Raw genomic sequence first — 52280 nt, 5'->3', positions numbered from 1 at the left:
GCTTGCGGGCCGCGCGTCGGCCAGGCGGAAATAGTAGTTGCGCCGCGCGATGGCGTAGGCGTCGGCGATGTGATCGGGGGCCGCGTCATGCGCCATCTGGACGGCATGCAGCGTGCTCGGGCCGATCACACCGTCTGCCGTCGTCGTGAAACCCATCTGCGTCACAAGCCGCTGCAGGATTTTCACAGCGTTGGAACCGGCATTGACCTGCATGTCGAAGACCGATGCCTGCAGCACCTCGGGCAAATCGGCGATGCGCGGACGGCGGAAGTAATGCTCGATGAAGATGTCGACGGCGCGCTCACGGCTCATCAGCCGCACGTCAGCGACATCGATATCGCCGTCCCGGTCCAGATCGAGACCGAGCTGGCGCATGGTGTGGATCGTCACGCCGAAATTCGTGGCCCCGCCCGGATCGTCGGGATCGTTGACGAAGCCGCCCTCGCGGGCGACGATCTCCTCGGCGATGTCTCGGACTGACAGCATGGCGCGCCCCTTTCCCGTTCAGGATAGAGAGCGCGGGCGCGCTTATTCAGATGAAGCGCTTCGCATGGCCTTGAGAAGGGGCGGCTCTTCCTCGCGGGCCAGCTCCGCCTTGACCTGCAACACGCGACGGGCGGAGACGCCAAACCGGTTCGCCAGCACGTTCACCGGCGTGTCCGGGGCCTCGCGCAGCGCCTGCCTGAGGCCATCCCGGGCCTGTGCGCGGGCCGAGGGCACGTCGAGATATTCGCCAGCGTAGCGGTCGGACAACCATCTGGCAATATCGCGCCCGGCGAGCGTGACGAGCAGGCTGCCGGTGAGCCGCGCACCCGGCACATAGAGCCGCATGCCGCCCGCGCGGGCGAGGAACCGCTCGACAGGCACGTCCTCGATTTCGGCGCGCAGCTCCTCGACCCATGTCGGCTCATGCTCCACGGCGACGCCTCCGGCTACGACCCTTGAGGCAGGGTTGGTGCTGGGGCCTGACCGTGATCACGGTAGGACCGGATATCACGAAGATGAACCCGCCGCTGATGACAGCATTTGCCCCGGCCTCGATGCCCCGGTCCGCGACCCGCCCGATCTCGCGGCGGATCGCCTCGATATCGACACCCTCCACCCGCTCCAGATAGCGGATCAAGGCGTGATCGGTGACGTGATGCAGTGGCTTTTTCACCGCGCGTGATCCTCCCAGGCGAACTCGATCCCCTCGCGCCGCCCCCAGTCCTTCAGCGCCTGGATCACCGCGTCGATCTGCTGCCAGTCGCGCAGCATGTCCACGTCGGCCGGGACCGAACCCCAGTTTGACCCGAAGCGCTTTCGGATGAAGGTGTTGAGCCCCCGGCGGCTGGGGTCGCGCAGGGCGCCCGCCTCGCCCAGCTTGCGCCAGAGCACATGGATCATGCGCAGATCTGCGCGCGGAGCGGGCTTGTGGCGCGAACGGACAGGCTGATCCTTGAACCCGGCCTCCTTCAGCCGGTTGACAAGCAGCTTCAACTCGCCATCGCTCATGTCGCGCAGGGACGTCTTGCCGGTGACACTCACCTGCAAATCCCGCCGGGCGTCATCGTCGAGGCCCAGCTGGCGGCAGGCGGCGAAAATCAGTTTATGGAGGGACCGGCTCATTACCCGTCCCTCGCGACAAGCTCGACCTGCGCGACGGGCACCGTGGCGACCTTCCACCGCCCATCTCCGTTCTTTTTCGTGTCCTCTGTGTCGAAATAGCCGACCCGGACCGTTTCCTTCCGGGGGTGCCGGCAGGTTATCTGTCCACTGAACACTCGCCCGCCGATAGTGATCCCCACCTGGTCGAAAAGCTCGACCTCCATGCCGTCCGCATAGACCATCTCACACCTTCGCGATATCGAGCAGCACCGTCTGCCAGTGGGCCTCGGTGTCGGGCCGGTGCTTCACGCGCACATAGGTCGCCTTGCCCACCACGCGCATGGCGTCGCGGATCGCGTCCATGGCGCGCCGCCAGCGGTGGTCCTCGATGTCGAGCCGCAGCAGCATGAATATCTCGGCGCGGTTGATCTGGCCTTCCTTGTCGGTGTTGAAGGCACGGGTAACGATGGCCTGTATTTCGGGGCGGCTGTCGGCCGACCATTCGTTGAGGCACTCGTCGATCAGGCCCTTGGCAACCTGCAGCTCCGGGCCGAAATCCACCCGGTCCTGCACCTGCACCTGCACCTGGTAGAGCCCGTCATAGGAGGTGAGCGTCTTGTTGCCCTTGGCCCCGCCGATGCTGGTCTCGTACTCCTGCGCAAGGATCGCCTCGAAGGCCGAGATGTCATCGAACGTGTGCTCCTTGAAGCGCCGCAACTGGTCGCTCAACGCCAGCGCATACCCGGCGATCTTGCGGACCTGCTCGTCCATCAACTCGTCCTGTGGGCGCACCAGGTCGTTGGGAACCAGCCGGCCCTTGGCATCATTGCGGAACCACTTCCCGTTCTGCAAAACAAGACCCGACGGCACCGGGTGGGGGGTGAACTCAGACATGGTCATCTCCTGTTGAAGGGGGCGTTGAAAGAAGGCGCGGCCCGACGCCGTGAAGCGCGCAGACGCCCGCCATGGCGGCGATCTCGTCCATCGAGCACAGCGTGGTGCCGCGCGGGCCGAGCAGATCGACCTTGGCGACGGCCGAGGCGGCGAGGCGAAGCATCTCCTCGCGGCTCCAGCGGGTGATGTCGGGGGCGGTCATGGCTGGCCCTTCCGGTCGTCGAGGACCGCACCCACCAGCCCGTCTCGCGTAACGACATCGAGGATCGCAACGGCCAGTTCCTTGACGGTCACCCCGCGCGCGGCGGCATAGGGCTCGAGCGCGGCGCGGACCTCGGCGCTCAGCCGCGTCAGCCGCACCTCCTGCGGGCCGCGCCCTCGCCCCGGCCTGATGCGCGGAAACTCCGCCCCGTGCCGCCGCAGGCGATGCAGGACGCTGTGGACCTTCTGGGGCTTCACGCCGATCCGCTCGGCGATGACGCGCGCAGGGACAGCCTGCTTCGCGAGCTCGGAAATCGGCTGATCAAGGCTTGTGTCAGGATATCTCATGCTCCGCCTCCCCGGTGTTGATCGGGCAGCGCATGCAGGCCCGGTACATCGTCACGTATTGAGCATTGACGTTCTGAAACTGGCGGGTCCGGCCGCGCCATTTCCGGCAGACCTGCTTGCCGATGGTGCCCTGCACGGGGCATTCGACGGTCTGGGACATGTAATGCCCGCGCACGAGGTCCTCGACGACGCCCGGATCGGCCGGGTAGCGGTTGCGCAGCACGTTCGAGACGAGGCTCGCGCTGCGCCCGATCTCAACCGCCACCTTGTTCTGGCTCGTGCGGTCGCAGGCCATGGCCAGCGCCTCGATCCAGTCGGGCATCGCCTCGCCCCAGAATTCACGGGCGGTGTCGACAGCACTCATGCCGCACCGCCTTTCGCCGGGGTGAACGCCCCGGTGTTCGGATCGAGGATGCCCGCGAGACGAACCGCCTTCGGAGGGCGCGGGCCGGTGTCCTCGAGTATCTGGTAGAGCGCCTCGCGTTGCCCCGGAATGGCGGTCTGGCGCACCTTGAGATGACCGGACCCGAGCAGGTGCCGACAATAGGCGCGGGCCTTCTCGACCGTGACGGCGACACCACCGGCGTTCGCGTGGGCGGCGAGGTCAGTCGGGCTGAACTGGCGCAACTGCCGCATCGCGCGCCACATGTTGCCCTCGGGCGTGGCCTCGCCGCTCGCAGGCTCCAGTCCGGCAGGCGGCAGATGCGCAGGCCTGTAGAAACGCTTCCCGGTCGGGCCGACACGGCTCGGCCTCACGCGGCCCTCCCTGAGCCAGAGGCGCAGGTACCGCTTGGCCGTATCCTCGGCACAGCCGCGCGCGGCCACGTCCTGCCAGTGCATATCCGGCAGATCCTTCACCGCAGACCAAATCTGCTCAAACAGCTCGCTCATCACCCAACCGCCTTTCCGCCGCCGGCAAGCGGCACCACGGTTTCAGGCGTCTCGGTCCGCATGACCGGCCGGAAATCCTCAACCCGCCTGACCGCGGGCGGCTGTCCGGTTGTGAACGGGCGATGACCCCACATGTCGAGATCGACGGCCCGGCGACCGCGCCCCTTGGCCATCTCGCGCGCCGAAGCAAGGTTGGTCGCAACCCGGCGTATCGACCCTGCCGAGGCATCGACGATCGCGCCGAGCAGATCGTCGGCCACCTCGACGCCCGCCGCGTAGATCGGCACAAGCTTCTGGGCGTCGGACATGTTGCAGGCCAACGCAGGCTCCCACGCAAGCTGACGGTTGTGAATGTTCTCCCACCGGGTCAGGTCCTGCGGCAGCTTTTCCTCGCCCACCAGGATCACCGGGGACTGGCAGCTCTCGTAGATGTCGCGGGCCAGCTCGATCATCCGCTTGCGAAGCAGATACTGCGCGTCGTCGATGATCAGGGGCCGGTCGCTGCGCGCCAGCTGCGCGCCGATCGCGTCGACCATGGCGGCAACACCGCGCACCGGAGGCAGGCCGATCTCGCGCAGGATCGCCTGCGCGAGATACGTGGGCGTCCAGCAGTCCTTGACCTGGACGACATGCGCCTGGAACTCGTTTGCGGCTACGGTGACGGCGGTGGTCTTGCCCCAACCGGAGGGTCCGTAGAAGGTCGCCATGCCGGGCAGCCCGGAGGCACGGTCCTGCACCCGCTCGACGAGGCCGATCAGGGCCGCGACATTGCGCAACGGTGCGATCGAAGGTGTCATGCTGCTCTCCTTTTCTCAGTTATTGGCCTCGGACCACCGCTCAATGCGCAGATGCGCGCGGTATTCCGATGATGTCCGATAGTCCCCGAGCCAGTCGGCCTGTGCTTGCGTCAGCACCTCGCCTGCCTCCACGGCGCGCTCCAGCGCCCGGGCCCGGGCGAACCGCACTTCGGGATCATCCTCTTCGCGCGGGGCGGCGCGGCGTTCCTCGAGCCGTGCGATGGTGGCCGAATGTGCCGCCTCGCGCTCGGTATCCTCCGGCGTGGCAGCGCGGCGCTTGGGCGCGGCCTTGTGCGGCGTGACCAGCTGATGCACCTGCGCCTCGGGAAGCGGCTCGTCTGGGGCCAGATCGCCCGAGGCACGAAGCCGCGCGGCAAGCTCGGCGGCAGTGTACTCCCGCAGCGCCTTCGCCTCGGCTTTCTGCGCCTTCATCCAGGCTTTGCGCTTGCGATTGTGATCGCGCGATTGATCGACATCGAAGAACTGCACCACCTCGCGGCATTCCGCGTGGCCCAGGTACCGGCCCTTGAGATCGTAGACCTCCAGCCCAGCCGCGAGATCGTCGGCATCGAACCGCGCGACCACCTTCTCGCCGGCGATCCGATACATCCATTCCGACCAATATTCCGTGTCATAGAGCTTGAGCGCGCCGTTGCCGCGCTTGGCGCGCACGCCCTCGGCCCGCAACAGCCACAGGCGCAGCTGCTCATCAGTGGCGCGCCGGATCGTGGCCCGCGCATATCCCTCGTTGAACACCTCGTTGAACGACCGCCCCATCGCCACTTCGCTGCGTCGCCCGGGCCGGGCATTGTGATGCGCCAGCTCCTCTTCCAGAACCGCCTTGAAATCCTCCAGTGGGATTGCGCGGCTGCCGTAATCCTCCGGCTTGGCCATCGGGCTGTTGCCGGTATAGGCCCCGTCGAAGGCCGGGTGTTTGGCGACGCGATCACAAAGATCGCGGAACGCCCGCTCGATCGGCTTGGACTGGCCGGAATAGGGCGTCGCCCAATGGATTTCGATACCCAGCAGCGGCAGTAGCCCAGGGATATCCTCGTCCATGACCTTGAAGGTGTTGCGAGTTTTGTCACCGCCGGTCATTGCCTTGTTTGCGAATTCTTTACCGTTATCCATCAAAACCGACTGCGGTACGCCCCATTCACGGATAAGGTCGCCTGTCACCAGCTGCACCGTATGGCTGTTGGCCGTGTCCGACAGCCGCCAGGCCAGCAGCTTGCCGGAATAGACGTCCGACCATGCCATAAGCTGCGGGCGCACCGGCGTGGCTATCCCCGGCCACTGCACGAACACGTCGAATTTGTGATAGTCGCCCTGGATACACTCCATCGGGACCATGAACGCCTTGGATCGTGTCTGGGCCGGGTAGAACCGTTTGAGTGCCTCCGCCCCCTTGCGCATGAACACCTCGGTCGGCTTTGACACGTTGGCCTTCATCCACCGACGCACCTGGTGGAGGGGCGGCACGGCACTATTGCGCTTCTCACCCAGCCAGACCCGCGCGGCGCGGTCATAGCAGCTGGTCAGGCTCGGCTGCGACGGGCGCAGCCAGTCGCTCCGGACGAGCGCGCAGAATTCGTCATCGAGATCGGCGCGTAGGCCGGGGCTCTTGCGTACCGCGCGTCCGTCGATCAGATAGGCCAGCCGATCAGCGGCGCTCACGCCCTCCAACATGCCCAGCCAGTTCCAGATGGATTTCTCGGAGCACCCCAGCTTGCGCGCGACCTCGCGCACGGACATGGACCGGGTCAGCCCCGCACCCTCGAGGCTCTCGACCTGTGCGATGGCACTCAGCCGCCGCTCCGCCTCGGCGCGGGCGGTGTCGCCCGCCGCGTCGAACCGCGCCCAGGCCTCGTTAGCACCCGCCTGCGCCGCTTGTCGCGTGGCCTGCTCGGACCCCAGCCGCAACCGCGCCCGCATGGGCAGCACGCTCCAGTGATACTCGACCCCACCACCCGCACCGCGCCGCCGCCGCACCTTACCAGGCTGCGCAGACCAGCCCTCGCGCTTGGCCATCTCGTTGACCTTGCGCTTGGTGCCCGGCAGGTCCGGCAGACCGGCCTCGGCCAGCTCGGCGGCGCTCCACCATTGCTGTGCGGGGGCGGGATCGCTCATGCAGCGTCCTCCCCGTGATAAAGCGCTTTCAACAGGTCTTCGATCTCGGCCGCGTTAGCCTCGACGAATTTCCGGCGATTGACCTCCCCGGCTCGCGCCCAGGCGTCCGCGAGCCGCGCCAGCTTCTGATCCTTGTCGCTCAGAGGGACCGCAGCCTTGCCTTGGGATGCCGCGTAGGCCTTGCGTGCGGCCTTGACCGTTTTCGCCTCACCCGCCGACAGGCTCTGGACCGCAAAGCGGCGCTCCTCGTCCTCGGCGATCTTGCCGATCTCGGCGATATCCTTGTAGCAGATCCAGTTCGGCGAATTGCGCAGAGCGTCGATTTCTGGGCGCTCCAACGCCTTCACGGCGCGGATTTGGCGGCGCACCGTGCTCTCGTCTTGTCCCGTCATCTGGCCGATTTTGGCGGCGAACGATACGACGGGCATCGTGCCCGTCGTATCCCATCGCTTGGCAATCAGCGCCGCCCCGATGGCCGCGCGGGCCTCCGGGTGCTTCTTTTCATAGGCCTCCTTGTACTCCAACAGGAACACCGCCCGGTCCACCGGCTTCATCTCGGCGCGTGCCAGATTGCGCTCGATCTCCATCAGCCGGGCATCGGCATCCGTGCCCTCGTAGATGGAGGCAAGGATCGTCGTGTTGCCCAGCTTCCGCTCGGCGGCCATGCGATGCGCGCCGTCGATCAGGCGATAGGTCACCACGCCCTTGCGGCGCACCCGGCGCACGTCGATCGGATCAGTGGTCGCCCCGCCCTCGTTGATTGTCATCAGAATGGCCGATACGCCCATCTCGTCCACCGGGCGCAGCCGGTCCTCGACCAGGATGTCATCCAGCGCCATCTCGCGCGTCTCGATCAGGCGCATCTCACTCATCGCGGCCTCCCGCGATATCTTCGCCCGTCATGTAATCCAGGTGCGTTGCCAGGCAGGTGGCAAAGGCCAGCGCGTCGTAGTCGCGCTCGCCCTGCGCCGCGAGCCACGCCTCGTGGTCGAAATCCTCGTTGCCTGTCGCCAGAAAGTGCAGACCGTCCAGCAAGAGCTCCGCGAAATCCGCGCGCATCTGGCACAGAAAGCGGACCCGCTGAACGTAGCGCATCGCCGTCTCCGGATCGCCGCGCTCCACCGCCTCCACGGCCTTCGCGGCAAACCCGGACATGCGCTCTCCGAAGAACGCGATGTTGGTCAGGTCTTCGATGCAAGACGCTTGTTCGTCTTCACAGGTGTCTCGCTGGAAAGGGCTGTTTTTCATTCTGGTGCCTTCGTCATTGTGTACCGGCAGATCAGCCGGTCCTTCCTGCGCTCACGGGTGCACAGGATCACCGCCCCGTTCGCCCGCAGCTCCGCGATGCAGCTGTTAACCGCCACCACATGCGCCCGCCGCACGATCTCGCGCGTGGTATGGGGTCTGCCGTCGCGCAGGACGGCCAGCACCCGCTGCAGGCGCGGTGAGGTGAGCGATGCCTTGTGCATCAGCCGACCATCCGGTCATCGAGGCCGGAACAGCGCGCCCGGCACCCGTTGCACATCCGATGGCCGCGCCCCGTGCTCCAGAACTCCGTCCCGCAGGTCAGGCAGGGCCGGTTGCGCGCATGTCTGGCCTGCCGCGCCTCGGCCTCGATCTTGTCCTGCCGTGCCAGCGCGTAGGTGCGGTTGCTGTACACGCCGCTGATCCGCTTCCGCCCCTCGAACACGGCGTAGCCGACGCCCCATTTCTCCACATGCAGGTTCATGCTCATCCTCCGAGTATCGCGAGGCCCAAGAGCAGCGCGAACAACGCCAGCCCTCCCAGGACATCGCCGATGGCAGAAAAGACGCCGCGACCGGGGCAAGCAGACCGGAACCGGTCGCGGCGCAGGACCCGCGCGGCGCACAGGCAAGCACGCGCGCAGGTGTTCAAACGGGTGTTCAACAGGCGCTTCATCCCGGCAGCCTCCGCTCGTGATCGCGCACGAACTGCTCCTTGCGGATCGCGACGTGATGATCCTCCGCCAACCGGCTCAGCCGCATCAGCGTCAGCGCGCAGTTTGGGTCGTCGATGTCGCGCACCAACTGCAGCGCCAGCGCCACGCGCTGCGCCTGCGGGATCGCCTCGATCTCGGCCTGCAACTGCCCGGCATCGGGGACAAGATCACCGATCAGCATGGCTCTCTCCCTGGTAGATCACCGGCGCGGGCCGCAGCACCGTCACCACGATCAGCGCGGTGCCAACGGCGGGCGCAGACCCAAGATCCGGGCAGATCAGCAGGGCAAGGCGACGGCGGATGCTCATGCCGAAACACTCCTTCTCACTGGATTGGACAGGACCCGCGCCGCGTGGCGGCGCAGCACGTGGATGCCGGGCACCGGCTCCCAGCCGCGCTCGGCGGCGACCTCGCAGGTGCGCCGGTAGCAATCGGTGATGCGCTGCCCCGTCGCCGCCAGCCCCTCGAAGAACCGCAGCGCCTCCGGGTGGCACTCGACCATCATCCCGCCGCGCCGCCGCCGCCATTTCGGCGCGCAGGCCGCTTCCCAGTCAGAGCGCGGCACCATGTATGTGTTGGCGCGGCAGTTCCACAGCGTCTTCTCGGAATACCCGCTCTCGGCTGCGGCCTCGCGCACCGCGTGGCTCACCTTCTCGCCCGCCTCGATGGCGTCGGCGATCTTGTCGAGCGCTTCGCACTTCGCCCGCGCGATTTCGCGCTGATCCTCGGGCAGGCTCTCCAGATAGGCCCGCTTCTCGGCCAGCTCCTCCAGATCGGGGGCGGCGGCACCGGGCATCGCGTAGTAACCGTCGCGGACGAGGGCGGGCAGAACCTCCGCCCGCACCCACTTCCAGAACCGCTTGGCGACCGGCTTGTTGCTCCGCGACGACAGCCAGATGACCCCGCTTACGGAGACGATATTGAGGTCCTGTTTGCCCCCAAGGGTGTCGGTTTTAACGACCCCCTTTTCGTCCTCATCGAGTGTCGAGACTGCGTGCCGGTGATTGACGATTTCCAGCACCCGGCACACATCCGCCGCCACGAACCAAGGCTTGCCGTCGATCAGCACCGACCGCACCGCATGGCTCTCGAAGTCAAAAGGGATGATGTCGTTCATGCCGCGTCCTCCGTCTTGCGCTCGCCCATGATGACGAAGTGCCAGTCGATCTCGGGGAACAGGTGGTGCACAGGCTCGTTATGGATCATCCTCACCCAGATGCGCCCGATCTCGGGCCTGCTGATCCCGAGCCGGTCGCCTTCCTCTTCGAGCCGGTCGCGCTGCGTCGGAATGCAGCCCAGCATCTGCTCGTACAGGCCTTGCGCGGCCGTCTTGCCCGCGATCCAGCCCGCCACGTAGTCGCGGGACCGACGCAGCGCCTGCGCCTCGGGCGTGCCGCTCCGCACGGTCCGGAATATCGGCATCGCGTCGCTCATGCGGCGTCCTCCTTATTGGCCGAGGGGCGGGGGACACTTTCCGGCCAGGCGAGGTCCTCGGGCCAATTGGCCGCGAACCATTCGAGGACCTTCTGAGCGGTCTTTGTCCTGCAATCGTATCCGTCCGCGAGCCGCAGAAAGAACTTGCCGTCGTTGACGGCGTAGACGCCAAGCGTCGTCTGCTTGAGGTCAGTGTGCCGGGAGTAGGCGCTTGCCAGTTTTTTGATCTGCTCGATGTTCATGCCTAGCCTGTATTTGGCGTTTCCCCAACTCTATGTTAGGGAGATGCCAAATTGCAAGCACTTTCTGAATAGGGCATTTTCCTAATCGGCATGAGGAAGTGATATGAACTTTGGATCTTTGGTGATTGCCCGGCTCTACGCGCTAGGGGAAAACGTGAACAGCTTCGAGGCCAAGCAGGGCTGGAAGCAGGGCTACCTGCGCGCTGTCGTCAGGAATGATGATAAGAAATCAATTCCGAACATCGAACGGGCCAAAGAGATCGCCGAAGCCCTCGGCCTTGAGTTCTACATCGGCCCGCCGCGCGAGACCGGCCCGGTCTACACCGTCGAGCTCGACGGGGCCGACTATGCGCCGATCCCCCGCGTCGATGCCCGCCTCGCGGCAGGCGGCGGCGCGATCAATGACCAGGTCGAGCGCACCGGAGCGCTCGCCTTCCGCCGCGACTGGCTGCGCGAGCGCGACATCTCGCCCTCCGACGCCTGCCTGCTCAAGGTGACCGGCGACAGCATGGCCCCCACGCTCCACGACGGCGATCTGGTCATGATCGACGAGCGTCGCACCGCCATCCGCAACCGCCACGTTTACGCCCTGATCGACACCGACGGCGCGGCCCGCGTCAAACGCCTCGACCACGTTCCCGACCAGCTGATCATCCTCACCTCCGACAACCCCGCCCACCCGGTCGAGACGCGGGCCAGCGAGGACATGAACCGCGTGAACATCCTGGGCGAGATCGTCTGGTCGGCGCATGCGTGGTAGCATCGCCAAAGTCTTAGAAAGGAATTTCCGTGATCACCAAACTCTTTATTCCCGTGGCCATTCTGTCACTATCCGCATGCGCTGCTCAGCCTGTTTCGATGCAGGATTACCGTCCTGTTATCGACCCCGCGCGCGTCGATCAGGCGTCCTTCGAAAAAGATCTGCCGGAATGCCGCAAGATCGGTGAGGAAGTATATCAGAAGGCTTACGAGCAATATCAGAATGAAGTGGTCGCATCGATCCTCCTCGGTGCGGCCGTCGGGGCCGCGGGCGGTGCAATGATCGACGGCGATTACGCCGGAGCCGGAGCCGTTGGCGGCGCGACAGGCGCAGCGGCCGGGACGGTCTACCGTGCCGGCGACCTGCAACGCGGGCCGAAAGCGATTGTTGACCGCTGCCTGTCCAACCGGGGCCATGAGATACTCGCTTCCGGCTGAAATCTCCTGAAAAATAGGGTCCCACTTCTCGCGCCGGTCCGGCCTGCCGTTCAACTGGCTACCCCGTTGATATCGCGCGCATAACCATGGAAGTGGGACCCAAAGAGAGAACTGGGCGGCCCGCGTCCCGGTTCCGGGCACCGCCACACCCCTGAAATCACCCCCGAAACACGCCTTCGACAGCCCGTTAAACCCTTATTCAATGGGGTTTGCGCAATTTCGGGCCAATGGCCCCGGCCCTATCCCTTTGGTTGCGCGCGCCGCCCGAAACCGCCCATTTCCCGCCACCACTGCAAACTTCACACTCTTGCTCCACCGGCCGTCGCGACCGCGCCAAAACCCCTTATTTACAAGGCCCATCCGCCCATATCCGGCTTCTTCGCCGGTCTTCCGGCATCACTGTAATAATGAGTGTCACCTAACACCCGGGTCTCGCACGGGGGCGGCGGCATGAGGCGTCCGGGTGTATTCCGTGTCACCATCGGGCGTGACCCGATGGTCTCCGGGCACAGAGGTCCTCGGGTCAGGCCCGAGGATGACCGCGCGCCCGAGGATGACGTCGCCATGAAACGATTCCGCAGCGGGGGGGCCGCCTAATGGAAAAGACCGTCAACCAGAAGGCATGGTTCCTGGTACTGCCGGTGCTGGTGCTGGTGGCGTTTTCGGCGGTGATCCCGCTGATGACAGTGGTCAACTATTCGGTACAGGACTCGTTCGGGCAGAACCAGTTCTTCTGGGCCGGGCTCGACTGGTTCCGGCAGGTGCTCGAGGACGAGCGGATGTGGGACGCGCTGCGCCGGCAGGTGATCTTTTCCGGCGTGATCCTCGCCATCGAGGTGCCATTGGGCGTGCTTATCGCGCTCAACATGCCCAAGCGGGGGGTCATGGTCTCGGTCTGTCTGGTGCTGATGTCGCTGCCGCTGCTCATCCCGTGGAACGTGGTGGGCACCATCTGGCAGATTTTCGGGCGGGTGGATATCGGGCTGCTGGGGCGCACGCTGTCGGCGCTGGGCGTGGATTACAACTACACGCAGAACACGATCGACGCCTGGGCGACGCTGATCGTGATGGATGTCTGGCATTGGACCTCGCTGGTGGCGCTGCTGGCCTATGCCGGCCTCAAATCCATCCCCGACGCCTATTATCAGGCCGCCCGAATCGACCAGGCGAGCCGCTGGGCAGTGTTCCGCTATATCGAATTGCCCAAGATGACCGGCGTTCTGACCATCGCGATCCTGCTGCGCTTCATGGACAGCTTCAAGATCTATACCGAGCCCTTCGTGGTCACCGGCGGCGGGCCGGGCAACGCCACCACGCTGCTGTCCATCGACTTGGTCAAGATGGCGCTGGGGCAGTTCGATCTTGGCCCGGCGGCGGCGTTCTCGATCATCTATTTCCTGGTGATCCTCGCGGTGAGCTGGGTGTTCTACACGGTGATGACCAATCTCGACAAGCAGGGGGGCAAGTGATGAATTTCCGCCCGCGCATCAATGTGGTGATGACCCTCTACCTCGTGTTCCTCATGCTGCCAATCTACTGGCTGGTGAACATGAGCCTCAAGACCAATACCGAGATCCTCAACGCCTTCACGCTCTGGCCTGACGATCTGACGCTCGACAATTACCGCACGATCCTGAGCGATCCGGCGTGGTACATGGGCTATGTCAACTCGATCATCTACGTGACCATGAACACGGTGCTGTCGGTGGCGGTGGCGCTTCCAGCGGCCTATGCCTTCTCGCGCTACCGGTTTCTGGGTGACAAGCACCTGTTCTTCTGGCTGCTGACCAACCGGATGGCACCGCCCGCGGTGTTCGCGCTGCCGTTCTTTCAGCTTTATTCGAGCGTCGGGCTTTTCGACACGCATATCGCGGTGGCGCTGGCGCACACGCTCTTTAACGTGCCGCTGGCGGTGTGGATTCTCGAAGGCTTCATGCGCGGGGTGCCCAAGGAGATCGACGAGACCGCCTATATCGACGGCTATTCCTTCGGGCATTTCTTCGTCAAGATATTCACGCCGCTGATCGCGAGCGGGATCGGCGTGGCGGCGTTCTTCTGCTTCATGTTCTCATGGGTCGAGTTGCTCCTGTCGCGCACGCTCACCACCGTGGACGCCAAGCCGATTGCGGCGATCATGACCCGCACGCAGGGTGCCGCCGGGATCGACTGGGGCGTGCTGGCGGCGGCGGGGGTGCTGACCATCGTGCCGGGGGCGCTCGTGATCTATTTCGTGCGCAACTACATCGCGAAGGGTTTCGCGTTGGGGAGGGTGTGATGCGCGGGGCTGCAAGCCGGGCAGCGCCCGACCTGGAGGGCGCGGGCGCTGCGTGTGGACCGCGCAGAGCGATGCAAGCCCGCGCGTCGCGCCCGTCGCTTGCGACGTCGCCAAAGCGCCCTCCGGGGGGAGGTCGGGCGCTGCCCGGCTTGCGCCGGGCGGGGCATCGGAACCCGTGTGCGCGGATGCAACGAGGGAGAATCTGATGGACCTCTCATGGATGGCATGGACATGGCCCACGGCGATCTTCTTCATGGTGATCGCGGGGCTGCTCATCACCTTCACGATCATCGGGGTGAAATACCCCGAAACCCCGCGCAGGGGCGTCCTGCGCATCGAGACGACGCGGGGCGATCGTCTCTTCATCACGCTTCTGGGCTCGGCCTTCATCAACCTGGCCTGGCTCGGGCTCGTCGGCGCGAACCAACCCGTCGCGCTGATCGTCTGCCTTGTCTACGCCGCAGCGGTGTTCCGCTGGGTGTGAGGGGCACAATCATCTGACTGAAAGTTCATAAGGGAGGACAACATGAACTTGGCAATGAAAACGACAACGGCGATCGTCTCGCTCGGCCTGATGGCCGGGCAGGCGGCCGCCGACATGGAGGCCGCGCAAGCGTTCCTCGATGACGAGATCGCGGGCCTGTCGGTGCTGAGCCGCGCCGATCAGGAGGCCGAGATGCAATGGTTCATCGACGCGGCGCAACCCTTTCAGGGCATGGAGATCAAGGTCGTCTCCGAGACCATCGCCACCCATGAATACGAGAGCCAGGTCCTGGCCCCCGCGTTCACGGCGATCACCGGGATCGAGATTACCCACGACCTCATCGGCGAGGGCGACGTGGTCGAGAAGCTGCAGACGCAGATGCAGTCCGGGCAGAACATCTATGACGCTTATGTCAACGATTCCGACCTGATCGGGACGCACTGGCGCTATCAGCAGGTGCGCAACCTGACCGACTGGATGGCCGGCGAGGGCGGGGATGTGACCAGCCCGACGCTTGATCTGGACGATTTCATCGGCCTGTCGTTCACCACCGGGCCGGATGGCAAGGTCTACCAGATGCCGACCCAGCAATTCGCCAACCTCTACTGGTTCCGCTACGACTGGTTCAACGACGAGAAGAACCAGGCGGATTTCAAGGCCGAGTACGGCTATGACCTGGGCGTACCGGTCAACTGGTCGGCCTACGAGGACATCGCCGAATTCTTTACCGGGCGCGACCTGAGCCATCTCGATGTCGAGGGCGAGGTCTTTGGCAACATGGACTATGGCAAGAAGGACCCGTCGCTCGGCTGGCGTTATACCGATGCGTGGATGTCGATGGCTGGGATGGGAGACGTGGGCGAGCCCAACGGCCTGCCGGTCGACGAGTGGGGCATCCGCGTGAACGAGCAGAGCCAGCCCACCGGCTCTTGCATGGCGCGCGGGGGCGCGACCAACAGCCCCGCCGCCGTCTACGCGGTGGACAAGGCGATCGAGTGGCTGGAGAAATACTCGCCGCCCTCCGCCGCCGGGATGACCTTTTCCGAGGCCGGGCCGATCCCCGCACAGGGCAACATCGCGCAGCAGATGTTCTGGTATACCGCCTTCACCGCCGCCACGGTCAAGCCCGACCTGCCGGTGATGAACGAGGATGGCACGCCCAAGTGGCGCATGGCCCCCTCGCCGCACGGTGTCTACTGGAAGGAAGGCCAGAAGATCGGCTACCAGGACGCAGGGTCCTGGACGCTGATGAAATCCACCCCGGTGGACCGCGCCAAGGCCGCGTGGCTCTATGCGCAGTTTGTCACCTCCAAGACCGTCGATCTCAAGAAATCGGATGTCGGCCTCACCTTCATCCGCGAGTCGACGATCAACGCCGATCACTTCACCGAGCGCGCGCCGCGCCTCGGCGGTCTGGTCGAGTTCTACCGCTCGCCTGCCCGCACGCAGTGGTCGCCCACCGGCACCAACGTGCCGGACTATCCCAAGCTGGCGCAGCTCTGGTGGCAGAACATTGGCGACGCCATGTCCGGTGCCAAGACCCCGCAAGAGGCGCTCGACGCGCTGTGCTCGGACCAGGAGCGCGTGCTCGAACGGCTCGAACGGGCGGGCATCCAGGGCGATATCGGCCCGAAGCTGAACGAGGAGCGCGACCCGGACTACTGGCTGAGCCAGCCGGGCGCGCCCTATCCAAAGCTGGAGAACGAGGACGAAAAGCCGGTCACCGTCTCCTATGACGAACTGCTCAAGTCCTGGCAGTAAGCGCCAAGCCTGGTTAAATGCGTGATCGCCCGGCCCGTCCGGGCGATCACATCACGACAGAAGGGGCGCGCCGCAATGACCCACATCCTCGCCATCGACCAGGGCACCACGTCGAGCCGCGCGATCCTGTTCGACGCCGCGATGAAGCCCGTCGCCTCCGCGCAAGAGGAATTCCCGCAGCACTATCCCGATTCGGGATGGGTCGAGCATGACGCGGGCGATCTGTGGTCGACCACCGCCGCCACCTGCCGCGCCGCGATCGAGAAGGCGGGGATCACCGGTTCGGACGTCACCGCCATCGGCATCACCAACCAGCGCGAGACCACCGTGGTCTGGGACCGTCACACCGGGCGCGCGATCCATCGCGCCATCGTCTGGCAGGACCGCCGCACCGCCGCGACCTGCACCCGGCTGCGCGAGGCGGGTCACGAGGAGATGGTCAAGGCGCGCACCGGGCTGTTGCTCGACCCGTATTTCTCGGGCACCAAGCTGGCGTGGATTCTCGACCATGTGGAGGGCGCGCGGGCGCGCGCGCGGTCGGGCGACCTGCTCTTCGGCACGGTGGACAGCTTTCTCATCTGGAAGCTGACCGGGGGCCGGGTGCACGCCACCGACGCCACCAATGCCGCGCGCACCCTGCTCTATGACATCCGCAAGGGCCGGTGGAGCCGGACCATCTGCGACATGCTCGATATCCCGATGGAGATGCTGCCGGAGGTGCGCGACAGTGCCGATGATTACGGCCATGCGCGCGCCGATCTCTTTGGCTGCGAAATCCCCATTCTGGGTGTCGCGGGCGATCAGCAGGCGGCGACCGTGGGGCAGGCGTGCTTTCGGCCGGGGATGCTCAAATCCACCTATGGCACGGGCTGCTTCGCGCTTCTGAACACCGGGGGCACGCCGGTGGTGTCGCAGAACCGGCTGCTCACCACCATTGCCTATCAGTTGGACGGCAAGCCGACCTATGCGCTGGAAGGCTCGATCTTTGTCGCCGGCGCGGTGGTGCAGTGGCTGCGCGACGGGCTGGGCCTCATCCGCGAGGCGCGCGAGACGCAACCGCTGGCGGAAAAGGCCGACGACCATCAGGAGGTGGTGCTGGTGCCCGCCTTCACCGGCCTCGGCGCGCCCTATTGGCGGCCCGATTGCCGTGGCGCGATCTTTGGCCTGACGCGCGGCACGGGGCCTGCCGAGATGGCGCGCGCGGCGCTGGAAAGCGTGGGCTTCCAGACCCGCGACCTCTTGGAGGCGATGCGCGCGGACTGGGCCGGGCAGGCCACCGGTGACAACGCGGCGGTTGCAACGCTGCGCGTGGACGGCGGCATGAGCGCAAGCGACTGGACGATGCAGTTTCTCGCCGACATTCTCGATGCGCCGGTGGACCGGCCCGAGGTGCTCGAGACCACGGCGCTGGGCGCGGCGTGGCTGGCGGGGATGCGCGCCGACCTCTATCCGGGGCAGGAGGAATTTGCCAGGGGCTGGGCGCTGGAGCGCCGGTTCGAGCCGCAGATGGGGGCGGAGGCGCGCGCGCGCAAACGCGATGCCTGGGCGCGGGCGATCGAGGCGACGATGCGCTTCTGAGTGGCCTGAGGGCCGTTGTGGCGGCGCGCGCGCGGGTCTAGGCTGCGCGGACCTGTGCCTTGCCCGCGAAGGAGCCGCCATGCACGCCCCGATCAGCGTCATCATCCCCGCCCGCGACGAGGCGGAAACCATCGCGCAGGTGGTCGCGACCGTGCAGGACCTGCCCTGCGTGGCAGAGGTGGTGGTGATCGACAACGGCTCGACCGACGCCACGGCGGCGTGCGCCGCCGCGGCGGGCGCGCGGGTGATCGCCGAGGCGCGCCCCGGCATGGGCCACGCCGTGCGCAACGGCGTGGCGGCCGCAGCGCATGACTGGGTGATGAAGGTCGATGCCGATCTCGGCCGGTTCGAGACCGGTCTCTTCGCGCGCATGGCCGAGGCGCGTGCGCCGGGTGTGGGGCTGGTCAAGGGCGCATGGAACGACCCGCACGACCCGATGCCGATGACGCGGCTGCTGGTGGCCCCGGCGCTGCGGCTGATGTTTCCGGGGCTGGGGGAGTTGCGCGCCCCCAATTCCGGCATCTACCTGTTCGACCGGTCGCGGATCGCGCATCAGCGGCTTACACCGGATTATGCCGTCGATCTCGACGTCATGCTGCGCGTCCATGCCGCCGGGGCGCGGGTGGAGGAGGTCGATATCGGGCGGATCGTGCACGATGCTCGCAACCCGGATCATTACAGCCGCATGGCGCAGGAAATCCTCGCGTTTTTCCTCTCGCGGCAACCTTTGGGACTGTTGGACGAGGTGGTGGTGATTGCGGCGGACGAGGCTGCAGCCGCGCAGCATGTCGGCGGGGTGATCGCCGGGAAACTGATCGCCGGGGCGCGAGTGAGCGTCTATCTGAACGAGGGCGGCGCGACGCTGGATGCGGTGTTCGGCGGCTTTCCCACCTATCGCCGCGCGCCGTTCGCCGAGGCCGCCGGGCACGCGCCCCACGCCAACGCGGCGCGGCTGCGGATCATCCGCGCGCCGGGCCTTGACCGGGCGGTGCCCGGCGCGTGCGTTCCGGTGGATGTATGGGAGACCGGTGGTGCGGCGGATGTCCCGGTTCCGCTGGCGACTGGCGTCGCGCTCAAGCGCGCGGCGCTGGAGCGGCTGGGTCTGCCGACGGACGTGCCCCCGCGCGAGACATTCCGCGTGGTGGCGGAGGGATAGCGGCCCCCGTCATCCTCGGGCAGGGCCCGGGGTGACAGTGAGTTGCTCGCTCAGGTGCCCTTGAAATTGACCTCGCCCTCATGTTCGAGCGCGCGGGCGCGCGCGGGCGAGGTGGAGGGGGAATCCTCTCGCGTGCGGCGCGAACGCAGCCGCCCGTATTGCCCCAGCCCGATCGCCAGCATGATGATCGCCCCGCCGGGCAGCAGGCCCGGCCCCGGATCCTCGCCCAAGAGAACCATCGCGATCAGGATCGCTGCCAGCGGAGAGAAAGAGGTAGCCAGCGACACGTCGCCCGAGCGCGCGTATTTCAGCCCCAGTGCCCAAGCGAATTGCCCGCCGATCACCACGATCAGCGCGTAGATCCAGACATATTCCCACACCAGCGGGTGGAACACGTCCTGGAAATGCATCGGCCCGAACAGGTAGATCGCGAGGAAGAAGTAGAAGATCGTGCCCACCACCGTGCGATAGATCGCGTAAATCCCCAGCGGGATGCCGCGCAGCCCGGTGCGCGCCACCAGCGTCGAGGCGATGTAGGAGAGCGTCGCCAGCAGCGCGCCGACCTCGCCCTTGCCGAAGCTGAAGCTGCCGCCGCTGTTGAGCCACAGCATCAGCACCGCGCCCACCAGCGCCACCAGCCCGGCGGCGAAGGCCCAGGGCTCGAACTCCTCGCGCAGGATCAGCCACGCGGCCAGCACGAAGAGCGGCGGCTCGATCCGGCCCACGAGGACCACGTTGGTCACGGTGGTGTGTTCGAGCGCGTAGAAGAACAGCCCCGGCGTCAGCGCCGAGGACAGGAACGCCGACAGCGTCAGGATGATCCAGTTGAATCGCGTGAGCCTGCGCAGGTTCTCCAGCGTCCATTCGCGCCAGAACATGAGGCCCATCGGCAAGATCGACATGAGCGAACCGACGAACAGCAGGTTGCAATAGGTGATGACGTTGCGCCCCATCACCTGATTCTGCTGGCCGATTTCGGCAAGAAGCGAGACGATGGAATTGCCGGCCGCGAAGATCACGACCGCGGCCCATGCGAGCGCCGCGCCCATCATGATCCGCGAATTGTCGGGTAGTGCCTGGGTGCCGGCCTGGGCCATGTCTGTTCCTTGTGCTGGCAAAATTTTGCGTCTGTCCAGGAGAATGGGGCAGGGTGCCACGCAGGGCAAATGACTTTGGCGCACGGCACTTCACGATGCCTCAACCGCCGCGCAACATTGTTTCATGCAAGGCCCGCCCGGTGCCGCCGTCATCACGCAAGCGTGCGCGTGCTTGCCTTTTGCGGGGGGCGGGCGCAGCTTGGCCCGGGAAAGACCGGCGCAGGGAGCGTTTCGATGACCGAAGAGCCGCAGGGCGAAGCCTTTGTCACGATCTTTGATGACACCTACGACCAGCCGGATTGCCGGGCCTATTTCCGCATGATGGATGCGCTGGGCTATCGCAACCAGCACCATGCCACGGCGGCGTTCCGTGCCGGGCTCGACGCGCTGTGCCGTGCGCGCGGGATCGCCGCGCCCCGGGTGCTCGATTTCGCGTCGAGCTATGGCATCGTGACCCTGCTCATGCGCTTTGACATCACGCTGGCCGGGGTGTTTGCCCGCTACCGCGACCCCGGCTTCGACGGGCTGTCATCGGCCGAGGTGATCGCGCGCGACCGTGCCTGGCTGACCGGTCTGCCGCGCCGAGCGCCGCCGCTGCATGTCACCGGGCTCGATATCATGCCCAATGCCGTCGCCTATGGGCGCGCGGTGGGCGTGTTCGACGAGGGGTATTCCGAGGATCTGGAGACGTCCGCCCCCTCTGCCGCGCTGGCCGCCGCGCTGGGACAGGTGGACATGATCGTGGAATGCGGCTCGGTGGCGCAGTTGATGCCGCGCGCGCTCGACCGGGTGCTTGCCGCCTGCGGCCCGCGCAAGCCCTGGCTCATGAGTTCGCCCATCCGTGGCAACGAGCGCGCGGCGGCGGCGGAGGTGCTTCGCGCGCATGGCATGGTGCAGGAGCAACTGCCGGCGCCGCCGTTCGTGCATCGCCGGTTCGAGGACCCCGAAGAGCAGGCCCGCGCCATCGCCAATGCGCGCGCGGCGGGGCACGAGACCGACGGCGTCGAGACCACGGGGCATTTCCACGCGCAGGTGCTGCTGGCACGTCCCGAAGGTGAGGCCGCACCGGTCGGGGACTGGCCGCTTCCGATGACCGTGGCACCGCTGGACTGAACCGCAGCGCGCTTGCCCGGCCGTGGACTCATGCGCTATAGGGGGAGTGAGTTTTCCCGGGCCGATTTCCATGACGAAGTGCCGCCATTCCCGACCCGTCCGCCCCGACCGGGCACCGCTCCGGCGCCGGGGCTGACGCGGTGCGCGCCGCGCTTTTCCTCGTGCTGGTGGCGGCGGGCGGCCTGGCCTGGGGGGGCTGGGCGTTTTGGGGGGCGGCGTTTGCCGCGCGTCCCGCGCCGCCGCCCCCGGTCGGGATCGGTGATGCGCTGGCCGATGTCGCCGCGCGTGCCGAGCCCGAGCCCGAGGCACCCTGGCCCGCGATCTTCGACATATACGTGCCCGACCCGCCCGAGCCCGCCGCCGCGCCGCGCCCGAAGCGGACATGGCGGCTCGTGGGGCTTGTCGCGGGGGGTGCGAACGGCTGGGCTATCCTGTCGGGCTCGGGCGGCGAGCAGATCGTGCGCAAGGGCGACACGCTGGGCGCTGGCACCGAGGTGCTGACAATCGGGGAAGACGGCGTTCGGCTGCGGCAGGATGGCGAGGAGATGCTTGTCGGCTTCGACAAGACGCCGCGCTCGCTTCTGGCCGGCCTGATTTCCAACGCCTCCGATGCGCCACTGGAGGCGGAACTGCCACTCAGCCTGCTGGCCGGGCGCGACATGCGGCTGGTGCTGGGGCGCGCGGGCAGCGTCAGGATGGTCGCGCCCAATGGCGGGCAGGGCGAGCTTGTCCCCAAGATCCTGTGGGTGCGCGAGGGCCATCTTTACGACCTGATCGGCTTGCAGCAGGGCGACAAGGTGCTGCGTATCAACGGGCACGACGTGTTCGATCCGGATCTGTTGGCGAATGCCGATGAGATGCTCTCGCAGACCGGGGAACTGGCGGTGGAGATTCTGCGCGCGGGTCAGCTTCGCACGATCCGCGTGCGCTTCACCGGACGCGGATAGCGATCCCGGGATGCGTTTTGCGTCGTGCGTGGGAGGGCCTGTCCCGCACAGGCATATGTAAAATGTTATTTTACAACCATGGGTATGCGGGAGGGGACACTCTGCGTTATGGCCGCGCCAAGCACTCTCACGCGTTATCACGGAAATGTTATCGTTGTCTCATGCAAAAAAATGTGGTGACGTAAGAAGATAAGAGTGTGACTGGTACTGATTTATTCACTGCGACACTTGCGCACAGAGCGCGACAAGCGAAGAGGAGCGACCGCTCTAAACCTTTTGAACCAAATTCGCGTGATCACGGTCACGCACGGGCCATACATTACTCATCCTTCCGGCCTGTTCCCTCCCTTCGGGCATCCGCCTGACCTAACACTGGAAGACGCAATCGGTGCTGGAGCCGTGCGCGTCCGTTTACCGGGGCTTCGGCCCTTCTTGCCCGTGGCATGTCGATGGCACGGGAGGGTACGCGTTTTGCCTGCCCCTTGGTGTTTATCAAAGCTTTTTCTGCTGGAGGACAAAGCATGAAACGAAGAGATGCATTGAAGCTTGGCTTCGGTGCGGCTGGTGCGACGGTCGCTGCGACGCAGGCCGGCGCGGTCGAGATCGAACAGTGGCCGGAGACACCCGAAGATGGCCTGACGCAATCGGGTCTCGTGTTTCCCGACACGTTTCAGCCGAGCATCGTCACCGATCCGAGCCCGCATGTGGAGCCGTTCACCGCCCCGCTCAACATTATGCCGGTGGCCGAACCTGTCGATCCCGACACATACGACCCGCCGATCGAGCCGGCGCGCCATCAGCGCTTCGACGATTTTCCGCCGCAGAAGCACTATGAAGAGGTGCTGAGCGAGTTTCGCTGGAAATATCACTGGCAGCCCCCCTATGGCGACGGCACGCCGGATGTCGTGGGCAAGGACGGCGATCCCGATATCGGCTCGTGGCACTGGGGCTTCAACGGTATCACGCCGGGCGAGACCTATCACGCCTATTACGGCGAGCCGGTCTTCCTGCGCCGCAACAACTTGCTGCCGGTGGTCGGGGCGGGCAACGTGCAATTTGCGCTGCCCTCGCCCACCATCCACCTGCACAATGCGCATACCGCCTCCGAGTCGGACGGGATTCCGCAGGATTTCTTCAATTCCGGTGAATTCTGGGATCACCACTATGCCAACTTTCCCGCCGGGTCGCCCAACGGGTGGGACGCCTACAACACCGAGATCATGAATACCCTGTGGTATCACGATCACCGGCTCGATTTCACGGCGACCAACGTCTATGCGGGCTTCTCCGGCTTTTACCTGCTGTTCGACGAGCGCGACTCGAACAACGAGCGCGACCGCAACCGCAAGGCATTCCGCCTGCCCTCGGGCAAGTATGACATCCCGCTCATCATGCACGACGTGCAGTTCCAGCAGAACGGCCAGGTACGGTGGGATTTCTTCCTGCCCGACGGCGATCAGCCCAACCCCGAGGAGCGTTCCGCGCCCGTCGATGTGGGCAACTCGCAGTTGACGCCGGACACCTACGATTCCAACCGGCTGCAATACACCACGCAGGGCATGATCGGCGACAAGATCACCGTCAACCGGATCATTCAGCCCTATCTCGACGTGGACCGGCGCAAGTACCGCTTCCGCTTCCTCAACGGCGGGCCGTCGCGGCTCTATCGTCTGCGTCTGCGCGTCGTGCCGGGTGATGGCGGCGATCCGTATTACGATGACTGGATCGTGCTGTCCAATGACGGCAACCTGTTGGAAAGGCCGCTGACCGAGTCGACGCTCAACATCTGGGTTGCCAACCGGTTCGACGTGATCGTGGATTTCTCGAAATACCGCGACGGCGACAAGATACAGGTGTGGAACGATCTCGAGATCCGCGACGACGGGGCGGGCCCGACCGGCTATACGCTGGACCAAGCGAACATGATGCCGGTGATGGAATTCCGCGCCAAGGGTGGCCGCGTGCGCGACCCGTCGCGAATCCCGCGCACCATGCGCCAACTGCCCACGGTCGATATGTCGGAAGTGCGCCGCGAGCGTCTGTTCGTGTTCGACTACGACAACGGGCTGTGGACGGTGAACGGCCGCCTGATGGATCCCAACCGTGTGGATGCCAAGATCGAGCAGGGGTCTGCCGAGATCTGGACTTTCCGCAACGAGGGCAACGCCTGGGCGCACCCGGTGCACACCCATTTCGAGGAGTTCCAGATTCTTGAGGTCAACGGACGCCCGCCAAGCGCAGTCGAACGGTCCCGCAAGGACGTGGTCTCGCTTGGACCGGGCGACGAGGTGACCTTCTATGGCCGCTGGCGCGATTTCTTCGGCAAGCATGTGATGCACTGTCACAACGTCGTCCACGAGGACCACGCGATGATGATCCGCTGGGACATCGTCGAGCCGGGTCAGGGCGACTGAGCACGCCGTAACGGAATTCTCTGGAAGAGAGAGGAAAAGACATGACCAACAGACGTCAATTCATGGCGAGCCTGCCGGTCGCGGCGGCTGCGGGGGTGACGGCGGGGTTCTACACCACGCCCGGTAACTCGCAGGAACGCGCCAGGGCAGCAGCATCCGAAGCCCGCGCCCGTCTGCGTGACGCGGCGGCGCAGGCGCATCCCAACGACACCCCGATCCTGTGCAACCCGATCGAGAGCGGTGGCGTCATCAATCCCAACCGGCGGGATTCGTTCCCCAACGTGATGATGGTCAACCAGGACGGTCTCGGCATGGCCTTCTACGAGGGCTTTATCGAGAACAAGGTCGTGATGATGCATTTCATGAGCCTCCGGGACGAGGCGCATCTGCCGATCACGCGCCGCGTGGCCGACATCGTGCACGAACTGGGTGACAAGGTGGGGCGCGACGTGTTCGTCTATTCGATCACCCGCGACCCCGAACATGACACGCCCAGCCGGATGGCAGCCTATGCGCGCGAGCTGAACGCGCCCGAGGGCTGGCATTTCCTGACCGGCACGCGGCAGCACTGCGCCGATCTCGCGTTCCGGATGTACCGGATGCCGCACAGCACACTGCCCGGCAAGCGCAAGGTGGACGTGGTGTTCTACGGCAACGGCAAGGCGGGGCTGTGGGGCACGTTCCCCTGGGATATCCGGAGCGACGACGCCGCCGAGCGTGTGACGTGGGTGATGCCCAGCCGTGCGCCGGCGCCCGGTGACAAGCCGCGCCGAGCCGGTCCGAGGGTGTTCGATCCGAGAGACCCGCGCAACCATAACCGCGAAGCGTGATTCACGGCCCCGCCGCGCGGGGCCTGACAAGTCATTTGCAACGGAGACAAACGAAATGTTTCGTAAATCCATGAAATTGGCCGCGGTGATGGCAGTGCCCGTCATCGGCCTGTGGGGAGGGCCCGCCCTCGCACAGGGGCCAGCCGGGCTCAACCAGTTCTGCGAGAACGGTGGCCATGCCGCCGGCGGACAGCAACCCCGGGTGCCGTTCGAAATCCGAGAGACCAACGGCGCGAACACCACGCTCACCACCGCCGGTGGCACGGCGGTTTTCCCCGAGGGCGATTCCTTCGGGACCAACCCGCCCAACATGCTGCCGACGATCTACGAGAACGCCAAGACGTGCCGGGGAAACGAGATCCCGAACACGCTGCCCTCGACGCCGGAGAACCCTTACAACCTGCATGACGATCCGGAGATCCGGCAGATCGACAAGACCTCGCCCACCGACGATCTCGACTGGATCATGGACGAGATCGAGGCGATGGCCGAGCCGCGCAAGGTCTGCCGCAGGTTCCGGGGCTACGAGTTCTGCTACTCCTATCCCCGCCGGGTGAACATCGGTGACCTGCGCGACCTCGCGCAGCACGCGGTGGACATCATCGAGGGCAACGACCTGGGCGGGCGGTTCAGCGAGCGCGAATACGAAGGTTTCCCGCTGCTGCACTATCTCGGCGGGCTCAAGACCAAGGCCGTCGATCCCGACACCAAGTCGATCACGATCACGCAGCTCTGGTATGACACGCATATCGAATCGGACGTGGCCTATATCGACCCGACCGTGGTCAATGACGAGGAATGGACGATCAACTATGTCGTCAAGATCCTCAACCGCGGCCACGAGGATTTCGCGCCCTATGCGATGTTCTTTGACAATCCAGACGAGATGAACCTCACCGATCTCGGCGGGCCGGACCTTACCGAGGGCGGTACCGTGTTCCCGCGCATTCCGAATGTGGGCATGGATCAGACGTTCTTTCCCATGGAGGAAGGGCAGGAATACACGCTCAACATGAAGATGCCGCCGGCGAAGTTCTGGAACCTCAGCTATCACTGGGGCTGGCGCAACCACCCGCCGCGCGTGCAGGTGACGGAAAACGTGCTCGTGCCGCTTGCCAACGGCATGCCGCGCAACGCCGCCGAGATCGCGGTGTTCGGGGAGAACCCGCTGGAGAGCGAGCAGACCAAGCTCGACGCCATCAACATGATCGGTGACACCGCACCGGCCAAGCGCATGTGGCGGATGTTCCGTGAAATGGCGTCGCTGGACACCGGGCGCGGCTATCGCCGGCATTTCCGCGGGCTCAACGGCCGGGTCGTGGAGGCGCAGATGGAATTGATCCGGCAGGCGTTCTATGACTGGCGGAACCGGCGCACGCTGCCGACCGGCTACGAGATGTCCGAGGATGCCGACGTCACGGTGCTGTTCCTCAACAACACCATGTACGGCAAGCTCCGTGGTCATGACGGCGATGCCGAGGTGCGGATGAACCCGGGCCTGTGGGACAAGCGTGGCGACATGGTCAACGTTCAGCTTCTCAACGGCGACTACTACCCGCACGCCTATGTGCTGGTGGATTTCGGCGGTCTGCGCGGGTGGGAGAACACCTTCCACAACACGCTGCCTGTCGGAGGGGCCGGCCCGCTCTTTACCTTCGGGCGCAACTACTTCTGGATCCATGTGGCCGGCGGGGGGCCGATCCCGGTGCCGCCGGCGACCAAGCCCGACGAGCCGTCGCCGACGCCGATGAGTGAACTGGGCTGGCGCCCGGGTCGCTATGCCGGGCTCGGGCATGGATATGCCTGGGGCGGGATGCAGCAGGAGATGTCCGACTACGTCAACACCGACGGCGTGGGCGAGCATAACCTCGAAGTGACCTTTAGCTACGAGCCGTCGCGGCGGCTGCGGATGTACCAGTTCGACGCGCTGCACCACGACGTGGCCGTGTGGTCGGTGCACTGATCCCCGATATGAAGCCAGGGTCGGCGGGCAGCCGCCGACCCTTTGCGACACAGGCATTGCTCAACCGGACCTGATGGAGGCCCTGATGTTCTTCAGACCTTTTTCCAGCGCGCGCATCGTTGCCGCAGCCGTGACCATGGGCGCGCTTGCGCTGTTCTCCGATGTCGGCGCGCAGGCCCATGGCGACGGCCACAGGATGCCGGACCATCTGGGCATGGATGAGGGCAATGCCGAAATGGCGATGCGCCCGGACGGGTTTCACTACAAGCGCGGCCACCACGCCTATGCCGCGCCCGCCGTCGCCCTGCGCGACCGGCAGGGCCGCAAGGTGGATTTCGCTGACTTGATGGCGACCGACCGCCCGGTGCTGCTCAATTTCATCTTCACCAGTTGCGCCACCATCTGCCCGGTGCAGAGCGCGACCTTTGGCCAGGTGCAGCCGGACCTGGCGGCGATCGACCCGGACTACCTGATGGTGTCGATCTCGATAGACCCCGAATACGACACGCCCCGCCGCCTGCGCGAGTATGCCGAGTTGCACGACGCGCGCGACAACTGGGTGATGCTGACCGGGCAGTTCGACGATATCTTTGCCGTCGTTCGTGCGTTTGACGCCGTCTACAAGGGCGAGAACAAGATGTATCACCGCCCGCTGACCTTCCTGCGCGCCAACGCCGATGCGCGGTGGCTGCGGCTTGAGGGGCTGCTCGGGGCGGAGGAACTGGCCGAGGAGTATGCGAAGCTCCTGAAGCCCGAGGTGAACTGATGCCGGGTGAAGCGATCATCCGGTCGTCGCTCCGGGCGGTGGCGCTCGGCGTGCTGCTGGCGCTGGTGCCGGCCCTCGCCGGTGCGGGGCAGGCGGGCGATGCCGCGGCGGGCAAGCGGCTTTACTGGGACGGGATCGGTGCCGATGGCGCGCCGATCCGCGGTGTGACGCAGGGCGATGTGGAGATCACCGGCGCGCAGTTCTCCTGTGTGAGCTGTCACCGGCCGAGCGGCTTCGGCACCTCGGAGGGGGGCAACTACATGCCGCCCATCATCGGCGAGGTGCTGTTCAACCCGAGGACGCCCGATCGCAACCGCAATTTCAAGGAGCTTTACCAGGAGGTGCAGCCCCCCGGCTTCTGGGCGCGGGTGCGCCAGCCGCGTATGCGACCCGCCTATGACGCGGCGGCTCTGGCGCGGGCCCTGCGCGACGGGGTGGACCCGGGCGGTCACGAATTCGCCCCGATCATGCCGCGCTATGACCTGTCGGACGAGGACGTTGCGAATATCGCGGCCTTCCTGCGCACGCTGTCGGATGAAATCTCTCCGGGCGTCGATCGCCGCGACATCCATTTTGCCACGATCATCGGCCCCGATGCCGACCCGGAGGCGGCGGGGGCCATGCTGCGCACGATGGAGTTGTTCTTCGACTGGATGAACAAGGACACCGAGGGCGACACGCAGAACCCGACCTTCTCGCCCAATTACCGGTCGAACTTCATCTCGGCCTACCGCTACTGGCAACTCCACGTCTGGCGGCTTGACGGCCCGCCCGACACATGGCGCGCGCAACTCGAGGCAAAATATGCCGAACAGCCGGTCTTTGCCACGGTGAGCGGGCTTGTCGAGGGGCCGTGGGACGAGATCGGCGCGTTCTGCGATGACATGCGCCTGCCCTGCATCTTTCCCAATGCCGAACTGCCCACGCCGGGCGAGGGGCGCTATGGCTATTCGGTCTTTTTCAACCGCGGGCTCGCGCTCGAAGCCGAGGCGCTGGGCCTGCATCTGGGGGATCAGGATGCCGCCTCCGGGCGGGTGGTGCAGCTACACGGCCCCGGCCCCGAGGGCGAGCGACCCGCCCGTGCCTTCGCGGCGGCGATGGCGCGGGTTCTGCCGGACGTGCCGGTGGAGACGGTGGCCTATGCCGATGCGGCAGGGCTGCGCGCGGCACTGGCGCGGACGGCGGAGGCGGACGTGCTGGCGCTCTGGCCGCATGACATGGCTACGGCACTCGCCACATTGGCCGATGCCGCGCCCCGGGCCGCGCAGATTTACCTGCCCTCGGCGGCCAAGGAGCCCGCGCTCGCGACGTTGCCGCCCGGCGTGATGGCGCGCACGCGGCTGGTTTGGCCCTATGACAAGCCCGATGGCTATCACCCGCGCAAGTTCCGCATTCGCGGCTGGATGCATTCCCGGCGGCTCGACGTGAGCCACCCGCGCCTCCAGTTGCAGACCTATTACGCGCTGACGATGGCGCAGTACTCGCTTTTGCACATGATCGACGATTTCTACCGCGACTACATGCTGGAGATCATCGAGCATCAGGCCGAGAACGAGCTCAACCCCGGCACGCATCCCGAGCTCGCGCTCGGACCGGGGCAGCGCTTCGCGTCGAAAGGCGCATTCATCGCTGAACTGGCCCCCGACACCCGTCTGGGGTATCGGGTGGTCAGCGACTGGATCGTACCCTGAGGTTTTGAGTAATGGGCCAACGGGTGCGTAGCGGGCGGCGGGGAGACCTGTCGCCCGTGCCGTTTTCAGGTGGTGCCGATGGTTGCGATCCAGACCAGCGCCGCGGCTGCGCAGAGATAGGCGCCGAACGGGATCTCGGCGTCGCGTTCCACGCGGCCGTGCCGCAGCGCCAGCGTGACCCCAAGCGCGCAGAGAGAAGCGATGAGCGCCACCAGAGGCAGCGCCTGCCAGCCGAGACCCGCGCCGATCCCGGCCATCAGCTTGACATCGCCCATGCCCAGCCCCTCACGCCCGCGCAGGGCCTGATAGGCGAGGCGGATCGTGAGGAACGCGCCCGCGCCCGCGCCCGCACCGATGAGCGCCGCGCCCGTGCCCGGCCCCGACATCCCCAGCCCGAGGCCGGTGGCGAGAAGCGCGGCGTTGAGCGGGTCGGGCAGGCGCATCGCCGTCAGGTCGCACAGCGCCAGCCCCATCAGCAGCCACAGCCACAGCGCGCCGAGCGCCATGAGGGCGGGGGTGGGGGCCACGAGAATCGCCGCTGCCGCCAGCGCTACGCCGCCAAGCTCGGCGTGCCACAGCCAGCGCGGGACCGTCGCGCCACAGCCACGACACCGCCCGCCGAGCGACAGCCACGATACCACCGGCACGAGATCGCGCCAGCCGATCCGCGCGCCGCAGCCCCGGCAGCGCGAGCCGCGCAGCACCACCCCTTCGCCATGCGGCAGCCGCTCGGCCCAAAGCGCGAGAAAAGAGCCCGCAGCGGCACCTGTGACAAGAAGGAAAAGGCTGAGCGGCAGCAGGCTCTGCATCTTGCGTCACCGCTTGCAGTGGGTCAGGCCGGGGCGCAGGACGATTGTCAGGCGCAGGACCATAGGTTATCATCAATTGTGCAGACTGTAGCACTTTCCAGGCAGAATTTACCATGAAAATCAATAGCTCAATTCCCGCCGATCCAAATCGGGCGCGGCGCGGCGACGCCGGCTTCTCCTTGCTGGAGCTGATGGTCGTCGTGGTTATCATGTCGATCCTCGCGCTGGTGGTGATGCCGCGTATCATCGACCGGCCCGATCAGGCCCGCGTGGCGCGCGCTCAGGCCGACATCTCGGCGCTTTCGGGGGCGCTCAAGCTCTACAAGCTCGACAATTTCCGCTACCCCACCACCGAGCAGGGGCTCGCCGCGCTGGTCGATGCGCCGAGTTCCGAGCCGGTCCCCGGCAATTACGCGCAGGGCGGCTATATCGACCGGCTGCCCACGGACCCGTGGGGCAACGAGTACCAATACCTGTCGCCCGGCGTGCATGGCGAGGTCGACATCTTCACGCTGGGCGCGGACGGGGTCTCCGGGGGCACCGGGCTCGACGCGGATATCGGGTCATGGGAGAGTTGAGGCCACACCGCGACAGCGGGTTCTCGCTGCTGGAAATGGTGGTGGTGGTGGCGATCATCGCCACCCTCTCGGTGGGGGCGAGCCTGGCGATCGGAGCGCGGGGCGGCACGGCGGATGCGCCGCGCCTCGCCGCCACCTATGACGCGCTGCGCGACGCCGCCCTGCTGGGGCAGGAGATGCGCGGCCTGCGTCTCGTGCCCGGGGGCTGGCAGGTGTTGTTGCCGGCCGAGGGGGATGCGCCGGGGTGGCGGGTCTCGGGCGCGGTACAGTCGGTCCGCGCCGAGGCGCGGTTCGAGGGTACACGCGGCCCGATCCTGCCCGCCCCGCCCGATACCCGGCCGCCGCAACCCGATATCGTGTTCCTGTCCGATGGCGAGGTGACGCCGTTCGAGGTGGTTTTCGTCACCGACGACACCGTCACCGCCTGTCGGTCGCGGGGGCTCGCCGGTCTCGACTGCACGACGCGATGAGCGACCGGGACGCAACCCGCGGCATCACGCTGCTGGAACTGGTGGTGGCGGTACTGGTGCTGGCGATGGCGACGATCGCGGCGCTGCGCAGCACCGAGCACGCCACCCGCGCACTGGGTGGCGAGACGGCGCGGGTGCTGGCGCTTCAGGTGGCGCTCAACCGGGCCGAGGAATACCGCCTCTACGGCGCGCGCGCGGCGGGTGGGCTGCCGCGCGAGGTACGCTATGGCACAACGTTGTGGCGGCTCGATGTGACCGAAGAACCGACGCGCGCGGGCCATGTGCTGGCCACCATCGGCGCGCGGGCCGAGGCGGGGCCGGGGGCGCGGATCGCGGTGATAGCGCCGCGCCGGGTGACGCCATGACCGGGGCGGGTACACGCGGCCTCACCTTGGTCGAGCTGGTCGCGGCGCTGGCGATTTTTTCGCTGGTGGCAATCATGGGGTTGCAGACGCTGAGCGGGATGATGCGCGCGCGCGACCGTACCGCCGGTGCGGCCGGCGACGCGGCGGCGCTGTCGCGCGGGCTGGTGCTCCTTCGGGCCGATCTCAAGGCGGCGGCGGACCTGGCGTTCTGGCCGCCCGAGGCGCTTGAGTCCGAGCCGCCGCTGCTTGACCTCAGCGCCGAAGAGGGGCGGTTTGCGCTCAGCACCGAGGCGCGCGCCGTCCTGCCCGATCAGCAGGCCGCCGGGACGGAGCGCGTGATCTGGCGCCATGACCGGCGCGGCGAGCGGCTGCTGCGCACGGCATGGCCGGTGCTGCGCCCCGCGACGGATGCGGCCCGTGCCCCCGAAACGGTGATCTTCGAGGACGTGGCGGGCCTGCGGCTGCGCGCCTATGCGGGCCCCGAGGCGGGCTGGATCGGTGGCTGGGGGCAGGACGCCGGGGTGGCACGTCCCGGTCTGCCGCGCGCGGTCGAAGTCATCGTGGAGTCCGGGCGTTACGGGGCATTGCGCGTTCTGGTGGCGCTGCCATGAGGCGGGACCGGGGTATCGCGCTTCTCAACGCGCTGGTCATGGTGGCCGCGATCGCGACACTCGCGGCCGGGCTGATGATCGAGGCCGGGCGCAGCCATGACCGCATGGCGCATGTTGCGGGCAGCCAGCAGGCGGCGCTGCATCTCGACGCGGGGCTGTTGCTGGTCGATCCGGTTTTGCGGGCGGACTGGCTGCGCGCGCCGGACCTGGACCATCTCGCCGAGCCCTGGGCGCGGGCCCCGCTCGATGCCGATATCGACCGGGGCCGCCTCGTGGCGCGGCTGTCAGATCTGCAGGGCCGGTTCAACGTCAACAGCCTCGCCAATGCCTCGGACACGGGGGCTGCCCGCGCCTTCGAGCGGCTGTTGCGGCGGCTGGACCTGCCGGTGTCGCTCGGGGCCGAGATCGCGGGTTTCGTGCAGCCGCGCGGGCCAGTTCGCCCCGCCGATTACGCCGCCCGCGCGGTGCCGGTGAGGGTCCCCGGCGGCGCGGCGGAGCGGGTCGAGGCGCTGCGCCTCGTGCGGGGCATGACCGCGGCGTATTACGCCCGGCTTGTTCCCTACATTGCCGCCCTGCCGCCGGGGACACCGCTCAATGTCAACACCGCCTTGCCGGAGGTTCTGGCCGCGGTTCTGCCCGCGGCCAGCCCCGCCGACATCGACCGGCTGGTGGCCGAACGCCGCACCGCACCCTTTGCCGGTACCGCCGATTTCGAAACGCGCGCCCGGCGGCTCATCCACCCGAGGGTGATCGCGCGGGCGCAGGTGCCGGATGGGGGCTTCGATGTCTCCACGAGATGGTTCGAGGCGAGATTCGTGCTGCATCTTGACGGGCGCGCCTACAGGCGCATCCTGACCATCGAGCGTTCGCCCGAGGATGGCGCGGCGCTGATCGCCCACCGCCGGATGTTTCTGCCATGACCGCGCTCTCTCGCCGCCGCTCCGCGCCCGCCGCGTCATCGCTTGCGATCCATGCGATCGGCGAAGCCGCGCCGCTGCCCGATGGTGCCTTCGTGGCCACCGTGCCGGGGGAAGATGCGCCGCTGTTGCCTCTCGACCTGCCGCCGGGCCTGAAAGGGATCGCGCGAGAGCGCGTGGCGCGGCGGCAATTGCGCGATGCGGGTTGTGCCGCCGGGCTTGACACGCGGCCCGCCCGGCTGGGCCCGGGACGCGAGGCATGGGCGCGGATGCTGGTCTGCGACGGGACGCGGCGCGTGGACTGGGCGGCGCGTGTGGCCGAGGCGGGGCGACGCTGCCGCGCGGTGCTGCCCGATTATCTGGCGCTGCCCGCCGCGCCTGACCTGTGGGTGATCGAGACCGGTGCGGCGGGCATGGTGCGCGCCCGGATCGGCGTCAGGGACGGCTTTTCCGCCGAGCCTGACCTCGCGCGCGCGCTGCTGGAGGAGGCTGCCGGGACGGCCCCCCCCGGCGCGATCCTGCGGCGCGGCGCGCCCGACGCGCCGCTCGACGACTGGCTCGTCACGCTTGATGTGCCGGTCTGTGACGGGGATGACGCGCTGGCTGCCGAAGGGATCGCGCCGCCCGTCCGGTTCGCCCATGGCGAACTGGCGCTGGATCTTGCCCGCGACCCCGAGGCGCAGCGCGCCGCGATGCGCACGGGCCTGCGCCGGATCGCCGCCGCGCTGGTTCTGGCGCTGGGCGGCTTCGGCTTCTGGGCGGCGTCGGTGCAGATCGAGACCGACCGGCTGCGCGATCTGGACCGAAGCTATCGCGCCAATACCGAGGACATGCTGCGCGCCGGGCTGGTGCCGTCGGGTCCTGTCCTCGATATCCGCGCGCAGGCCGGGGCGGCGCTGGCGCGCGCCCGCGCCGAAGCGGAGGCGGCGCGCACGCGATCCCGCCCGCTTGATGTGCTGCGTGCGGCCGGAGAGGTGCTGGCCAAGCACGAGCCAAGGGTCACGCGCGCCAGCTTTCAGCCCGGTCTGGGGCTGGTGATCGACCTCGAGATCGGCGACTTCGCGGCGCTCGACGCGCTGGTGGGCGATCTCGCCGCCGCCGGGACCGAGGCGCGCGTCGCTCGCTCGGTGGCACGCGAGGGGCGCGGTGTCGAGGCGGTGCTGGCGTTGGCCGCGACGCGCGCGGAGGCAGGGCAATGAGCGCGCTGTGGGACAGGCTCGCCGCGCTCCTGATGGAGCGCAGCCGCCGCGAACGCTGGCTACTGGCGGCGTTGGTTCTGGGGGCGCTGCCGCTGGGCCTCTGGCAGGGTGTTGCCGTGCCGCTGATCGAGCGGCAGGCGCAGGCGCGTGCCGCCTTGGCCGAGACGCGCGCCACCGAATTGTGGGTGGCCGAACAGGCGGTGGAACATGCCCGACTGATGCGCGCAGCGGGGGGCGGGGAGGACCGCACCGCCGCGCCCGTGGGGATGAGCGGGATCGAAGCGGCGCTGCGCGACGCGGGGCTGCGTGCCGGGGTGACCGAACTCGCCAATACCGCCGATGGCGGGATCACCCTGCGATTCGACGCGGTGCGCTTCTCCCGGCTGGCGGCGTGGCTCTCGGCGCAATCGGGCGCGTGGGGCTACGACCTCGACGGGTTCACCTTCGAACGCGGCGCGCGCGAGGACGTGGTGGCCGCCGATCTGCGGCTGGTGCCAGCGGAGCGCTGAGTGCTCAGCCCTGCCCGAGGCTGCGGGCGATCTCGGCCCGGCGGCTCTGCATCGCGCCCAATGGGTCGAGCGAGGCATCGAGCGACAGCATCTCCGCGAGCGCCGCGTCGGCGCGGCGCAGCCTGTCGCTGACCTCGGTCCCGGAGCGGCCCGCCTGCATGTCCGCCAGCGCGCTTTCGTGCAGGGCGGTGCCCGCGACGGCGAGCGCCGCGGCGCGGTCGCCGCCTTCCAGCCCCGAAGCGAGATCGCCGGCCACCTGCGCGGCCTCGTCGTTGCGCCCGGCGCGCAGCAGCGCATGGGCATATTCCAGCCGCAGACGCGGGGCGAGCGGGCCCGCAGAGGGGATGAGCGCGGCGTAGTTGCGTGCGGCGAGATCGTAATTGCCCTCTTCCAGCGCCTTGCGCGCGCCGGAATACTTTCGCTGAAAGCTTGCCCCGTCGCTGATCGCCCCGGCTTCGCACGCGGAAAGCCCGACGGTGACGGCGGTGAGAATCAGGAAATTCGTCGCAAGTCGCTTGATCATAATGCTTTTGCCGATACGGAACTTGGCATGCTGGATACCATGCCATTGCGCGGCATGGCCATGCAAAAGACAGGTCCGACCTGAAAAAGACGCCATCTCTCTTCCTCCCGGCGGGTGGCGTCTTGGCGATGGTCAGGAAAGGACAAATGCGCTAGGCTTTCCGACAGGTCGGCACAGGCGACGGATGCCGTGCCGCCCGTGATCCATTTTGCCGCGATGTGGCCCTGAAGACTGAATTGATGATGCGTTTTCTGAGACTTTCGGCTTTGCTCCTGGTGCTCTGTGCAGCCCTCCCGCAATCGGCCATGGCGCAGGTATCGCTCGACCTGCGCGACGCGAGCCTGCGCGATTTCGTGCAGATCGTGGCGCAATCCACCGGGCGCAATTTCATCCTCGACGACCGGGTGCAGGGCAGCGTCACCGTGGTGGCCCCCAACGAGGTGTCGCCCGGTGCCATCTACGAGATTTTCCTCAACGTGCTCGAGCTCAACCGCCTGACCATCATCGAGGGTGACGAGACCGACCGCATCGTGCCCATCGACGTGGCGCGAGAGCTTGCCCCCGGTGCCGATCGCGATCGCCGCGGCGGCGATTTCGAGACCCGGGTGATCGCCCTTGACAACGCACCGGCGCAGGAGATCGCCGAGGTTGTCCGCCCGCTCCTGCCGGGCGAGGCGGTGTTGTCGGTCGTGCCCGAGGCGGGGCTGCTGATCCTGTCCGACCGGCGCGAGAACTTCGAGCGGATCGCCCGGCTCGTGGACCGGCTCGACAGCCCCACCCGAAGCGCCATCGAGACCATCCCGCTGCGCAACGGCAAGGCCGCCGAGATGCTGGGCGTGATCAACGCGCTGTCGATCACGCCGCCGGGAGCGAGCCTGTCGGCCGATCCGCGCTCCAACGCGCTGATCGTGTCGGGCACGCCCGAATTCCGCGACCGGGTGCGCAACGTGGTGGCGCAGCTCGACCGCCCGCAGCGCAGCTTTGCCACAGAGGTGGTGCGGCTCAACTATGCCGGGGCGGAGGACATGGCCGAGGTGATCCGCCAGAGCTTTGGCGGCGCGCGCGCCGGCACGACGACGCAGGGCGAAGGCGCCGCCGCCGCGTCCACCGCGAACGGCATTTCGGTGGTGGCCGAGACCTCGCAGAACGCGCTCGTCATCACCGCGCCCGCCGACCGGATCGAGACCATCGTCTCGGCCGTGCGCGGGCTCGACCAGCGCCCGGACCAGGTGCTCATCGAGGCGGTGATCTTCGAGTTGTCGGTCGATAATTTCTCGGACCTGTCGTTTCAGTTCGGCGGTGTCATCGAGGATGCGACCGTGGGCGGCGTCGAGTTCGCGATCCAGGGGCGTCCCACGCTCACCAGCCTTGTCACGACCGTTCTGAGCGGCGGGCAGCCCACCGGTGGCGGCACCGGCGGCAGCCTCGCGGCCTTCGACCGCTCCAACGGTATCGGCGGGTTCCTCGCGGCGCTGGCATCGAAAAATTCCACGCGGCTCCTGTCCACGCCCTCGATCCTGACGCTCAACAACCGCGAGGCGCAGATCGTGGTGGCGCAGAACGTGCCCTTCGTCACCGGCAGCTTTGCCACCGTGGGCGACAGCGCGGTGCCCGAACAGCCATTCCAGACCATCCAGCGGCAGGATGTGGGCCTTACCCTCACCGTCACGCCGCAGATCACGCGCGACAACACGGTGCGGCTCGACCTGCGGCAGGAGGTGTCGAACCTGACCAATTCCGCCTCTGCCGCGGGCAGCGAGATCACCGCCAAGCGGGAGCTGACCACCAACGTGCTGGTTCGCGACGGCCATGTCATCATGCTGGGCGGGCTGCTCGAAAACGGCTCGGGGGCGGTCAACCAGCGGGTGCCGGGGCTGAGCGAACTGCCACTGTTGGGGCGGTTGTTCAAGGGCCGTTCGACGTCGCGCAATCAGCGTATCCTGCTGGTGATGTTGCGCCCGCGCATCCTGTCTTCCGACGATGAGGCGCGGCGTGAGACGCGCCGTATCGCCCGTGCGGCCAAGCGCGCCAGTGCCTATATCGCGCCCGCCGACGATGGCATCTGGCCGCAACAGCCCGATCAGGCGTTTCCCTTTGACGGGGCCGATCTCGATCAGCCCTTCGATGCCGGCTTCATCGACCCGGCGGCACGGGCGCGGCGGCTGCCCCCCTTGCCCTCGCGGCTGACCTTCGCGGATCGCTGAATCATGCCCGCGCCGGTGCTGCCCTTTGCGCTTGCCCGCGACATGCAGGTGCTGATCGAGGGCGGACGGCTTCTGGCCGGGCCCGGCGCGGCGGCGCTCGGTCTGCGCGAGGCGCGCCGTCGGGCGGGCGTGCCGCTCGTGCTCGAACGGCTTGCGGCGGGCGAATTCGAGGCGCGGCTCGCCGCGCTCTACCGCGATGACGGAGACCAGGACGCGGGCGACGACGGCCTTGCCTTTGATCTGGAGGAAGGGGCCGGCGGGCAGGGGCCCCGCGACCTTCTGGAGGCCGATGAAGAGGCCCCGGTGATCCAGCTCGTCAACCAGCTTCTGCGCCGCGCGGTGCGCGCCAGCGCCTCGGACCTGCATGTCGAGCCGCACGAGGCGGGCCTGCGCGCGCGGATGCGGGTGGACGGCATGCTCCAGACCGTGCTCGACCGGGGCGACGTGCCGGTGCGCCGGGTGATCTCGCGGCTCAAGGTGATGGCCGGGCTCGACATCGCCGAGACGCGGCTGCCGCAGGACGGCCATATCGCGCTGCGCCTCGGTGGGCGGGCCATCGACGTGCGCGTGTCCACCCTGCCGGGCAATTACGGCGAGCGGGTGGTGATGCGCCTGCTGGACCGTTCGGCGGGGCTCATGCCGCTCGAACAGCTTGGCCTGCGCGCCGATCAGGAGGCCACGCTCAAGCGTCTCACCGACCGCCCCAACGGCATCATCCTCGCCACCGGGCCGACAGGTTCGGGCAAGACGACAACTCTCTACTCGCTGCTGCAACTGGCCAATGACGAGGTGCGCAACATCCTCACCGCCGAAGACCCGATCGAATACGACCTGCCCGGCATCAGCCAGACCCAGATCAATTCCGAGATCGGCATGACCTTTGCCGCCGGGCTGCGCGCGGCGCTGCGGCAGGACCCCGATATCATCCTCGTGGGCGAGATCCGCGACGGCGAGACGGCGAGCATCGCGGCGCAGGCATCGCTGACCGGGCACCTGGTGTTCTCGTCGCTGCACGCCAACGGCTCGGTCGGGGCGGTGGTGCGGCTGCGCGATCTCGGGCTCGACGATTTCCTCATCGCCGCGACGCTGCGGGGGGTGATCGCGCAGCGCCTGCTGCGGCGTCTCTGCGCGGAGTGCTGCGAGGCGCAGCCGCTCGATTCCGCCGACGCACGCCATTTCGAGGCGGCGGGGCTGGAGGCACCGTCGGCGCATCACGCCGCACGCGGCTGCGACGCCTGCAACGGCACGGGCTATGCCGGGCGGGTCGGTATCTTCGAGATCCTCGAGGTCTCGGACGCGCTGCGCGCGGCGATCGACGCGGGACAATCCGAGACCGGGATGAGGCCGCTCGCCCTGCCGCCCGAAGAGACGCTGTTCGGTCAGGCGCTCTACCAGGTGGCGCAGGGGCGCACCAGCCTCGCCGAGGCGCTGCGCGTGGTGGGCGACGCGCTGTGAGGGCGTTTGCCTATACCGCATTCACCGCGACGGGCGCGCGCAAGCGCGGCACGCTGGTGGCCGAGAGCGAGGCGCAGGCCGCCGAGATCCTGCGCGGGCAGGGGCTCTTTGCCGAGGCGATCACCGCCAAGGGGCGCGCCGGGCCCCGGCGCGGCGCATTCAGCCGCCGCACGCGGCTTTCTGCTGACATGCGCGCGGTTTTCACCCGGCAGATGGCGGTGCTGCTCGCCTCCGACCTGACCGCCGAATCGGCGCTCGAGACGGTCCGCGCCTCGGGAACCGCGCCCGTGATCGAGGCCGCGGCGGCCCAGGCCAAGGCGGCGCTGATGGACGGCCAGCCGCTCTCGGTTGCGCTCGACATGGCGGGGGCGGGCTTTCCGCGCTTCTACATCGCGGCGGTGCGCGCGGGCGAGGGCTCGGGCGATCTGGCCGCCGTGTTCGATCAACTGGCCGATTACCTCGAAAGCGCGGGCGCGGACCGCGCGCAACTGGCCACGGCGCTCATCTACCCCGCCTTCGTGGCCGCCGTCTCGCTGCTGGTGGCGGGTATCCTGATGGTCAACGTCGCCCCCGAGATCGCCGCCATGTTCGCCGTCACCGGCCGCCCCCTGCCGCCGCTTACGCAGACCGTCATGGGAATCAGTGACTTCGTTCAGGCCAATGCGGTTGCCCTCGGGCTCGGTGCCGTGGGCCTCATCCTCGGCACCGTCTTTGCCCTGCGCGTGCCCGCGATCCGCGACCGCTGGCACGGGATCGCGCTGCGCCTGCCGGTGGTGGGGCGGCTGATGCGGCTCTCGGCGGCTGCGCAATACCTGCGCACGCTGGCGCTCGTCATCTCCAGTCGGCAGGCGGTGGTGGACGCGGTCTCGTCGGCCTCCGAAGTTTTGGTGGTCCGTCGGTTTCGCGACGAGGCACAAGACCTTGCCGATGCCGTGCGTCGTGGTGAGAGCCTCAGCCAGGGGCTGGCGCGGATGCACCTCGTGCCGCCGGTCTGCCGACAGCTCATCGCGGCGGGCGAACAATCGGCGCGGCTGGGGCGGATGACCGAGCGCGCGGCGGTGCTGGTGGAATCCTGGCTTGCGAACGAACGCAAGCGGGTCGCGGCGCTCATCGACCCGCTCCTGATGCTGGTGGTGGGCACGATGGTTCTGGTGATCGTGCTGGCGATCCTGTTGCCGATCTTCGATCTGCAGGCGACCGTTGGCTGACGCGCCGTTGCGGGGCGCGGGCGTGGCCCCTATAGTCCGCGCGATACGGCGACGGAAGGCAGCCCCGATGAAGGACACCGACGACATTCCCGCCCTCATGGCCGAGATCGGCGTGCGTGCCCGCGCCGCCGCCTCGGAGCTCGCCACCGCCAGCCCCGCGGCCAAGCGCGCCGCGCTCGAGGCCGCGGCAGATGCCGTCTGGCGCCGTCGCGGCGAGATACTCGACGCCAACGCGCGCGACCTCGCGGCAGCGCGCGACAAGGAGCTGAGCCCGGCGATGATGGACCGGCTCGTGCTCGACGAGGGGCGCATCGAGGGCATCACCGAGGGGCTGCGCGCCGTGGCGGCGCAGGACGATCCGGTGGGCGCGACCATCGCCGAGTGGGATCGGCCCTCGGGCCTGCATATCCGGCGCGTGCGCACGCCGCTGGGCGTCATCGGCGTGATCTACGAGAGCCGTCCCAACGTCACCGCCGACGCGGGCGCGCTGTGCCTCAAATCTGGTAACGCGGTGATCCTGCGCGGCGGGTCCGAGAGCTTTCATTCCTCCGGCGCGATCCATGCCTGCCTTGTCGAGGGGCTGACATCCGCCGGACTGCCCGAGGATGCCATCCAGCGCGTTCCGGTCACCGACCGCGCGGCGGTGAAGGCGATGCTGACCATGACCGACACGATCGACGTGATCGTGCCGCGCGGCGGCAAGAGCCTCGTGGGGCTGGTGCAGCGCGAGGCACGGGTGCCGGTCTTTGCGCATCTCGAAGGCATCGTGCACGTCTATCTCGACGCGGGCGCCGACCCGGCGAAGGCGCTCAAGGTCGTGCTCGACGCCAAGACGCGGCGCACCGGGATTTGCGGGGCTGCCGAGTGCCTGCTCATCCATCGCGATGTGGCCGATACCATCGGGCAGGGGGTGGTCCGCGCGCTCATCGACGCGGGCGTGGAGGTGCGCGGCGACGCGGCCCTGCAATCCATCCCCGGCGTGGTGCCCGCTGGCGACGAGGATTGGGGCCGCGAATACCTCGACAGCATCATCGCCGCGCGGGTGGTGGACGATCTCGACGCCGCCATCGCCCATATCCGCCGCTACGGGTCGGGGCACACCGACTGCATCATCACCGAGGACGATGCCGCGGCCGACCGCTTCTTTGCCCGGCTCGACAGCGCGATCCTGATGCGCAACGCCTCGACGCAATTCGCCGACGGGGGCGAATTCGGCATGGGGGCGGAAATCGGTATCGCCACCGGCAAGATGCACGCCCGCGGGCCGGTGGGGGCCGAGCAACTCACCAGCTTCAAGTATCTCGTGACGGGGGATGGTGCGGTGCGGGGGTAAGGTGTCGGGTTTGCCTTTGGGCCGCTGCTGCCGTCGAGGGACGGAATTTTGAAAAAATTCCGCTCAAGAAAGTTTTGAACTTTCTTGCATCCGACCTCCCACGAGAAACCAAAGGACGCGGTGTCGCATAACCGCCCCATGCCCCCCGCGCCTCGCGCCCAAGCGCCGCTCAGCCCTCTTCATCCTTACCCGGCAGGCCATGCTCCTGAAACAGCCGCCCCTGCGTCATGAAGAATACGAAGATCGCCGCCGTCAGGCCGAAGGTCTTGAAATAGACCCAGATTTCCTCGCTCTGCGTGCGCCAGATCGCCTCGTTGAGCACGGCGAGGCCGAAGAAGAACAACATCAGCCGCCGCGTGAGGATCATCCATCCCGCGTCGGAGAGCGGCATCATCCCGTCCATCACCACCTGCAGCCACGACCGCCCCCGCAAAAGGCCGACCCCCAGCACGCCGCCGAACAGCAGGTAGATCATCGTCGGCTTCATCTTGAAGAAGCGCGGATCGTTGAACCACACCGACAGCCCGCCGAACACCACGATCAGCACCGCCGTCATCGCCTGCATGCGGCTCAAATGCCCGGTGAGCCGCCACAGCGCCGCCATCGACAGCAGGAACACCGGGATGAACCCGGCGGTAACGACGATAAAGCCCTCGTACTCGCGCCCGCCGACCTCGAAACTGCGGTCCTTGAGCCAGAGATAGGCCACGAAGAACGCGAGGACGGGGCCGAATTCCAGCGCCGGTTTCGCCCATCGGGGCGTCGGGGTCTCGGTCATCGTCCTGTCCTTTTCATCAGCCACCGAACTCAACTATCACCGCCCCCGCCGCGATCAACCCCATCAGCGCGATCCGCCGCGGCCCCACCGTCTCCTTGAGCACCAGCCAGCCGATCAGTGCGGCAAAGACTGTCGAGGTCTCGCGCAGCACGGCCGCCTCGCCGACCTTGTCGAGCCGCGTGGCGAGCATGATGGAGCCGAAAGACAGAAAGGCGACAAGGCCGCCCGTCACCCCCCGCACGGCGAGCGGCCCGGGCGCGGGCCGCACCGGCATCGCGCGCCAGCGGGCCCACGCAATCGGCAGGATCGACAGCCCGTCGAGAAAGAAGAACCACGCGAGAAAGGTAAAGGGATCGGCGGCGGCGCGGATGCCATAAGCGTCATAGGTGGTGTAGAGCGCCACGAAAAGGCCCGTCGCCACCGCCAACCCCAACGCCATGTGCCGCGTGTCGCGCTGCAACGGGTAGAAGCGCAGGTTGTAGATCGCCAGCCCGTAGATACCCGTCAGCAGTACCGCCACGCCCAGCCATTGCACGGGCGTGAACCGCTCGCCAAAGAGCAGCCACGCGCCGATCACGGCAAAGAGCGGCCCGGTGCCGCGCACCACCGGGTAGACCACCGTGTAGGCGCCGCGCGAATAGGCCATCGCCTGCAACACCTTGTAGCCGACATGGATCACCACCGCGCCCGCGAAGATCGGCCACATATGCGCCCCGGGCCAGGGCACCACGAAGAGCGCGAAGGGGGCGGCCATCGCCGAATAGGAGGCGTCGATCGCGCCGCGGCTCAGCCACGGATCGTGCCGCCCCTTTTGCAGCGCGCCGAACACCGCGTGCAGAAACGCCGCCATCACCGCCAGCGCGGTGGCCAGCAGGCTGCCGGCCTCGGTGCCTTCGAGAGAGATCAGCCAGGCGCTCATGCGGCGGGGGCCGTCACTTGGGGCGCCTGCCCGCCAACCCCCCCGGAGTATTTCCGCCAGGTAGAAACCCGCAGGCGGTTCATTCGCTGTCGAGACCGGTGAGGGCGGCGGCGAATTCCTCGGGGTCGAACGGGGCGAGATCGTCGATCTGCTCGCCCACGCCGATGGCATGGATGGGCAGGCCGAACCTGTCCGCCAACGCCACCAGCACGCCGCCACGGGCGGTGCCGTCGAGCTTGGTCATCACCAGCCCCGAGACATCGGCGAGTTTGAGGAAAATATCCACCTGGCTCAGGGCGTTCTGCCCCGTCGTGGCGTCGAGAACCAACAGTGTGTTGTGAGGCGCGTCCGGGTCCTTCTTGCGGATCACGCGGACGATCTTGGCCAGCTCCTCCATCAGGTCGGCGCGGTTCTGCAATCGCCCTGCCGTGTCGATCATCAGCAGGTCCGCGCCATCGGCCTCGGCACGGATCATGGCATCGAAGGCGAGGCTCGCCGGGTCCGAGCCCTCGGGCGCGGTCATCACCGGCACGCCCGCGCGATCGCCCCAGACCTGCAACTGCTCGACAGCGGCCGCGCGGAACGTGTCGCCCGCCGCGATCACCACCGATTTTCCAGCCGCCTTGAACTGGCTGGCGAGCTTGCCGATGGTCGTGGTCTTGCCCGAGCCGTTGACACCCACCACCAGCACCACCTGCGGGCGTTTTGAGTAGAGCGGCATGGGCCGCGCCACGGGTTCCATGACGCGGGCGATCTCCTGCGCGAGGATCGACTTGATCTCGTGCGACGAGAGCCGCTGCCCCATCCGCCCCTCGGCCATGTTGGCGGTGACGCGGGCGGCGGTGTCGACGCCCATGTCGGCGGTGATCAGCAGATCCTCGAGGCTTTCGAGCATGTCATCGTCAAGCACCCGGCGCGGGGCACCGCGCGCGTCGCCTCGGCCAAACAGCCGTCCGAGAAACCCGGCGCGCGGGGCTTCCGGTGCCGGGTCCATGGGGATTTCCAGCGGCGCGGGCGTGGCCGTGGCTTCGGAGGGCGGCGGCGGCACCTCCTCGGGGCGCTCGACCGGGGCCTCTCGCGGCGCGGGCGGCGGGGTCTCGTCGGGTTGCGGCGGGATGATGGGCGGCTCGGGGCGCGGTTCCGGGTCGGGGTGCGGTTCCGGGTCGGGTGGGTCGCCGCCCTCCTGCACGATCGCGTCGAGCCCCTCGTCGAGCTTCGACGAGGATTTGAACAGCCGTTCCTTGAGCTTCGAGAAAAACGCCATGCGCCCTCCATGCCGCCGATGCCCCGATCCCTACTGCGGATCGGCGGCGGATGGAAGCCCGCGCAGCCCTCAGATTTCCTCGGGGAAATGCCGCATGGCAAGGCGGATCGGATTGGGTGCCGCCTGTCCCAGGCCGCAGATCGAGGCGTCGGCCATGGCCGTGCACAGCTCTTCCAGCAGCGGCTGATCCCAGCGGTCGGCCTGCATGAGCTTGACCGCCTTCTCGCAGCCCACCCGGCAGGGCGTGCACTGCCCGCAGCTTTCATCCTCGAAGAAACGCAGCATGTTGAGCGCCGCGTCCCGCGCGCGGTCGTGGTCCGACAGCACCACCACCGCCGCCGAGCCGATGAACGTGCCGTGCGGTTGCAGCGTGTCGAAATCGAGCGGGATATCGTCCATCGACGCGGGCAGCAGGCCCGAGGACGGCCCGCCTGGCTGATACGCCTTGAGCGTGTGGCCGTCGAGCATCCCGCCCGCCGCCTCGATGATGTCGGTGATGGTCGAGCCTGCCGGCAGCAGGTGCACGCCGGGGGTCTTCACCCGCCCCGAGACGGAGTAGGAGCGCAGGCCCTTGCGACCGTTCTTTTCGACGCCCGACAGGATCTCGCCACCCTCGCGCAGCACGCGCGTCACCCAATGCAGCGTTTCCACGTTGTTGACCAGCGTGGGGCGGTTGTAGACGCCCACCTGTGCGACGAAGGGCGGGCGGTGGCGCGGCAGGCCGCGCTTGCCCTCGATCGATTCGATCATCGCCGATTCCTCGCCGCAGATATAGGCACCCGCACCCCGGCGCAGCTCGACATAGCCGGGCGCGATCAGAGCTTCGTCTTCCAGCGCCTTGATTTCGCGACGCAAAATCTCCAGAACGGCGGGGTATTCGTCGCGCATGTAGATAAAGCAACGCTCGGCCTCTACCGCCCAGGCTGCGATCAGCATTCCTTCAAGAAAAACATGGGGTTCCCGCTCGAGGTAAAAGCGATCCTTGAAGGTCCCGGGCTCGCCTTCGTCGCCGTTGACGGCGAGGTAGCGCGGCCCTTTCTCGGCGCGCACGAACCCCCATTTTTTTCCCGATGGGAAGCCCGCACCGCCCAGCCCGCGAAGACCGGCGTCGAGCAGCGTCTGCTGCACGGTCTCGAAATCGCCCTCGCGGCGCAGGGCCCGCAAGGTGGCATAGCCGCCGCCTGACGTATAGTCGGCAAACGTTTGATATTGCGGGACATGGGCGTGGGTATCACCGGCGACGATCGCGGCCTGCACCTTCTCCGGCGTGGCGTGATCGATATGGTTGTGGCCCAGTTCCAGCACCGGCGCGGTGTCGCAGCGGCCCATGCAGGGCGCGCGCAGCACGCGCACCTGCGCCGGGTCGAGCCCGTCTTCGAGCGCCGCCTTGAGCGCCTGCGCCCCGGCCAGCTCGCAACTCAGCGAATCGCAGACCCGGATGGTCAGCGCGGGGGGCGGCGTCTCGCCTTCCTTCACCACGTCGAAATGGGCATAGAACGTCGCCACCTCATACACCTCGGCCTGTGCGATGCGCATTTCCTCGGCCAGCGCGCGCAGGTGGGCGGACGAGAGGTGGCCGTATTCGTCCTGGATCAGGTGCAGGTATTCGATCAGCAGGTCGCGCCGCCGGGGGCCATCGCCCAACAGCGCACGCACCTCGTCCCACGCCTGATCCTCGAGCTGGCGGCCCTTGGGGGTACGCCGGCCCTTGCCCTTGCCGGATTTCCAGACGCCCTTGCGTTCGTCGAGTGCCATCGCGCTGTCCTCCTGCGTCGCTGACGAAGCCATATCGCCATGTCCGCGTCGTGGCGGGACCAAAAACGACATTTGCCGCACCGGATGCGTTTTGCGGCACCGAATGCCGCATGTTTTCGCGGCTTGCGCCTTGGGCGCGCCATGCTTTGCAGGATAATCTGTGCCGGACAAAGGCAATTCGCAAGGCCGGGGGCCGCCCATGTTTCTCTTCGCGCTCGCCGCATCCCTGCCGCTGGTACTGACGGCATTCGCCGCGCTCTGGGGCGGGGCGTGGGGCTGGCTGGCGTTGGGTTCTGTCACGGTGTTGGTGTTCTGCCTCGATCGGTTCGTGGCGCGCGGGATCGTCAATGCCGATCCGCAGGCCGAGTTTCCGGGCGGCGACAGATTTCTCGTGGCGCTCGGGGCGGGGCATTTCGTCGTGCTGGCGCTGGCGCTGCGCGGGGTGGCCGGGGCAGGTGGGCTCGACACCCTCGAACGCGTTCTGCTGGCGGTGGCGGCGGGGCTGGTGGCCGGGCAGATCGCGCACCCGGTGGCGCATGAATTGATCCATCGAAGTGGGCGGGCCAAGCGGCGGCTGGGACGGCTCATCTATACCTCGTTGCTTTTCGGCCATCACGCGAGCGCGCATCTGCACGTCCATCACGTCCATGTCGCCACGCCTGCCGACCCGAGCAGCGCGCGCCCCGGCGAAGGATTCTACCGCTACGCGCTGCGGGCCTGGCAGGGTGCCTTCCGCGCCGGGCTGGCTGCCGAGACGCGCCGCCATCGGGGTGCGATCTGGCGGCATCCCTACGCGCTCTACCTTGCCGGGGCGGCGGCGATGCTGGCCGGGGCGGCGGCGCTATGGGCGTGGCAAGGCGTTGTTTCTCTTGGTGTTATCGCGGGGTATGCGCAGGCGCAGATCCTGCTGTCGGACTATGTGCAGCATTACGGCCTGCGCCGCGCACAGGCTGCAAACGGGCGCGCCGAGCCGGTAGGCCCGGCCCATTCGTGGAACGCGCCGCACTGGTGTTCCTCGGCCATGACGCTGAACGCGCCGCGCCATTCCGACCACCATGTCACACCCTCGCGGCCCTTTCCTGCCCTGCAGCTTGCGCCCGAGGCGATGCCGGTGCTGCCGCATTCGCTGCCGGTCTGCGCGGTGGTGGCGCTGGTGCCGCCGCTCTGGCGGCGGATGATGGACCGGCGCGCCGCGCGCTGGCGCGAAACCGGTGGCGCGGTGACGGGCGATCTGGCAAGCTGAACCTATGCGCCTGATTTTCCTTGCCATCGCGACCCTGCTGGCCGGTCCTGCCGACGCCGAGATGAGCGCCGAGGAATTCGACGCCTACACGCGCGGGCACACCTTTTACTACGGTGCCGAGGGCGAAGACCCTTACGGAGCCGAGGAATACCTGCCGGGTCAGCGGGTGCGGTGGTCGTTTCTCGATGGCGAGTGTCAGGAGGGGCATTGGTACGCGGAAGGACCGCTGATCTGCTTTGTCTACGAGAACCGCCCCGATCCGCAATGCTGGAGCTTCGAGCGCCGAACCGGGAGGTTGGTGGCGCGTTTCGAGGGCGAAACGCCGATGACCGAACTCTACGAGGTCCGGAAATCGCGCGAACCGCTGGAATGCCCCGGACCGAAGATCGGGGTCTGAGTTTCGAACCCTCAACCTACGCAGTCTTGTTTCAGGGCGTCGAGGCCACTTCACTGCTGAAATTTCGATATATCCCGGTTTATCCACAGCCATGGCGGCAAGGTGTGCTCGCCTTGGGTAATGCGCTTGCTCCGACCGGTTTGCAAACTTATCTTCCGTGAGACGCAAATCTGCGAAGGAAGGGCCGGGACATGGCGACGCGCAAACTCTATGCCGGTGCCAAGCTGCGCGAGACGCGCCAGAGGCTGGCGCTGACACAAAAGGATTTCGCCGCGAAACTGGGGATTTCGCTACCGTATCTCAACCAGATGGAAAACAACAACCGGCCGGTCTCTACCACGGTGGTGCTGGCACTGGCGCAGGAATTCGGCTTTGACGTGACCGAGCTGTCCACCGGCGATGCCGAGCGGCTGGTGTCGGACATGCGCGAGGCTCTGGCCGACCCGGTGTTCGGCGCCGAACCGCCCCCCTTGGCCGATCTGCGGCTCACCGCCTCGAACGCGCCGGCGCTGGCGCGGGCGTTTCTCGAATTGCACCGCGCCTACCGGCAGACCCACGAGCGGCTGGCGAGCCTCGACGAGGCGCTGGGGCGCGAGGATGCGCGCAGCCCGGCGAGCCCCTGGGACGAGGTGCGCGATTTCTTTCACTATTGCGACAACTACATCGACGCGGTGGACCGCGCCGCCGAGCGGCTGGCCGAGGGCGCGGGACCGGGCGGGATCGAGGCGCTGGCGCGCGCGCGGCTGCGGGACATGGGCATCGGCGTGACCGAGGCCGACACCTCCACGCTGCGCCATTTCGACCGCGAGAGCCGCACGCTGGCGCTGTCGGCGCGCGTGCCCGCCGAGACGCGGCGGTTTCAGCTTCTGCTGCAACTGGCGCTGCTCACGCAGGACAACCTGCTGGAGGCGACGCTCGATTTCGCGCGATTCCAGTCCGACGGCGCGCGGGCTATCGCCAAGATGGGGCTGGCCAATTACTTCGCCGGGGCCGCGCTCATGCCCTATGGCGCGTTCCTGCGCACGGCGCAGACCGTGCGACATGATCTGGAGGTGCTGGCGCTGCGCTTCGGCGCGTCGATCGAGCAGGTATGCCACCGGCTCTCGACCCTGCAACGCCCGGGGGCCAAGGGCATCCCGTTCTTCTTTGTCCGGGTCGATCAGGCGGGCACGATCACCAAGCGCCATTCGGCGACGCGGCTGCAATTCGCCCGGTTCGGCGGCGCGTGCCCGTTGTGGAACGTGCATCGCGCGTTCGAGACGCCGGGGCGCTTCCTGCGGCAACTGGCCGAGACGCCCGACGGGGTGCGCTATATCAGCCTCGCCTGCGATGTCAGCAAACCGGGGGGCAGCTTCGGCGCGCCGGTGCGCCGCTTTGCCATCGCGCTTGGGTGCGAGATCAAGCACGCGGGCGATCTGGTCTATGCCGACGACCTGGACGTGACCAATGCCCGCGCCTTCGAGCCGATCGGGATTTCCTGCCGCATTTGCGAGCGCACCGAGTGCCATCAGCGCTCGGTCCCGCCGCTGGAGCGGCGCTTGCAGGTCACCCCCGACGAGCGCGGGGTGCTGCCCTACCGGGTAGGGTGAGGGCGGGGGTCCGGCCGCCCCGTCACACCTCCTCTGCCATCAGCCAGACGCCGCCCTGCGGGCGCAGCGTCAGGATCATCACCGGGTCCGGGTCGCGCCCCGGCACCGGGGTGAAGCGGAACCGGGCGAGCAGCGTGGCGAGGATGATCACCGCCTCCTGAAGCGCGAAACTGGCCCCGATGCAGATGCGCGGCCCGTCGCCGAACGGCAGGTAGGCATAGCGCGGCATCGCCTTGCGGTCGGCGAAGCGGTCGGGGCGGAAGGCGTCGGGATTGTCCCACAGCATGTGGTGGCGGTGCAGGGCGTAGATGGGCAGGATGACCGTATCGCCGGGCCTGATCTCGCGCCCGCAGAGCGTATCGGCCGCCATCGCCGTGCGCGACACCATGCCCGCCGGCGGGTAGAGGCGCAACGCCTCGTCGATGATCTGCCGGATGAAGGGCAGGCGCGCCACGTCGTCGCCGGTGGCCGCATCGCCCGAGAGCACGGCGCGCGCCTCGGCGCGGGCGCGGTCCTGCACCTCCTGGTCGAAGGCGCAGAGGTAGAGCGACCAGCCCAGCGTGAGGGCCGTGGTCTCGTGGCCCGCGACGATGAAGGTCAGCAGGTTGTCGCGCAACTCGGCGGTGTTCATCCGCCGCTTTGTCTCGGGGTCCTCGCCGTCGAGAAGCAGGTCGAGCAGGTCGGGCACGCCCTCGGGGCCGCGCGCGCGGCGCGCCTCGACCGCCTCGTCGGCCACGCGCTTCATATCCCTGACCGCGCCCCCGGCCATGAGGCGTCCGGGACGCGGCACCCAGTCGGGCAGCCCGAGGATGTCGAAGAGCGAGACGCGCCCCGCCTCGGCGATATAGGCGTCGATGCCGCGATGCACGCCGTCGGCGTCGAACATGCCGTCGCCGGAAAAGGTGACATCGGCGATCACGTCGAAGGTGGTACGCACCATGTCGGCGGCCACGTCCACCGCGCGCGGACCCGCGGCGGCGATGCGGTCGGCGCTGCGTCGCGCGGCGGCGGTCATCACCGGCGCGAGGTTCATCACGTTGCGATGCGAGAACACCGGCGCGGCGGTGCGCCGCTGCCAGCGCCAATGCGCGCCCTCGGCGATGAACAGCGACTCGCCGATGGCGGGGCGCAACAGGTTCTTGGTGACCAGCGACTTGGGGTAATTGTCGAGGTTTTCCAGCAGCATCCGGCGGATCGCGTCCGGGTCCGTCACCATGTGCCAGCGCTTGCCGGTGCGGCCCGAGACCATCGGCTGCCTTGTGGCGATATCGGGGATGATCGACAGCACGTTCTCGCGCGCCGCGCGCAGCGAACCCATCACCCCGAGCGGCTCGGTCACGAGGGGCACGCGCACGGGGGTGCGCGGCGGGGCTGTTTCGGCGGGTGCGTCGGTCATCGAAGGGTCTCCGGCTATCATCCGCGATATAGGGCGTCGCGGGGCGGGCGGCAAATCGTTGCGCTGCGGCCCGGGCTGCGCTATGGATCTTGGAATTACCACGCCCCGGGGGCATAACATGCGTCGTTTCATGGCCATTATCGGCCTTCTGGCCGTCACCGCCTGCACCAATGCCAACGATCTCGACGAGAAACCGGTTTATCTGGGCAATTTCCGGCTTGGCCACAATGTCGTGGTGGCCCCGAACCTGACGAAGGGGCCGGCCTCGCGCGAGGCGGGCAAGCAGGAGTGGATCGACTCGGTGACAAAGGCGATCACCGACCGCTTCACCCGCTACGAGGGTTCGAAGCTCTATCACCTCGGGGTGAGCGTGGAGGGCTACGTGCTCGCGGTCCCCGGTGTGCCGGTGGTGGCCTCGCCGAAATCGGCGCTGATTCTCAACGTGACCGTGTGGGATGACGCGGCGGGCCGCAAGCTCAACGAAAAGCCCGAACTCGTCACCGTGCTCGAGTCCATCTCGCCCCGGACGGTGATCGGCTCTGGGCTGACGCAGAGCAAGGAGGTGCAGATGGAGCATCTCAGCCGCAACGCCGCCAAGCTGATCGAGACCTGGCTCAACCGTCAGAACGACAACCTCGGATGGTTCGAGGATGACGGGCGGCCCGCCAAGGAAAAGATCGGCCTGTTTTCGGGACGGCCGACTAAAAAAGCCGCGGAGGAGCCTGCCGCCGATGCGGCGGAGGAGCCCGCGGCAGAGGCGGTGCCGGCGGGCGATGATGAGGCCGGGCCGGAGGCGTGACCACGGGGCCGCACCGGCCGCATCTGTCACGCCAAAACGCCCATGTGCCGCTTGATTTTTCCCCTGTAACCCCCTAAACGGCGCGCGGAGCAAGAACCGGGCCCGGCGGCCCCCCAACTGACAAGGTGCCCAGAGAGATGGCGAAGGAAAAGTTTGACCGTTCGAAGCCGCATGTGAACATCGGGACGGTTGGTCACGTTGAC

Annotated in this window: 59 protein-coding genes (1 of these 59 running past the window's edge); 30 read left to right on the top strand and 29 right to left on the bottom strand. The window is 67.4% G+C overall.

Annotation, left to right across the window (positions count from 1 at the left end):
* The 21 genes from ACFFU4_RS03095 to ACFFU4_RS02995 form a co-directional block, all read right to left on the bottom strand.
* On the bottom strand, window positions 1–486 hold the 5' portion of the coding sequence (locus tag ACFFU4_RS03095) for a holin-associated N-acetylmuramidase (protein ID WP_377066951.1). Its footprint begins 129 nt before the window's first position; 486 of the gene's 615 nt are visible here — the first part of the coding sequence; its start codon is at window positions 484–486; its stop codon lies off the left edge, out of view.
* Window positions 487–528: 42 nt separating this feature from the next.
* Window positions 529–918, bottom strand: a complete 390-nt coding sequence (locus tag ACFFU4_RS03090; protein WP_377066949.1) for a hypothetical protein — start codon at window positions 916–918, stop codon at window positions 529–531.
* On the bottom strand, window positions 908–1159 hold the full coding sequence (locus ACFFU4_RS03085; RefSeq protein ID WP_377066947.1) for a hypothetical protein: 252 nt from the start codon (window positions 1157–1159) through the stop codon (window positions 908–910). Before ACFFU4_RS03085 ends, ACFFU4_RS03090 begins: the two co-directional genes overlap by 11 nt.
* Window positions 1156–1608 (bottom strand): gp16 family protein, encoded by a 453-nt coding sequence (locus tag ACFFU4_RS03080; protein ID WP_377066945.1) that lies wholly within the window; start codon window positions 1606–1608, stop codon window positions 1156–1158. The genes ACFFU4_RS03085 and ACFFU4_RS03080 overlap by 4 nt, the downstream gene beginning before the upstream one ends.
* On the bottom strand, window positions 1608–1829 hold the full coding sequence (locus ACFFU4_RS03075) for a hypothetical protein (protein WP_377066943.1): 222 nt from the start codon (window positions 1827–1829) through the stop codon (window positions 1608–1610). Before ACFFU4_RS03075 ends, ACFFU4_RS03080 begins: the two co-directional genes overlap by 1 nt.
* Before the next feature lies 1 nt (window position 1830).
* A complete protein-coding gene (locus tag ACFFU4_RS03070; protein WP_377066941.1) occupies window positions 1831–2481 on the bottom strand; it encodes a DUF3164 family protein in 651 nt (216 codons plus the stop codon).
* Window positions 2474–2683, bottom strand: coding sequence for a hypothetical protein (locus tag ACFFU4_RS03065; RefSeq protein ID WP_377066939.1), 210 nt, complete (start codon window positions 2681–2683; stop codon window positions 2474–2476). The genes ACFFU4_RS03070 and ACFFU4_RS03065 overlap by 8 nt, the downstream gene beginning before the upstream one ends.
* Complete coding sequence (locus ACFFU4_RS03060) at window positions 2680–3030, bottom strand: hypothetical protein (protein ID WP_377066937.1); 351 nt, start codon at window positions 3028–3030, stop codon at window positions 2680–2682. Before ACFFU4_RS03060 ends, ACFFU4_RS03065 begins: the two co-directional genes overlap by 4 nt.
* Window positions 3017–3394 (bottom strand): hypothetical protein, encoded by a 378-nt coding sequence (locus tag ACFFU4_RS03055; RefSeq protein WP_377066935.1) that lies wholly within the window; start codon window positions 3392–3394, stop codon window positions 3017–3019. The genes ACFFU4_RS03060 and ACFFU4_RS03055 overlap by 14 nt, the downstream gene beginning before the upstream one ends.
* Window positions 3391–3921, bottom strand: coding sequence for a hypothetical protein (locus tag ACFFU4_RS03050; protein ID WP_377066933.1), 531 nt, complete (start codon window positions 3919–3921; stop codon window positions 3391–3393). The genes ACFFU4_RS03055 and ACFFU4_RS03050 overlap by 4 nt, the downstream gene beginning before the upstream one ends.
* Complete coding sequence (locus tag ACFFU4_RS03045; RefSeq protein ID WP_377066931.1) at window positions 3921–4718, bottom strand: AAA family ATPase; 798 nt, start codon at window positions 4716–4718, stop codon at window positions 3921–3923. Before ACFFU4_RS03045 ends, ACFFU4_RS03050 begins: the two co-directional genes overlap by 1 nt.
* A 15-nt stretch (window positions 4719–4733) precedes the next feature.
* Window positions 4734–6848 carry a transposase domain-containing protein gene (locus ACFFU4_RS03040; protein ID WP_377066929.1) on the bottom strand — a complete coding sequence of 705 codons (2115 nt, stop codon included), beginning with the start codon at window positions 6846–6848 and terminating at the stop codon, window positions 4734–4736.
* A complete protein-coding gene (locus ACFFU4_RS03035; RefSeq protein ID WP_377066927.1) occupies window positions 6845–7711 on the bottom strand; it encodes a ParB N-terminal domain-containing protein in 867 nt (288 codons plus the stop codon). The genes ACFFU4_RS03040 and ACFFU4_RS03035 overlap by 4 nt, the downstream gene beginning before the upstream one ends.
* Window position 7712: 1 nt before the next feature.
* Complete coding sequence (locus ACFFU4_RS03030; RefSeq protein ID WP_377066925.1) at window positions 7713–8096, bottom strand: hypothetical protein; 384 nt, start codon at window positions 8094–8096, stop codon at window positions 7713–7715.
* The gene (locus ACFFU4_RS03025) at window positions 8093–8317 is read right to left on the bottom strand and encodes a hypothetical protein (protein ID WP_377066924.1); all 225 of its coding nucleotides are present in this window, start codon (window positions 8315–8317) and stop codon (window positions 8093–8095) included. The genes ACFFU4_RS03030 and ACFFU4_RS03025 overlap by 4 nt, the downstream gene beginning before the upstream one ends.
* A complete protein-coding gene (locus tag ACFFU4_RS03020) occupies window positions 8317–8577 on the bottom strand; it encodes a hypothetical protein (RefSeq protein ID WP_377066922.1) in 261 nt (86 codons plus the stop codon). Before ACFFU4_RS03020 ends, ACFFU4_RS03025 begins: the two co-directional genes overlap by 1 nt.
* Window positions 8578–8764: 187 nt before the next feature.
* Window positions 8765–8989 carry a hypothetical protein gene (locus tag ACFFU4_RS03015; RefSeq protein WP_377066920.1) on the bottom strand — a complete coding sequence of 75 codons (225 nt, stop codon included), beginning with the start codon at window positions 8987–8989 and terminating at the stop codon, window positions 8765–8767.
* Window positions 8976–9116, bottom strand: coding sequence for a hypothetical protein (locus ACFFU4_RS03010; RefSeq protein ID WP_377066919.1), 141 nt, complete (start codon window positions 9114–9116; stop codon window positions 8976–8978). The genes ACFFU4_RS03015 and ACFFU4_RS03010 overlap by 14 nt, the downstream gene beginning before the upstream one ends.
* Window positions 9113–9925, bottom strand: a complete 813-nt coding sequence (locus ACFFU4_RS03005) for a BRO family protein (RefSeq protein WP_377066917.1) — start codon at window positions 9923–9925, stop codon at window positions 9113–9115. Before ACFFU4_RS03005 ends, ACFFU4_RS03010 begins: the two co-directional genes overlap by 4 nt.
* Window positions 9922–10242 (bottom strand): hypothetical protein, encoded by a 321-nt coding sequence (locus ACFFU4_RS03000; protein ID WP_377066915.1) that lies wholly within the window; start codon window positions 10240–10242, stop codon window positions 9922–9924. The genes ACFFU4_RS03005 and ACFFU4_RS03000 overlap by 4 nt, the downstream gene beginning before the upstream one ends.
* Window positions 10239–10484: a hypothetical protein gene (locus tag ACFFU4_RS02995; protein WP_377066913.1), complete on the bottom strand. Its 246-nt coding sequence runs from the start codon at window positions 10482–10484 to the stop codon at window positions 10239–10241. The genes ACFFU4_RS03000 and ACFFU4_RS02995 overlap by 4 nt, the downstream gene beginning before the upstream one ends.
* A gap of 103 nt (window positions 10485–10587) precedes the next feature.
* Between ACFFU4_RS02995 and ACFFU4_RS02990 the strand changes: the two genes are divergently transcribed.
* The 8 genes from ACFFU4_RS02990 (at window position 10588) to ACFFU4_RS02955 (ending at window position 18935) form a co-directional block, all read left to right on the top strand.
* Window positions 10588–11244, top strand: a complete 657-nt coding sequence (locus ACFFU4_RS02990) for a S24 family peptidase (protein WP_377066911.1) — start codon at window positions 10588–10590, stop codon at window positions 11242–11244.
* A gap of 29 nt (window positions 11245–11273) precedes the next feature.
* Complete coding sequence (locus ACFFU4_RS02985) at window positions 11274–11681, top strand: glycine zipper family protein (protein ID WP_377066909.1); 408 nt, start codon at window positions 11274–11276, stop codon at window positions 11679–11681.
* Window positions 11682–12277: 596 nt separating this feature from the next.
* Window positions 12278–13150 carry a carbohydrate ABC transporter permease gene (locus ACFFU4_RS02980; protein WP_377066907.1) on the top strand — a complete coding sequence of 291 codons (873 nt, stop codon included), beginning with the start codon at window positions 12278–12280 and terminating at the stop codon, window positions 13148–13150.
* On the top strand, window positions 13150–13956 hold the full coding sequence (locus ACFFU4_RS02975) for a carbohydrate ABC transporter permease (RefSeq protein WP_377066905.1): 807 nt from the start codon (window positions 13150–13152) through the stop codon (window positions 13954–13956). Before ACFFU4_RS02980 ends, ACFFU4_RS02975 begins: the two co-directional genes overlap by 1 nt.
* A gap of 205 nt (window positions 13957–14161) precedes the next feature.
* On the top strand, window positions 14162–14440 hold the full coding sequence (locus ACFFU4_RS02970; RefSeq protein ID WP_377066903.1) for a DUF2160 domain-containing protein: 279 nt from the start codon (window positions 14162–14164) through the stop codon (window positions 14438–14440).
* 42 nt (window positions 14441–14482) lie between these two features.
* Window positions 14483–16201: an ABC transporter substrate-binding protein gene (locus ACFFU4_RS02965; protein WP_377066901.1), complete on the top strand. Its 1719-nt coding sequence runs from the start codon at window positions 14483–14485 to the stop codon at window positions 16199–16201.
* Window positions 16202–16276: 75 nt separating this feature from the next.
* Window positions 16277–17779 carry a glycerol kinase GlpK gene (glpK, locus tag ACFFU4_RS02960; protein WP_377066899.1) on the top strand — a complete coding sequence of 501 codons (1503 nt, stop codon included), beginning with the start codon at window positions 16277–16279 and terminating at the stop codon, window positions 17777–17779.
* A gap of 79 nt (window positions 17780–17858) precedes the next feature.
* Window positions 17859–18935, top strand: coding sequence for a glycosyltransferase (locus ACFFU4_RS02955; protein WP_377066897.1), 1077 nt, complete (start codon window positions 17859–17861; stop codon window positions 18933–18935).
* A gap of 50 nt (window positions 18936–18985) precedes the next feature.
* Here the strand turns inward: ACFFU4_RS02955 and ACFFU4_RS02950 are convergent, their stop codons facing one another.
* On the bottom strand, window positions 18986–20032 hold the full coding sequence (locus tag ACFFU4_RS02950; RefSeq protein ID WP_377066895.1) for a DMT family transporter: 1047 nt from the start codon (window positions 20030–20032) through the stop codon (window positions 18986–18988).
* Window positions 20033–20266: 234 nt separating this feature from the next.
* On the opposite strand from ACFFU4_RS02950, the gene ACFFU4_RS02945 reads away from it, so the two are divergent.
* The 7 genes from ACFFU4_RS02945 to ACFFU4_RS02915 all read left to right on the top strand — a co-directional run bounded on the left by ACFFU4_RS02945 (window position 20267) and on the right by ACFFU4_RS02915 (window position 29756).
* Window positions 20267–21145, top strand: a complete 879-nt coding sequence (locus ACFFU4_RS02945) for a hypothetical protein (RefSeq protein ID WP_377066893.1) — start codon at window positions 20267–20269, stop codon at window positions 21143–21145.
* 140 nt (window positions 21146–21285) lie between these two features.
* Window positions 21286–22092 (top strand): hypothetical protein, encoded by an 807-nt coding sequence (locus tag ACFFU4_RS02940; protein WP_377066892.1) that lies wholly within the window; start codon window positions 21286–21288, stop codon window positions 22090–22092.
* Between the two features lie 521 nt (window positions 22093–22613).
* Window positions 22614–24506 carry a multicopper oxidase domain-containing protein gene (locus ACFFU4_RS02935; protein WP_377066890.1) on the top strand — a complete coding sequence of 631 codons (1893 nt, stop codon included), beginning with the start codon at window positions 22614–22616 and terminating at the stop codon, window positions 24504–24506.
* Between the two features lie 41 nt (window positions 24507–24547).
* The gene (locus ACFFU4_RS02930) at window positions 24548–25336 is read left to right on the top strand and encodes an SCO family protein (protein ID WP_377066888.1); all 789 of its coding nucleotides are present in this window, start codon (window positions 24548–24550) and stop codon (window positions 25334–25336) included.
* Between the two features lie 70 nt (window positions 25337–25406).
* Window positions 25407–27299 (top strand): hypothetical protein, encoded by a 1893-nt coding sequence (locus ACFFU4_RS02925; RefSeq protein WP_377066886.1) that lies wholly within the window; start codon window positions 25407–25409, stop codon window positions 27297–27299.
* 85 nt (window positions 27300–27384) lie between these two features.
* The gene (locus ACFFU4_RS02920) at window positions 27385–28065 is read left to right on the top strand and encodes an SCO family protein (protein ID WP_377066884.1); all 681 of its coding nucleotides are present in this window, start codon (window positions 27385–27387) and stop codon (window positions 28063–28065) included.
* Window positions 28065–29756, top strand: coding sequence for a c-type cytochrome (locus ACFFU4_RS02915; RefSeq protein ID WP_377066882.1), 1692 nt, complete (start codon window positions 28065–28067; stop codon window positions 29754–29756). Before ACFFU4_RS02920 ends, ACFFU4_RS02915 begins: the two co-directional genes overlap by 1 nt.
* 65 nt (window positions 29757–29821) lie before the next feature.
* Here the strand turns inward: ACFFU4_RS02915 and ACFFU4_RS02910 are convergent, their stop codons facing one another.
* The gene (locus ACFFU4_RS02910; protein WP_377066880.1) at window positions 29822–30565 is read right to left on the bottom strand and encodes a prepilin peptidase; all 744 of its coding nucleotides are present in this window, start codon (window positions 30563–30565) and stop codon (window positions 29822–29824) included.
* Between the two features lie 113 nt (window positions 30566–30678).
* Here ACFFU4_RS02910 and gspG point away from each other — a divergent pair, with 113 nt between their 5' ends.
* From gspG to ACFFU4_RS02875, 7 genes are read left to right on the top strand one after another with little or no spacing between them, the layout of a single operon-like run.
* Window positions 30679–31143 carry a type II secretion system major pseudopilin GspG gene (gene gspG / locus ACFFU4_RS02905; RefSeq protein ID WP_377066878.1) on the top strand — a complete coding sequence of 155 codons (465 nt, stop codon included), beginning with the start codon at window positions 30679–30681 and terminating at the stop codon, window positions 31141–31143.
* Entirely contained in the window at window positions 31131–31613 is a 483-nt protein-coding gene (locus ACFFU4_RS02900) for a prepilin-type N-terminal cleavage/methylation domain-containing protein (protein ID WP_377066876.1), read from the top strand. The genes gspG and ACFFU4_RS02900 overlap by 13 nt, the downstream gene beginning before the upstream one ends.
* Window positions 31610–31978, top strand: a complete 369-nt coding sequence (locus ACFFU4_RS02895; protein WP_377066874.1) for a prepilin-type N-terminal cleavage/methylation domain-containing protein — start codon at window positions 31610–31612, stop codon at window positions 31976–31978. The genes ACFFU4_RS02900 and ACFFU4_RS02895 overlap by 4 nt, the downstream gene beginning before the upstream one ends.
* On the top strand, window positions 31975–32589 hold the full coding sequence (locus ACFFU4_RS02890) for a type II secretion system protein GspJ (protein ID WP_377066872.1): 615 nt from the start codon (window positions 31975–31977) through the stop codon (window positions 32587–32589). The genes ACFFU4_RS02895 and ACFFU4_RS02890 overlap by 4 nt, the downstream gene beginning before the upstream one ends.
* Entirely contained in the window at window positions 32586–33509 is a 924-nt protein-coding gene (gspK, locus tag ACFFU4_RS02885; protein ID WP_377066870.1) for a type II secretion system minor pseudopilin GspK, read from the top strand. The genes ACFFU4_RS02890 and gspK overlap by 4 nt, the downstream gene beginning before the upstream one ends.
* Window positions 33506–34705 carry a type II secretion system protein L gene (locus ACFFU4_RS02880; protein ID WP_377066868.1) on the top strand — a complete coding sequence of 400 codons (1200 nt, stop codon included), beginning with the start codon at window positions 33506–33508 and terminating at the stop codon, window positions 34703–34705. The genes gspK and ACFFU4_RS02880 overlap by 4 nt, the downstream gene beginning before the upstream one ends.
* The gene (locus tag ACFFU4_RS02875) at window positions 34702–35214 is read left to right on the top strand and encodes a type II secretion system protein M (protein ID WP_377066866.1); all 513 of its coding nucleotides are present in this window, start codon (window positions 34702–34704) and stop codon (window positions 35212–35214) included. Before ACFFU4_RS02880 ends, ACFFU4_RS02875 begins: the two co-directional genes overlap by 4 nt.
* 4 nt (window positions 35215–35218) lie before the next feature.
* On the opposite strand, the gene ACFFU4_RS02870 is transcribed toward ACFFU4_RS02875, so the two are convergent.
* Window positions 35219–35737 (bottom strand): outer membrane protein assembly factor BamD, encoded by a 519-nt coding sequence (locus ACFFU4_RS02870; RefSeq protein WP_377066864.1) that lies wholly within the window; start codon window positions 35735–35737, stop codon window positions 35219–35221.
* Window positions 35738–35979: 242 nt separating this feature from the next.
* Between ACFFU4_RS02870 and gspD the strand changes: the two genes are divergently transcribed.
* From gspD to ACFFU4_RS02850, 4 genes are all read left to right on the top strand, one after another.
* Window positions 35980–37941 carry a type II secretion system secretin GspD gene (gene gspD, locus ACFFU4_RS02865; RefSeq protein WP_377066862.1) on the top strand — a complete coding sequence of 654 codons (1962 nt, stop codon included), beginning with the start codon at window positions 35980–35982 and terminating at the stop codon, window positions 37939–37941.
* 3 nt (window positions 37942–37944) lie between these two features.
* Complete coding sequence (locus ACFFU4_RS02860) at window positions 37945–39396, top strand: GspE/PulE family protein (protein ID WP_377066860.1); 1452 nt, start codon at window positions 37945–37947, stop codon at window positions 39394–39396.
* Complete coding sequence (locus ACFFU4_RS02855) at window positions 39393–40604, top strand: type II secretion system F family protein (RefSeq protein ID WP_377066858.1); 1212 nt, start codon at window positions 39393–39395, stop codon at window positions 40602–40604. Before ACFFU4_RS02860 ends, ACFFU4_RS02855 begins: the two co-directional genes overlap by 4 nt.
* Before the next feature lie 67 nt (window positions 40605–40671).
* Entirely contained in the window at window positions 40672–41937 is a 1266-nt protein-coding gene (locus ACFFU4_RS02850) for a glutamate-5-semialdehyde dehydrogenase (protein WP_377066856.1), read from the top strand.
* Between the two features lie 169 nt (window positions 41938–42106).
* Here the strand turns inward: ACFFU4_RS02850 and ACFFU4_RS02845 are convergent, their stop codons facing one another.
* The 4 genes from ACFFU4_RS02845 to ACFFU4_RS02830 form a co-directional block, all read right to left on the bottom strand.
* The gene (locus tag ACFFU4_RS02845; protein ID WP_377066854.1) at window positions 42107–42715 is read right to left on the bottom strand and encodes an inner membrane-spanning protein YciB; all 609 of its coding nucleotides are present in this window, start codon (window positions 42713–42715) and stop codon (window positions 42107–42109) included.
* A gap of 16 nt (window positions 42716–42731) precedes the next feature.
* A complete protein-coding gene (locus tag ACFFU4_RS02840; RefSeq protein WP_377066852.1) occupies window positions 42732–43634 on the bottom strand; it encodes an EamA family transporter in 903 nt (300 codons plus the stop codon).
* A gap of 79 nt (window positions 43635–43713) precedes the next feature.
* Entirely contained in the window at window positions 43714–44898 is a 1185-nt protein-coding gene (gene ftsY / locus ACFFU4_RS02835) for a signal recognition particle-docking protein FtsY (RefSeq protein WP_377066850.1), read from the bottom strand.
* Window positions 44899–44967: 69 nt separating this feature from the next.
* Window positions 44968–46653: an NAD(P)H-dependent oxidoreductase subunit E gene (locus ACFFU4_RS02830; RefSeq protein ID WP_377066848.1), complete on the bottom strand. Its 1686-nt coding sequence runs from the start codon at window positions 46651–46653 to the stop codon at window positions 44968–44970.
* Window positions 46654–46852: 199 nt separating this feature from the next.
* On the opposite strand from ACFFU4_RS02830, the gene ACFFU4_RS02825 reads away from it, so the two are divergent.
* From ACFFU4_RS02825 to ACFFU4_RS02815, 3 genes are all read left to right on the top strand, one after another.
* Complete coding sequence (locus ACFFU4_RS02825) at window positions 46853–47896, top strand: alkane 1-monooxygenase (protein WP_377066846.1); 1044 nt, start codon at window positions 46853–46855, stop codon at window positions 47894–47896.
* Between the two features lie 4 nt (window positions 47897–47900).
* Window positions 47901–48293, top strand: a complete 393-nt coding sequence (locus tag ACFFU4_RS02820; protein WP_377066844.1) for a hypothetical protein — start codon at window positions 47901–47903, stop codon at window positions 48291–48293.
* Between the two features lie 191 nt (window positions 48294–48484).
* Window positions 48485–49882, top strand: a complete 1398-nt coding sequence (locus tag ACFFU4_RS02815) for a helix-turn-helix domain-containing protein (protein ID WP_377066842.1) — start codon at window positions 48485–48487, stop codon at window positions 49880–49882.
* A 22-nt stretch (window positions 49883–49904) separates the two neighbouring features.
* On the opposite strand, the gene ACFFU4_RS02810 is transcribed toward ACFFU4_RS02815, so the two are convergent.
* Window positions 49905–51278, bottom strand: a complete 1374-nt coding sequence (locus ACFFU4_RS02810; protein ID WP_377066840.1) for a cytochrome P450 — start codon at window positions 51276–51278, stop codon at window positions 49905–49907.
* Window positions 51279–51408: 130 nt separating this feature from the next.
* Here ACFFU4_RS02810 and ACFFU4_RS02805 point away from each other — a divergent pair, with 130 nt between their 5' ends.
* A complete protein-coding gene (locus ACFFU4_RS02805) occupies window positions 51409–52077 on the top strand; it encodes a hypothetical protein (RefSeq protein ID WP_377066838.1) in 669 nt (222 codons plus the stop codon).
* Window positions 52078–52280 lie beyond the last annotated feature (203 nt).

It is taken from the genome of Roseovarius ramblicola, from assembly GCF_042430665.1.
Classification (GTDB): Bacteria; Pseudomonadota; Alphaproteobacteria; order Rhodobacterales; family Rhodobacteraceae; genus Roseovarius; species Roseovarius ramblicola.
Note: the sequence above shows the minus strand (reverse complement) of the source record. Positions and strands in the feature narration are given on the sequence as shown.

What these genes read in the sequence shown, in the direction of transcription:
- ACFFU4_RS03080 (WP_377066945.1), bottom strand. Translation starts at nt 1,608, where the DNA reads ATGAGCCGGTCCCTCCATAAACTGATTTTCGCCGCCTGCCGCCAGCTG.
- ACFFU4_RS03075 (WP_377066943.1), bottom strand. Translation starts at nt 1,829, where the DNA reads ATGGTCTATGCGGACGGCATGGAGGTCGAGCTTTTCGACCAGGTGGGG.
- ACFFU4_RS03070 (WP_377066941.1), bottom strand. Translation starts at nt 2,481, where the DNA reads ATGTCTGAGTTCACCCCCCACCCGGTGCCGTCGGGTCTTGTTTTGCAG.
- ACFFU4_RS03065 (WP_377066939.1), bottom strand. Translation starts at nt 2,683, where the DNA reads ATGACCGCCCCCGACATCACCCGCTGGAGCCGCGAGGAGATGCTTCGC.
- ACFFU4_RS03060 (WP_377066937.1), bottom strand. Translation starts at nt 3,030, where the DNA reads ATGAGATATCCTGACACAAGCCTTGATCAGCCGATTTCCGAGCTCGCG.
- ACFFU4_RS03055 (WP_377066935.1), bottom strand. Translation starts at nt 3,394, where the DNA reads ATGAGTGCTGTCGACACCGCCCGTGAATTCTGGGGCGAGGCGATGCCC.
- ACFFU4_RS03050 (WP_377066933.1), bottom strand. Translation starts at nt 3,921, where the DNA reads ATGAGCGAGCTGTTTGAGCAGATTTGGTCTGCGGTGAAGGATCTGCCG.
- ACFFU4_RS03045 (WP_377066931.1), bottom strand. Translation starts at nt 4,718, where the DNA reads ATGACACCTTCGATCGCACCGTTGCGCAATGTCGCGGCCCTGATCGGC.
- ACFFU4_RS03040 (WP_377066929.1), bottom strand. Translation starts at nt 6,848, where the DNA reads ATGAGCGATCCCGCCCCCGCACAGCAATGGTGGAGCGCCGCCGAGCTG.
- ACFFU4_RS03035 (WP_377066927.1), bottom strand. Translation starts at nt 7,711, where the DNA reads ATGCGCCTGATCGAGACGCGCGAGATGGCGCTGGATGACATCCTGGTC.
- ACFFU4_RS03030 (WP_377066925.1), bottom strand. Translation starts at nt 8,096, where the DNA reads ATGAAAAACAGCCCTTTCCAGCGAGACACCTGTGAAGACGAACAAGCG.
- ACFFU4_RS03025 (WP_377066924.1), bottom strand. Translation starts at nt 8,317, where the DNA reads ATGCACAAGGCATCGCTCACCTCACCGCGCCTGCAGCGGGTGCTGGCC.
- ACFFU4_RS03020 (WP_377066922.1), bottom strand. Translation starts at nt 8,577, where the DNA reads ATGAACCTGCATGTGGAGAAATGGGGCGTCGGCTACGCCGTGTTCGAG.
- ACFFU4_RS03015 (WP_377066920.1), bottom strand. Translation starts at nt 8,989, where the DNA reads ATGCTGATCGGTGATCTTGTCCCCGATGCCGGGCAGTTGCAGGCCGAG.
- ACFFU4_RS03010 (WP_377066919.1), bottom strand. Translation starts at nt 9,116, where the DNA reads ATGAGCATCCGCCGTCGCCTTGCCCTGCTGATCTGCCCGGATCTTGGG.
- ACFFU4_RS03005 (WP_377066917.1), bottom strand. Translation starts at nt 9,925, where the DNA reads ATGAACGACATCATCCCTTTTGACTTCGAGAGCCATGCGGTGCGGTCG.
- ACFFU4_RS03000 (WP_377066915.1), bottom strand. Translation starts at nt 10,242, where the DNA reads ATGAGCGACGCGATGCCGATATTCCGGACCGTGCGGAGCGGCACGCCC.
- ACFFU4_RS02995 (WP_377066913.1), bottom strand. Translation starts at nt 10,484, where the DNA reads ATGAACATCGAGCAGATCAAAAAACTGGCAAGCGCCTACTCCCGGCAC.
- ACFFU4_RS02990 (WP_377066911.1), top strand. Translation starts at nt 10,588, where the DNA reads ATGAACTTTGGATCTTTGGTGATTGCCCGGCTCTACGCGCTAGGGGAA.
- ACFFU4_RS02980 (WP_377066907.1), top strand. Translation starts at nt 12,278, where the DNA reads ATGGAAAAGACCGTCAACCAGAAGGCATGGTTCCTGGTACTGCCGGTG.
- ACFFU4_RS02975 (WP_377066905.1), top strand. Translation starts at nt 13,150, where the DNA reads ATGAATTTCCGCCCGCGCATCAATGTGGTGATGACCCTCTACCTCGTG.
- ACFFU4_RS02970 (WP_377066903.1), top strand. Translation starts at nt 14,162, where the DNA reads ATGGACCTCTCATGGATGGCATGGACATGGCCCACGGCGATCTTCTTC.
- ACFFU4_RS02965 (WP_377066901.1), top strand. Translation starts at nt 14,483, where the DNA reads ATGAACTTGGCAATGAAAACGACAACGGCGATCGTCTCGCTCGGCCTG.
- glpK (WP_377066899.1), top strand. Translation starts at nt 16,277, where the DNA reads ATGACCCACATCCTCGCCATCGACCAGGGCACCACGTCGAGCCGCGCG.
- ACFFU4_RS02955 (WP_377066897.1), top strand. Translation starts at nt 17,859, where the DNA reads ATGCACGCCCCGATCAGCGTCATCATCCCCGCCCGCGACGAGGCGGAA.
- ACFFU4_RS02950 (WP_377066895.1), bottom strand. Translation starts at nt 20,032, where the DNA reads ATGGCCCAGGCCGGCACCCAGGCACTACCCGACAATTCGCGGATCATG.
- ACFFU4_RS02945 (WP_377066893.1), top strand. Translation starts at nt 20,267, where the DNA reads ATGACCGAAGAGCCGCAGGGCGAAGCCTTTGTCACGATCTTTGATGAC.
- ACFFU4_RS02935 (WP_377066890.1), top strand. Translation starts at nt 22,614, where the DNA reads ATGAAACGAAGAGATGCATTGAAGCTTGGCTTCGGTGCGGCTGGTGCG.
- ACFFU4_RS02930 (WP_377066888.1), top strand. Translation starts at nt 24,548, where the DNA reads ATGACCAACAGACGTCAATTCATGGCGAGCCTGCCGGTCGCGGCGGCT.
- ACFFU4_RS02925 (WP_377066886.1), top strand. Translation starts at nt 25,407, where the DNA reads ATGAAATTGGCCGCGGTGATGGCAGTGCCCGTCATCGGCCTGTGGGGA.
- ACFFU4_RS02920 (WP_377066884.1), top strand. Translation starts at nt 27,385, where the DNA reads ATGTTCTTCAGACCTTTTTCCAGCGCGCGCATCGTTGCCGCAGCCGTG.
- ACFFU4_RS02915 (WP_377066882.1), top strand. Translation starts at nt 28,065, where the DNA reads ATGCCGGGTGAAGCGATCATCCGGTCGTCGCTCCGGGCGGTGGCGCTC.
- ACFFU4_RS02910 (WP_377066880.1), bottom strand. Translation starts at nt 30,565, where the DNA reads ATGCAGAGCCTGCTGCCGCTCAGCCTTTTCCTTCTTGTCACAGGTGCC.
- gspG (WP_377066878.1), top strand. Translation starts at nt 30,679, where the DNA reads ATGAAAATCAATAGCTCAATTCCCGCCGATCCAAATCGGGCGCGGCGC.
- ACFFU4_RS02900 (WP_377066876.1), top strand. Translation starts at nt 31,131, where the DNA reads ATGGGAGAGTTGAGGCCACACCGCGACAGCGGGTTCTCGCTGCTGGAA.
- ACFFU4_RS02895 (WP_377066874.1), top strand. Translation starts at nt 31,610, where the DNA reads ATGAGCGACCGGGACGCAACCCGCGGCATCACGCTGCTGGAACTGGTG.
- ACFFU4_RS02890 (WP_377066872.1), top strand. Translation starts at nt 31,975, where the DNA reads ATGACCGGGGCGGGTACACGCGGCCTCACCTTGGTCGAGCTGGTCGCG.
- gspK (WP_377066870.1), top strand. Translation starts at nt 32,586, where the DNA reads ATGAGGCGGGACCGGGGTATCGCGCTTCTCAACGCGCTGGTCATGGTG.
- ACFFU4_RS02880 (WP_377066868.1), top strand. Translation starts at nt 33,506, where the DNA reads ATGACCGCGCTCTCTCGCCGCCGCTCCGCGCCCGCCGCGTCATCGCTT.
- ACFFU4_RS02875 (WP_377066866.1), top strand. Translation starts at nt 34,702, where the DNA reads ATGAGCGCGCTGTGGGACAGGCTCGCCGCGCTCCTGATGGAGCGCAGC.
- ACFFU4_RS02870 (WP_377066864.1), bottom strand. Translation starts at nt 35,737, where the DNA reads ATGATCAAGCGACTTGCGACGAATTTCCTGATTCTCACCGCCGTCACC.
- gspD (WP_377066862.1), top strand. Translation starts at nt 35,980, where the DNA reads ATGCGTTTTCTGAGACTTTCGGCTTTGCTCCTGGTGCTCTGTGCAGCC.
- ACFFU4_RS02860 (WP_377066860.1), top strand. Translation starts at nt 37,945, where the DNA reads ATGCCCGCGCCGGTGCTGCCCTTTGCGCTTGCCCGCGACATGCAGGTG.
- ACFFU4_RS02850 (WP_377066856.1), top strand. Translation starts at nt 40,672, where the DNA reads ATGAAGGACACCGACGACATTCCCGCCCTCATGGCCGAGATCGGCGTG.
- ACFFU4_RS02845 (WP_377066854.1), bottom strand. Translation starts at nt 42,715, where the DNA reads ATGACCGAGACCCCGACGCCCCGATGGGCGAAACCGGCGCTGGAATTC.
- ACFFU4_RS02840 (WP_377066852.1), bottom strand. Translation starts at nt 43,634, where the DNA reads ATGAGCGCCTGGCTGATCTCTCTCGAAGGCACCGAGGCCGGCAGCCTG.
- ftsY (WP_377066850.1), bottom strand. Translation starts at nt 44,898, where the DNA reads ATGGCGTTTTTCTCGAAGCTCAAGGAACGGCTGTTCAAATCCTCGTCG.
- ACFFU4_RS02830 (WP_377066848.1), bottom strand. Translation starts at nt 46,653, where the DNA reads ATGGCACTCGACGAACGCAAGGGCGTCTGGAAATCCGGCAAGGGCAAG.
- ACFFU4_RS02825 (WP_377066846.1), top strand. Translation starts at nt 46,853, where the DNA reads ATGTTTCTCTTCGCGCTCGCCGCATCCCTGCCGCTGGTACTGACGGCA.
- ACFFU4_RS02820 (WP_377066844.1), top strand. Translation starts at nt 47,901, where the DNA reads ATGCGCCTGATTTTCCTTGCCATCGCGACCCTGCTGGCCGGTCCTGCC.
- ACFFU4_RS02815 (WP_377066842.1), top strand. Translation starts at nt 48,485, where the DNA reads ATGGCGACGCGCAAACTCTATGCCGGTGCCAAGCTGCGCGAGACGCGC.
- ACFFU4_RS02810 (WP_377066840.1), bottom strand. Translation starts at nt 51,278, where the DNA reads ATGACCGACGCACCCGCCGAAACAGCCCCGCCGCGCACCCCCGTGCGC.
- ACFFU4_RS02805 (WP_377066838.1), top strand. Translation starts at nt 51,409, where the DNA reads ATGGCCATTATCGGCCTTCTGGCCGTCACCGCCTGCACCAATGCCAAC.